The organism is Paenibacillus sp. FSL R7-0198, from assembly GCF_038000415.1.
In the GTDB taxonomy this organism is placed as follows: Bacteria; Bacillota; Bacilli; order Paenibacillales; family Paenibacillaceae; genus Paenibacillus.
The window spans coordinates 403,699-461,369 of sequence record NZ_JBBOCB010000001.1 but is presented as its reverse complement, the minus strand read 5'-3'; the positions used below and the strand labels follow the sequence as shown (position 1 = coordinate 461,369).

Below are 57,671 nucleotides of genomic sequence, written 5' to 3'. Positions count from 1 at the left end.
ATGCTGAACGGAAAACAGCAGCTTTTCCATCACCTGGCGTTCTTCCTCCAGCAATTGTTCAGGCTTCTGCGGATTTATGGTTGCAAAACAGGTGTTTTCCAGCAGGTATGTTTTACCGCAGATGTTGATTTCATTTTTGTCGTAATCAATCTGCTCCAGCAAAAGTCTTTCAGACATATTAAAGTATGGGCGTCTCTTGATAATCGGGATTTCAAGTTTAAACTGAATCATGGCAATGGCTTGGTGAATTTTCGTGATCTGCAGAATTTCCTGCTCCGTTAGGTTATGACCAGCCTGTAGCTTAGGTCTGAAAGATGGATTGTCCTCATAGTATTTCTCCGCCAGGTTTAGCAGTGGGCGCAGATTGATTCCGTATACATCTTCGATGATATCCAGATTGTCGTATCTGGCGCAGATCCGAATAATATTCGCAAGGCAGGCCAGAGAACCCGCGTAGGCTCCGATCCAGAGGACATCATGGTTACCCCACTGAATGTCTACAGAATGGTAGTTGATCAGTGTATCCATAATTTTATCGGGGTACGGCCCCCGGTCATAGATATCTCCAACCACATGAAGATGGTCAACCACCAGGCGTTGAGTCGTATAAGCAAGGCCGATAATGAGATTGTCCGCCTGGCCCAAGGATATAATTTGCCGATATATTTCCTCGTAATAAGGATCCTTATTGTTGGTCGAATCCGTCTTGTATAAAAGCTCTTCTACAATATATACATATTGCTCCGGCAGAGCTTTACGCAATTTTGAGCGTGTATACTTGGAAGAGGCATAAGAAATAAGCTTAAGCATGTGTTCAATCGTTAGTCTATACCACTGGTTCAAAGCCTGTTTATTGCTCAGTTCCCCTATAACCAGCTGTATTTTTTCTTCCGGGTAATAAACCAACGCCGCAAAATCATTGATTTCTTGATCCGTCCAAACCTTCCGGAATAATTCTTTGATTTTCTCTTTGACGGTACCCGAACCGTTTCTTAGTACATGCTGAAAAGCCTGGAACTCCCCATGCAAATCACTGACAAAATGCTCGGTTCCCTTCGGGAGATTGGAGATCGCTTCAAGGTTGATGATCTCTGTTATGATTTTTTCTTCCGTATCATATTTCTCGGCCAATAAATCTAGAAACTGCTCATCCAAAACAGATGTCCCCCTTCAAGGAAGTATGGTGTTGTATAGCCGGGTCCAAAAGCTTTAGACCTACATAAAATTACTCTATACTTGGCATTGATTATATGGTAATTATCAGCATCGCCTTCCCCCATCATACTCCAGTTAATCATATATGAACAAATTTCATTGAATGGATTTTGAACGAAACAATGTTTGTAAAAATAAAAAAGCCGCTAAAATAGCGACTTTCAATGGGATCATGTCTTTGTCCCTCGACATTTTTTAACTAACTGCTATTTTACACAATGAAAAATAAACGATCTATTCTCAGAATTTGCTTCTTTAAACTCCCAATCACCGTATGTTTCAATTTTTGAGAAACCTATTTGTTTCAGCGACTCATCGAATTCTTCTTGATTTCGAAACCTCAGCTGCATTTTTTCATGAACTAACACTTCATCTGTTTTTGTATTTTTTACCATTTCGTAGAAAGTGTAAATATCTCCCTCAAACCCTTCATATTCTGTATAGATTTCTAAAGGATCTCCGTTTAGTCTATCTTTAGCTAAGTCAGGAGTTTTGTCCTTCTCCCATTCTTCCCATACTTTTACCAAAGGGTTTCTTGTATCAAAAATAAAGTGACCCCCATTTTTTAGGGATCGGAATACGTCCGAGATTACCCGCTTCCAACTATCATCTGTAAGAAATACCTGTGCAACATTGGCTGTCATGATTACCGCATCATAGGTATTGGTTTGTAAATCCGCACTATCACCTATAATCCAATTCACATTTCCAGAATTATCTTTACTTCTCGCCATTTCAATCGCTTCTTCATTGGGATCTATAGCGGTAATTTTATAACCGCACTGAACAAGATGAGTAGTCCATCTTCCTGTTCCACAGCCCAGATCAGCTATAGATTCTACTTGTAATCTCTTTAACAATGCAAGGAAAAATTCATCATCTTTTCCCCAATGGTTAATCTGGTCATATACTAATGGAATCATATATAATGTCTCCCCACTTTCAACAGCGTTTACTGTGCTCAACAGTTTGATGCCTCATACATAAACTATACAGTTTTAGTCTCATTCAGTGAACCAATAACTTCCCTGGTTGCTTCTATGAAAGATAACATGATTGGTGAAAGCCACTTGTCTTTATGCCACAACATCTGTGGATCTACCTGCAAGTCCGGAATTTGCCATGGGAGGACAACAAGTTCTCCACGTTCAACTTCAGATTTCGCGACGATCTCAGGAAGAAAGACAATACCGATTCCTGAAATTGCACATTGTTTAATAGCCTCGGCACTTTGAAACTCTAAATATGTGATGCTATCAATGCCCTCTTTCTCAAATGATCGATCAAACATCGTTCGATATGGACAACCCTTCTCATTTGTCAGGAACACTTCATCATGAAAATCTTCCAATTGCAGCACAGTTCGTTTGGGGAGTGGGTGATCTGGAGCAGTTAACAATCGGAAATGTTCTTCCAGCAATTCTCAATTCCGAAACTGAAACCTCTGCCAGTCTCATTTCTATGGCTTTCATCTTTAATTCTACCGGATAACTCACTCTGGTTGCCATTACAAACACACCTCCAAGATGATCTCCCCTATCTTACGACAAGGCTTCATTCTCTTGAAGGTGTGTTTGATTAATACATATTCTTAATGATTATAACTACAATTAAGTAAGTACAGTCATCGCCTCTCTTGTGAATGGAACCAGATCATCAGTACGTCCTTCTTGAATTTTCTTAGCCCATTCAGGGTCGACTAGAAGAGCACGGCCTACAGCAACCAGATCAAACTCATCATTCTGAAGTCGTTGTACCAATCCCTCGATACCGACGTTACTTGCGCCTTTACCTTCTGTGAACAGACTTGTAAAGTCACCATCAAGACCAATCGATCCAACAGTGATTGTCGGTTTACCAGTGAGTTTTTTGGTCCAACCAGCAAAATTCAGATCAGACCCTTCGAATTCCGGCTCCCAGAAACGGCGTGTGGAACAGTGGAAGATATCGACGCCAGCTTGAACCAACGGTGCGAGAAGCTGCTCCAGTAATTCCGGTGTTTCAGCCAATTTAGCCTGATAATCATCTGTCTTCCACTGAGATAAACGCAGTACAATAGGGAATTCCGATCCCACTACTTTACGGCAAGCCTCAATCACTTCAACTGCAAAACGTGTGCGAGCCATCATATCTCCACCATAACGATCCGTACGAGAGTTGGTTTTCTCATACAGGAATTGGTCGATCAGATAGCCGTGTGCTCCATGGATTTCAACACCATCGAACCCAACGCGTTTCGCTTCTGAGGCTGCTTTTGCGAATTCCTGAACGATTGTAGCAATCTCAGCTTCCGAATAATCATTAACATGACCTTTGGCTCCCATATGCCAGATCTGTGGAATAATTCGACCGCCAGCTTCATGTACTTCAGATACAACATGTGCCCAACCATTCATTGCAGCTTCGCCATAAAAGTGCGGCACATTGGCTTGATTGGATGCATCCGGATGATTAATTATTGTCCCTTCCGTCACAATCAGCCCCACTGCGTTCTCTGCTCTGCGGCGGTAATAGCCCGCAACATTCGAACCCGGGATACCGTCCGGAGAAAATTGACGCGTCATTGGCGCCATCACGATCCGATTGGATAACTTCAAGTGACCTAACTCTATAGGTTGGAACAATGCTTCTACGGATTGAGAATAATTCATAATAACCTCCACATATTTCATTTTATATAAATTGACCTAGGAGATGTTAAACAGCAACCAGCCTGGTTAACAACTAGATGTTACTTCCAAATGAATCAATACACGATCTTTATCGAAAAGCCCCACCTCCTTCAAGGTTTCGTGGTGTATTGATCCGCCTTCATTTATTTTTGACTTCGTAGTCAAGAATTTCACAAAAAAAAGATCAAGACATGATCATGCCAAATGAAGTACGCAGAACCGTCTCGATCTGTTCACGGGATGAACCAGATTTCTCCATAACTCTCACACCAAGGATGGTGTTATTTAGATAAGATGCAAGCTCTATACTCGTATACCGGTTGGAAATTAACTGTTGTTTCTGGCCACTACTTATAATCTTATCTAATACCAGTTGAATCTCTTCTGCCATGAGCTCAGCTTCGCGGGTGACCTGCTCGTCATCTGTTCCGAATTCGAGTGATGCATTCACAATTAGACACCCTTGGCAGCCAGTTTCATCGTCTAAAAGGGAATATCGTAAGGTATCCAGTTTATCAACGGGAGACGAATCCAGGGTTTCAATCTCTTTCAGTTTCGCTATAACCTGTTCACGGTAAAGTGCCAGCGCCTTCAGGAACAACGATCGCTTGTCTTTAAAAACACAGTACAAACTTTGCTTTTTGACTCCTGTAGTACGCGTAAGGTCCTCATATGAAGTTGCTTTGAACCCTTGATTCCAGAATACTTCCATAGACTGGTGTAATACACGATCGACATCAAATTCTCTTGGTCTGCTCATGGGATTAATGTATCAGTTATTGACCATGCAGTCAAGAATTGATCATTTTTCATCCTAATCTCTACGGTAATTTCCTGCAGGTCCACTGAATGCGGTCTAACTCTTCCGGTAAGCAACCTTGTGAAAAGCATTGATATAACGAAACAGTGCTTCACCATCATCAGGCACATGCATACTTGTATCCATTGGCAGCATCATTGCCTGATACGGCTCTGGCACCATTCTATACTGATGGACATAGGAGGTTAGGATGAACCCGTTGCGTTGCCAGAACTGAATGCGTTCCTGATGAGCCTCCGTTGTCCCGAACTCCGCCTCGATAATCATACCTTTGATCCGGTGTTCCCTTAACGCCCAGGCTCTGAGCTGCTCCAGCATCCAGGTCCCTATGCCCAACCCGCGCAGCTTCTGTTCAACCGCGAGGTAATCGATGATCAGAATGCGGTCCGCAGCCTTCCCCTCCAGTCCAGTAACAGCCATCGCAACCACTTCACCATGATGCACGCCCATGTGTAAATTACCAATTTTCCGGTCCAGCATACTGCGCAGAATCGCTTTTGTCTTAGCACCGCTTTGAAAAGCCTCATGATAGATTCGCTCCATCCGCGCCCACAATGCTTCATCCCACTCCTCTATAGTCGTAAACTCTAATTCCAGCATTTCATTCGCCTCCAGCTTTAATTCAGATTTATCGTGATCACCCTTCTCTTGCCTGACGATAGGCACTCTACTGCCTGGTTCTTTTATACTTCCTTTGACGAATTCTGCGATTCTGAAGACTGTAGCATGTCTTTAATCTTAAAAGTTGATGTTTTTATCGTTCGCATACCTGACGTATATTCACAAAATTCATCTATCCTGCCCGTCAGCGTAATAAGCATTAACTTTTAATATCTTCTTTAGTCTTTTGTCTATATCGAATTATGGAAAGAGGTAAATTAACTATTCCAAGAATAAAAGAAGAGCCAATGGATATCCATTGAGATATTGAAGGATAATTCGGTTTTCCGTCTCCTACAGGTCCTATTTTGGGTTGGTGGCTATCCCACAAAACATATAAGAGACCAACAGCAGGTAACAATATGCAAATTACACTTGCAACTATATGTAACACATACTTGTTCAATCCTACCCCTCCATTTATTGTATTCATGTCTTAAACTCTGATTATATTATAACGTTATCTCAAACGGGAAATTACACTAACTACTCCTTAGTTCAACAAAAATTTCTCTCCTTTAAGATATTTCTTAAAATAGTTTTGAATAACTGATGGAAAATTTGTCGCTAAGGATTGTTGTTCATTTGGATTTAGAGAATGGAATGCGAAAGTCCTAATGATTGACCAAATAAAAAATGCTTCTAATAACTCGACATAATTCTCTTCCAGTTGATTTACTTTGCTATACGATGAAATAAATACTTTCCTATTATCTGATGAAAGATGCAAAAATGTTTCAGCCATATCAAATAAATAAAAGCCATAGCCACAATTCGAAAAATCTATAGGTTGAGGAGTATCCTCATAAAAAACATAGTTACTCTCATGAAGGTCAGAATGAATAACTCCCCAGTTACTTGGCAAACGTTTATGATGTTGTATCACATTTGCTATTTTATGTGCTGACTCTTCCACATGAACAAACACTTCACTTGAGATAAGCTCTAAATTTACTAACCGTTTTAATTGATGAAGTGATGAATATAAATGATCAGAATTGTATATTGGTCTAATAAAGCCTTCAGGTGCATTCCACTGCATAGAATGTTTATGTAGAGCCGCCATTAAGAGAGCCAAATTTTCAGTTTCATTACTTGTTGGCTCTCTTTGAAGTATGCTTCCATGAATCCAATGATGAATAGTCACCATGATTGTATTTTCGCTAAGATGAGTTGATATTTCTGTTACCAGATCACCTTGAAGATTTCTGACAGGTGCAGGTACGACGAGATTTGTATCTTTAACCAAAGCCTCAAGCCAAATAAGCTCTGATGTGATATTCCCTTTTGATTGAATGGAAATCGTTGAGATATGGATTTTGATTAGAAACTTTTGATGAGCATCGTTGGTCTGAACTTGAAATGTAACATTATCACTCTTTCCGAGATACACAAGTTTTTCCCAATAGATTGGGTATTGATGTAAAGCTTCTTTTGCCACCTTCGCATAATCTTCTTCAGAAAGCATAGTATCCACTCCAGTTAATGTGATTTTGACTTCACAATTTTACCAAGTGAACTTTATTGTATGGTGATAAAAGTTGATTATAACTAAGCTTTACTGCGTTGTCAGATGAGTTCGCTGCGTAGCAAAAAGGTCTAAACAAATGTTAATTTCACCCATATCCACTAAAATCGATTATAATTAACTTATATTCAAGTCGATTACCTACCCTAAGTTAAAAGAATATCATACGCCAAAAGACATAGTGATGCATCGCATATGTCTAAAGGTTACAGAGTTTTCGAATACACACTTATGTATAAAAGGAGGCGAATGATATGACGATAATGCCTGTTATAGTAATGATCCTTGTATGTGTACCTACCATTGTACTCATGATAAGCATGCCTTATTTAACAAGAGAGACGATTAGTTTTGGGGTCACCGTCAGCGCTGTACAATTTCACAGCGAACCTCTTCGCCAGATGCGGAAGTCATATGCTAGGATTAGTGCTACCTTGCATACCATCCTATTCATTGTTTGTATCATCTGCCTAATATACGGTGATGAACATTCCAAGCAACAAAGTTGGATCATTGTCACTTATTCACTCGCCATGGTCGTAATCTCCCTAGTCATAAACATTAGCTATCATTTCAAAATGAAAAGTTTACTGCCTATGCTGCCTATTGCTCTGGAACTATCGATCATGGCAGTGGACACTGGTTTTCGGAAAAGAAACATTAGCTTGTCTAGTAAGTGGTTCCTCATTCATGTTTTCATTATTGTTGTTGGTATTGTAACTGTGCTACTCAACTACGAACTAATTCCTGACCAGATTCCGATCCATTACAACAGCAGTTGGAACGTAGATGGCTATGCAGCTAAATCTTATAGTTCTGTGTTTATGCCTACGATAATGCAAGTGTTCTTAATACTTGTGTTCATATTTGAGAATTGGAGTATTCGCAGAGTGAAGCAGCAGGTTCAACCCACTGATCCGAACCGTTCCATCAGACAAGACGTAACTTTCCGCCGTACTTGGTCAGGTTTTATGATTACAGCAAGCTTCTTAATAGTTATCCTGTTGTCCGTCGTGCAACTAAATATGATATCTCTGCTTAACATCAATTTCGCTATTCCCATTGTCCTAATCATAATAGCCTTTATCATCCTATACGCCTTAGCCTTATCGTTCTGGGCTGGTCAGGGCGGAAGCCGCTTGGAGCAATCGGCAGATCGCTCCAATTTCAGACCTGTCCATGATGATGATAAATGGCTATTAGGTATGATTTATTTCAATCGCAAGGATCCAAACCTAATCGTCGAGAAACGATTCGGAGTCGGCTGGGGATTAAATTTCGGTCACCCAGTATGCTGGCTGATTTTTCTCGGAATTATCGTACTGTTAGTTGTCGTGTAACAAGGCTTGGAAGTTAGTACTCGCCGGAGTATTCTAGCTAGGGCAGACCTGTGGCGTGATTCGACTTTGATGTTATGCCAGCAGTTGGACCTACTTTCATTGGGTTATTATACGACTACTCAGGAAGCTTCCTTCCAACGATGTATCTACTGATTGCTATTGGGTTAATGAGTTATGAATTATAAAACAAAGAAAGCAGCTGATCACATGGGTCAGTTGCTTTCTTGTTGCTATAGAGGTGATGTTTCCCATTAGGTTGAACGAGAAGAAAGTAGTTTTGTTATAGGCCAATTTTGAATACAGCTATTCGTATATCGTTAACCCCAAGTATCAAACGAAGATGAAACAAGTGTTTATTCATTGCAAAGAATGTTTAGTTTGTTTTCTTTTAGATAGCGAGTTATCAAGCAACGTTGTTACAACACCAATCATAAGGGCAAGCGCACCGATCCATGGAATATAGTTCAACAAGTTGTGGTTGACAGCAATCCCCCCGATATCCGCACCTGCAGCCATTCCAACTTGTCCGATCGCACTATGCACTCAAGGGTAACTTTATTTCTACTACCCATCATAATAGTCACAAAATAAACAAAGCCGCGAAAATGACGACTTCATCATGATAAGTTATTCCATTAAAAGAGTTTTGCTTGCTTCCAGGTTAATTTCTCCTCACTCGTGGTCAATGATAGATTTCATATTTACAATCTTCTGGAGACTGTCATTAATCTGATTTGTAACTTCGTTACCATGATACGTAATCACTTTTTTAATATCTAGCTCTAACAGTTTGGCAATCGACTTCAATGCAGACGTGGTGGATATATCATCTTGAAGAAGATGTTACGGCAGAACAGATGGATGAGTATTACTATCAGATGGTTAACGAGAAAATCATGTTAGATTAGCACGAGGCTCACTCTACGCAACGCACCTAGCCCAGTTATTCAGCCTGACCTATTTTCACCAGAATAAGAAGGTATCTTATTGTTGAGATAAAATAAAAACCGATGGGCATTTACAAATGTAAAGTTCCATCGGTTTCTTTAGTTTTAGGATAGTTCGGTTGAAGGCCACAAATGCTGTGAATCTAAAATATAAGTCGATAAAATTATGCCTACTGATCAAAAAAAATGGGTTACTATGTAGCAAACCAGCAATTGTTTCTTACCAAAGACCTAAGTAACAACTACCCTTACGAGAAATATTCATTGTAAGCATCTTCAGTCGTCTGCACGTTCTTCATATACATAATCTTTCCCTCTTCATTTAAACGCATAATATCTATACCTTCTTTGGTGAAAACCGTGCCATCTACTGCTTGACCGCATACTGCCCAGTTAGTTCGATAACTGCCGTCGGGCTGAAGTACCCATGCATCCCACATATGTTTAATGTCTTTGTTGTATTCATAAATAGTCTTAATAACTACTTCGAATCCTGTTCGGCTGCTACCGTTCGAAATAACTTCGACATCCTCCGTAAATAAGGATAACAAGTCCTTCATAGCCCGATCGTCAGTGCGAGATGCATCAAACAAGCGAAAATAATTATTTAACATCGTGATGTTTGCATCGGTTTTCAGAGAGTTAGTAGTATTGCCAGCGGTTGCTGTATTGGACATGTTATTACCTCCTGTATTTTCTATACTGTCTTACGTAGTATAGTTTTCAGTTCGAATATTTTCGAACTGTTTGGCCTGAAAAGAAATATATCACACTTCCCACATAGCTGCAATACATAATTCGAAAATTTTCGAACAATAAAAAAGAGGTTGAAAATGCTAGTATCTATCTTATGAGAACTTTAAGAATCCCTACAGGTTCGGAGAGAGGTCTTCAGAGAAGAAATATCGTTTGTAGTGAAATGTACAAACTTCATAAATTCCTTCGTTTTTATACCACTCCTTCTTCATTTGCGTCCTGTAGCATGACTTAAATCGGGATAACGAAGGAGCAGAACGAATGAAGAAAACGATGATGTTAACCTTACTCATAGTCATTACGGTAGGAATGGTCTGGTGCAACTGGGGGCTTGTTAGAACAGGTCAGAATCATCCGGACTCTATAGCTGGCACCAGCGGCTGGCAGGAAAATAGGCTTATTGCACATGCATTTGGTGGCGTTGACGGTGCTAGTTACACCAATTCTTATGAAGCATTTATAACCAATTACAATCGAGGGTACCGTTTGTTCGAGGTTGATCTTGTGCAGACGACGGACGGGAATCTTGTAGCCAGACATGATTGGTCACAGAAGCTACAGCCGGATTTGGCCGCTCATCACGGACGAAACGTAACCAAGCTTCAGTTTGCAAACTCGCTTATCATGGGAAGATTCCACCCTCTTACCCTGCCGGACATCCTGCAACTGATGCAGCAATATCCTGATTTTGACTTAATTGTGGACACGAAAGCAGGCAGCAAAGAGCAAATTCAGCAGCAGTTTGGGCATCTGGTCAATGAGGCACGCCGTACGGACCCTGCCCTGCTTAACCGGATTATACCTGAAATTTTCAGCCCGGAAATGTATGACACGGTTATGGGAATCTACCCCTTTCCACACAAAATATATTCACTTTACAAAACTGGCGCCTCCGCCGAAAGTATTGTAGAATTCGTAAGGGACAAACAACTGACAGCGGTTGCCATGCCTGTATATCGCGTGTATTTAAACCCCAATCTAGTTCCAACACTACATAAGTTTGGGGTGAAAAGTTATGTTCACACCGTCAACAGCAGACCGGTTATGCAGATTCTGTCCAGGTTCGGGGTGCATGGATTTTACACGGATGAGGAAGAATCGCCGGAGGAGCTAATGCTTGCAGACGCTCTCCCCAGCCATGTTGAATTTTCGGGATATATGAGTTCCGGATTAGTAAGTATAAGAAATATCGTGATGAAGGTGAGAAATAATGGCTATTAATAACATACTTGTTGTAGACGATGAACCGGAAATTCGAGAAGCGCTCGTTATTTATTTGAAAAGCGAAGATGTGGATGTATTTACTGCCTCTAACGGATTGGAGGCGCTGGAAATTCTTGAACAAGAAACCATTCATCTTGTTATCATGGACAACATGATGCCACAGCTCGATGGAATTAAAACGACATTTAAAATTCGTGAAAACAAAAATATACCGATCATTATGCTTTCCGCCAAATCAGAAGATAGCGACAAGATTTTGGGACTGAACGTTGGCGCTGATGACTATATTACGAAGCCGTTCAATCCTCTTGAGTTAATCGCCAGAGTCCGATCTCAGCTGCGCCGCTTTACGAATTTAGGTTCCTTCCAGTCAAACGGGGATGAGCTCATTCAAGTAAGAGGACTTGTGCTGAACAAAAGCTCAAAGACTGTTGAGATAGATGGTGAGGACGTCAGACTAACCCCGAAAGAATACAAAATTTTGGAGCTGCTGATGGAGAACAAGGGCAGAGTCTTCTCGATCGAAGAGATCTATGAGCGCGTGTGGAATGAACTGATCTTCACTTCAGACAATACGGTTGCCGTACATGTGAGAAACATCCGTGAAAAAATTGAAATCAATCCTAAAGACCCAAAATATTTAAAGGTGGTATGGGGAATTGGATACAAAATCGAAAAAAAATAAAGCCGATCGGAAGGTCCCCATCGACCTTATTGTCATCATTGTCGCCGCCATCTTATGGATCCTCTTACTCATAAACTCGTATTCATACACGGGGTTGAGTATTAGCTACTCTACTTCAAGTTACATCCAGGCACTGCTTGCCGTAATTATTCTTTGCTTACTGGCAAGTAGATTGTTTCTTTATTTTAAGGCACCTCATAGTAGGCGTTCCTTCTGGCATGGCAGTCTGCTGATGGATTACTTTCATAGCTGGAGAACCGGTCTTAGAGCCAGTATGCAGAACTGGAGACTAACGTTTGGCATCATCATGATGCTTCTGCTAACCGCGATAGCCGGCATTTGTATCTGGCAGGCAGCCACATATTACAGCATATATCAACAAGGCTTGTTCATACTTTATGTATTGCTGTATGTGCTGTTTCTGGTTCCGTATATCCTTTCCAAGCTTGGACGTTTCATCGCTATCATCAACGGGAGCAAAGAAATTGCCGAAGGCAATATTCAGAATACGATTCAAGATACCGGCAAGGATGACCTATCCAAGCTTGCTGGCTATATTAACAATATGAAAGCCGGGTATCAAAGCGCGCTGGAGAATCAAATGAAGAGCGAACGGTTAAAAACAGAGCTGATTACCAATGTATCGCATGATTTGAAGACCCCGCTTACTTCTATTATCAACTATGTTGATTTATTAAAAAAAGAAGATCTGTCTACGGAGACTACCCGAGCCTATATTGAAACCCTGGACCGGAAGGCGCTACGGATGAAGCTGTTGATTGAAGATCTGTTCGAAATCTCAAAGATGGCCAGCGGTACAGTGGAGCTCGATATTGAGTACGTCGATGTCGCGACCTTGTTGACACAGGCGATTGCCGAGTCCAACACCAGTATGGGACAAGCGTCACCTGAGATTCGGGAGAGGATCGCGAAATTCCCCATCCATGCACATTTGGACGGCAATAAAATTTGGCGTGTATTCGAAAATTTAATTGGCAACGCGCAGAAATATTCGCTTCCAGGAACCAGAATCTATATTTATTTGGACCAGTCTGATGATCTGGTATTATTCAAAATACAAAATACTGCTGCTTATGAGATTGATTTTGCTGCGGAAGAGTTGTTCGAACGTTTCAAAAGAGCAGATGAATCTCGCCAGACAGAAGGCTCCGGCCTAGGGATGTCCATTGTGAAAAGTATCGTTGAGCTGCACGGCGGGGAGATCAAAATCGAAATTCATGGTGATCAATTCAACGTTATTCTGCATTTGCCCAAGCAGCGCTTAATTTAAAAGTCCTAAAACTACGTTAACCCTCAATGCTCCTTTTCAGGAGTATGAGGGTTAACTTTTCATTTTTATTTAGGTATTAAAGGTGAATCGTATGAATGGCTTACCAACATCGATTCCTAAATATTAGTCCAGAAGGCTGTAGATCTGAATGCTCTCCACCTTGGCATCCTTGATATGAAACGACATCACATCCACATAATTGGATGGCTCGTAACGGAAGTCATCCTCTTCATCTGGAGCTCCATCACCAAGCAGTTTCCCCTCAGGGTAGGCGTTTTTGAGTGTATCCAGGCTATCTCCTGCTTTAATGTTTCGCACTGTAGTGTACTTAGGATCAGTGATTTCGATATGAAAGATGGAGTCTTGTTTTCCCTCCGGTATACTGATTGTTTTAATCTCCAATCCAGGATACGTGTACACTTTTTCGGTAAAACCGATTAACGTATCCATGTTGGTTCCATCGTCGGCAGTGTACGTATGTGATTTCAGGTTATCCGGTTTGCCCAGCATCTGTTCCATCTGATCTTCGTTCGCTGTATCCGAAATCGCGATGGTGTGCTCATTATAGACAAAAGCAAGCTCCTTCAGCACAACATTGCCTTCCTTCTCCATCGAACCTTCTTTAATCGCTTCAGTACCCTTTTCTTCCGAATTTTCGGAAGCAGGCGTATTAGAATTGGTTGCTCCTTCGCCTTTGCTTTGTTCATTTGCCGTGTTCTGTCCGGTTGCTGGAGATGTAGCCTCACTGGACTGACAGCCCGTTAATGCCACCGTTAGTAAAGCACCTAGTACGATAAAACCTGCAGCTTTCTTTGTTAACTTCATCATGATCCCTCCATAAATGTGTGATTTGTTCTTATGAAGTGATTATAAATAAAACATTTGTTAGTCTCATAACAGAAATGTACCAATCTTGTAACGTTACCTATTTAGGCTTGGGTTTAGATGCAGGTCTACGCACGAGGCAAAACAATCGTAACGGTTGTACCTTCCCCGATTTGACTTTCCATGTCGATATATCCATTAAACCGCTCTACAATCTCCTTGCAAATGGAAAGTCCAAGACCTGAACCGTTCGCTGTGCTTGCATTTTTCGCCCGGTAAAAACGTTCCTGCACTCTCTCCAGCTCATCGCCCGCGATGCCGATCCCTTGATCACGTATCCGTATAACCACCTCACTTGGCGTATGCTCCATCTCTACTTTAATCTGTGAGTGACTTCCTGAGTATTTGATGGCATTGTCCACAAGGTTGGCGATCGCATGGGACATCAACATTGGATTTACGTTGGCGTGGACTTTCGTCAGAAGCTTATCATCCGATTCCGCTTCATCCTCCCTGAACATAATCTCGATTCCTTTATCTTTGGCCTTGGCTCCCATATTCATTGTGACTTCCTGAATTAGTTCGTTCATTTCCGTCTTTTCAACTTCCAGTTCGTTAGAACCAGCCTTGTCGAATCGGGATAACAACAACAGTTCATTAATCAAGCGTGTCAGCCGATCCGATTCCTGCAGCAGATGAGCATAGATTTTTTGCAACTCCTTGTCCTCGTTTTCCCCTTCAACCAAGTATTGAGAGAAACCACGAATGGCTGCCAAGGGTGTTTTTAACTCGTGAGATACGTTGGAGACAAATTGTTTCTGGTACTGAATGTAATCATTAAGCTGCCGCCCCATGGAATCCAGCCCATCTGCCAGCATGCCCAGCTCATCCTTCCGGTTTAGATGAACTCTCCGAAACTCCTGCCTAGAGAAACTTTGCGCGGCGCTAAGCAACAGTTTAATCGGCTTGGTTGTGTTGCGGGCAATCCACAGACTGGATAACGTAATCAGTACAATAAATCCGCCTGCGCCGACAAACAGGATATAACGGATTTGATCCATAATCGCATAAAAGTAGGAAATGTCCTCCACGAACTCATACACATAAGCGTTCTCGTAGAATTGATCCTGAATGGGTGTCGCAAAATAAAGCAGATGATCTTCCGTGACGGTATACGCATAACTGCCGCTCAGGGCTTTCTCTATATTCTTTTCAAAAATAAGAGGTTTGCCATCATTAATGATGATGCCATCCACAGCCAAGCCAAGCAACTGCTTGGAGCTGTCATAGATACGTACTTCCTTGCCTGAAGCTTTCAGCTTCTCCAGAGCAAGTCTGACAATTTCCTTGGTCTGGGGCTCTCCTGAAGATGACCTATGCTGTGATAACACCTCACGGAAGGACAACTCGGACAGATCCGCCTTCTCCATCATCTGTTTCTCAATGGTAATGAAGCTGTAGTAATCGATGGCTTTATTGACCGCAAAAATGATGATGCCAAAGGACAGTACGGAGAAAAATAAATAATTCAGCAGTAACCGGGTTGCATACTTCAGGCCTCGCCACCTCCAAGTTGATAGCCAAATCCATAGATCGTCCTGACATACTTCGGTTCGTCCGCGTTATCCTCCAGCTTCTTCCGTAACCGCATGATGGTCATATCCACACTGCGACTGTCTCCCATAAAGTCATATCCCCATCCGATCTGCAGCAGTTCATCCCTGGTAAAGATTTTGTCGGGCCTTTTGAGTAACGTTTCCAGAATTTTAAACTCTTTGGCCGTTAAAGACACGGCTATACCGTTTTTCAGCACTCTTCGGCTCTCTAAGTCAAAAGTCAGCTCTTCATGAAGGATACGTGTCGATTGTACTTCTGTCCCTTCACTTGAGTCCTCCCTGCTCTCGTTTCTTCTCAGAATCACCTTGATCCGAGCGAGCAATTCACGATTGTCAAAGGGTTTGGTCATGTAATCTTCGGCCCCTAGCTCTAGTCCCAACACCTTGTCGATTACCTCATTTTTCGCAGAAAGCATGATCACTGGAATGGCACGTTTTCTGGTAATTTCCTTGCACAGGTCATATCCGGAGCAGTCTGGCAGCATCAGATCAAGTACCACTAAATCGGGTTGAAAAGAGTCGAGCAGCTGCATGCTCGTTTTGCCGTCCTCTGCGGTCTGCACATCGTAGTTTTCACGCCTTAGCACCAGCTCAATTAAATCTCGAATTGCGATTTCATCATCAATGACTAGGATTTTCTTCAACTGTACACCCCTATCTAGCCTTGTTTTCACCAGCTTCAATCAATTATTAACCCATCTTAGCACAGACACTTTAGATTCCTCCACCAACAGGAAGATGAGGTATATTCCAACGAACCCAACATAACTTGTAATAAACCCGAAGAAAGGAGAACAATCCATGGATCTGCTCTGGGTACTCATTGTTGGTGGACTTATTGGCTGGTTAAGCGGCAACTTGATTGGGCGGGACGTACCGGGCGGTGTAATTGGGAACATTATTGCGGGTTTTATCGGTTCCTGGTTAGGAACGGAATTGCTGGGACCAAGGGGACCGGTGATTGGCGGATTTCATATTATTCCAGCCATTGTTGGCTCGATTATTGCCCTGCTCATTTTCTTCGCTCTGGCACGCGGCGGAGCCTTCCGAAGACGTTAACCAAGAGAGGCGTAAACCGATCCAGTCGTTCATTATTACAGGGTAAACATAAAAGGACCGAAAGCATTCATCGATGGAAGATGAACACTTACGGTCCTTTTTTAAAATGTAATGACGATTTTACCCACAGCGTGGTGAGTTTCACTCAAAGCATGTGCATCATAAATACCCTGTCTACTAAACGGGAAGGTTGCCCCTACAATCGACTTTATCTTTTTCTCTTCCATCAGATCTGCCATTCTCTGCAATTGATCACCATCTGGCTGTAGCCAAATCCCCTTTGCTAATACATTGTGAGACTTAGCAGTATCATGATTGGGTTCACCAACAATGGTAATCAGTCTTCCGGTATTTGGCTTAAGCACCTTATAGCTATTCTCAGCTACTTCTCCACCCATCGTGTCAAACACTAAATCTATATCTTTTAGAATCTCTTCAAAGTTTTCCTTTTTGTAATCAATGACCTGATCAGCACCTAACGAATAAAGAAGTTCATGATTTTTTTCACTTGCTGTTGTAATAACATGAGCGCCAGCATGTTTTGCTAATTGAATGGCATACATACCTACACCACCAGCTCCAGCGTGAATAAGTACAGTTTCACCTTCTTTTAGATCGCCGTGAGTAAACAGTACCTGCCATGCTGTTAAACCAGCCAAAGGTACAGCCGCAGCCTCCTCATATGAGATTGAATCAGGTAGTTTTGCCAGAAGGTGCTCATCAACTGCTGTATATTCAGCATACGAACCGAAACGTGTTGTATCAGGACGACTGAATACTCGATCTCCAACTTTCCATTTGGTAACGTTTGAACCAATTTCAGTTATGACCCCAGCTACATCCCACCCTAAGATAATAGGGAATTCCCAGTCATACATTTCTTTTAAGTAACCCTCTCTTAATTTCCAATCGATTGGATTAATGGATGTAGCCTCTAGTTTTACAACCACTTGATTGGCTTCTGCCCTCGGTTTATTCACTTCCTGTTCAACTAACTCTTCTTTACTTCCATATTGATTAATCACAACTGCTTTCATTTTTGTAACACTCCTTTAAGCTAATAGCCTTTTTCGTGCTATTCGATTATTTATTTGTATCCAGTCACTGGGGTTCATGCATATTATCCTTACTCATTTTTAAACAACCAGGATAAAATTATGCAAAAGTTAAGTTAGAATTGTCGGAAATGTTGCTTTTATTGTGATATTTTTACATAAAAAAACGATTGAAATGGACTTAGTTATCGTTTATAGTTGACTTATCAACAATTGACTAGTCAAATATTGATGGATCAACTAAATATAAAGGGAGAGTAACTATTATGAAACCATACCAACAAACAAACGATTTTAACGAAATTATTTATGGACGCCGCTCCATTAAGACATACGATTCATCCGTAAAAATCAGCAGGGAAGAAATGACTCAAATCATCAATGAAGCTAGCACTGCCCCTTCCTCCATCAACATGCAGCCTTGGCGCTTCCTTGTGGTGGATACTCCAGAGGGAAAAGAAAAACTCGTCCCACTGTCCCGCTTTAACAAAGAAAAAGTCGCTCAAGCTTCTGCTGTCATTGCCGTGTTTGCGGACAAAAACAACTTCGATTATGCAGAAAACATCTATGGAAAAGCTGTTGAGCATGGCTTAATGCCACAAGATGTTAAGGACTTTCAGTTGAAGGCATTCAAACCGATCTATAACAACATGTCCGATGCTGAAATGAACGATGTCATTATGCTTGACGCCGGTCTGGTTTCCATGCAATTGATGCTGGTTGCCCGTGCACATGGGTATGACACCAATCCAGTCGGCGGTTATGAAAAAGATCAAATTGCCGAAGTGTTTGGCTTGGATAAAGAACGCTATGTACCAGTCATGCTACTGACAATTGGAAAAGCTGCAAGCGAGGGATACACCTCCTACCGTATGCCAGCCGAAGAGACCACGTTTTGGGCATGATTCAAAGCGATAGTGCGAGCAGTCTCCACATTGTGATATAGTTGCCTTTAGTTGCTGAATGTCTTGGAAGGAATCTGCCCTTGTTACAAGAAGCTTTTCAAGACATTCTGCACCATTCAAGGAGGGGCAAACATGAATTGTTCGCTGGAACAAGAAACCTTATTAATATTACTTAAAAATATAAGCAATCAGTTGAAACCTAAATTTGAACGTTGTACGGGGATCAGCTCCTCACGATACGTTCTGCTGTATCATCTCTATCTTCATGAAGAAGTTACACAAAGCCATTTGCAGAAGGCCATTCATATTGACAGTGCTGCTGTTACACGCCATTTGAAGCAACTGGAAGCAGACGGTTTGGTGTCACGAAGAAGAAACCCCGACGATCATCGGGAAACCTTCGTCCGGTTAACAGAACAAGGGCTAACGCATATCGCGAATTTCAAGCAGGATCGAAACCAGTTTCTTCATCAGATGATACTGGATTTCAGTGAAGAAGAAGTTGCAATGATGACCGACATGCTTACACGCATGCAATATAATCTGAAGGATCTGTAAATTTACGATAACAGTCAGCCTTCTTCAGATTTTTTTTCATAAATGAATAAAACTAGTTAGATGATACAATATCTCAGATTAACAAGAGATTATAGGCCATATATTATTCAGGCAAGATCAAAACAAACCGCTGAGTGTTTCATTACATGGCGGTTTGTTTTAATTTATCAACAGCTAGCTTTTCGAAATATTACAAGTTGGACTAGCACATACTAAGGAACAATTGGCTGAAGCTTACATAACGGAGGTCTCATCATGGTATTCACAATCACAATTATCATCGTTGCACTGTTTGCAATATGGGGAGCCGTCGCTCCTGATCAGCTGGCGGATGTGGCTAATGTTGCCTACAACTTCTCTATTCAGAATTTTGGCTGGTTTTATTTGCTAGCGACACTGTTCTTCCTGATCTTCGCTTTCTATCTGGCGTTCAGCCGATTTGGCGGCATTAGGCTCGGGGATGACGAAGATGAGCCGGAATATTCTACGGTTTCCTGGCTGTCCATGCTGTTTAGCGCGGGTATGGGCATTGGGCTGGTTTTCTGGGGAGTTGCTGAACCGCTGTCCCACTATTTATCTGCACCTGAGGGGGCGGTACCCGAAACAACGCAAGCAGCCATACTTTCAATGCGTTATTCCTTTTTCCACTGGGGGCTACATCCTTGGGCTATCTATACCGTCATCGGCTTAGCGCTTGCTTACTTCCAGTTCCGGAAAGGATACAAAGGGCTGATCAGTTCCACCTTTATTCCTCTGATAGGTGAGCGTCTTGCTTCAGGCTGGCTTGGTAAGGTTATTGATATTCTGGCGGTCATTTCCACCATCTTTGGTGTTGCGACCTCGCTTGGATTGGGTGCTCTTCAGATCGGCGGGGGTCTGAATCACTTATTCGGTATTCCTAACTCGACACTGTCTCAGGCTGTCATTATCATCGTTGTAACCGTACTGTTTTTAATCTCTGCAACCTCCGGTCTGGATAAAGGTATTAAGATTCTGAGCAACGTCAACCTCGTTATAGCTTTATTATTGATGTTGTTTGTATTGGTGACTGGACCGACTTCTTTTATATTTGACACATTCACAACAACCTTGGGCAGTTACATGCAGAATATTATTAACATGAGTTTGAGACTGACGCCGTTCTCAAGAGAAACCTGGATTGGAGCATGGACGTTATTTTACTGGGCATGGTGGATCTCGTGGGCTCCTTTTGTCGGCACTTTTATCGCAAGGGTATCCAGAGGAAGAACCATAAAGGAATTTGTAATTTACGTCATGGTTATTCCAAGTCTTTTCGGATTTATCTGGTTCTCCGTCTTTGGCGGAACAGGACTTCACATGGAATTGTTCAATGCCGCTCATCTGGCAGAGGCTGTCAAGGAAGATACGACAACCGCTTTATTCCTTATGCTGGAGCAGCTGCCTTTGGGCACGATCGTGGCATTCATCGCCACAATGCTGATCATGATCTTCTTTATTACGTCGGCTGATTCAGCTACCTTTGTACTGGGCATGCTCACTTCAGATGGCAAGTTGGACCCGAGTACAAGAGTGAAATTAACCTGGGGAATCATGCAGTCCTCCATTGCGGTAGTACTGCTAATCAGCGGGGGGTTAACTGGCCTCCAGACGGCATCCATTGTAACCGCATTGCCGTTCGCTATTGTCCTTATCGGTATGTGTTTCTCCCTGCTCAAGGCTCTAAAGGCTGAGGACAAAGAGCGCCGTCAGAAGGAAAAACGGCAGCGCCAAAAGCTGAAACGACTGCTAGAGGAACAAGAAATCTCGCTGAATGAAATTTCCGGCAGGTAATGTATACTTAGTGTAAAACTAACAAAAGCCCGCGTCCTTGCGGGCTTTTTCTTATACAAAAAAAGGACAACTTTTGTCACCAAAAGCGGCCCCTTTCCTCTCACTTCAATCATTGTTTTTAATTTTGCCTCTTGAAATACAATCTTCAATTAATTTCTATTCTTTAGGTTTACGCAATGTTACAATCCAGACTACTGAAAAATCGTTCAACAAAAACATCACCATATATTTTCTTCATATGCGCTGTGTTAAAAATATATTGTTCCATAGGCTCAAGCTTGCGCAGACTGCGTACCAGTATTTTTCGATCATCGTCAGATAGATTAGGGTCATCGTCTATCTTTGTCAGAGCATTTTTCACACGTGCGGATACCTGTTCAACATACACATGGTTTTTGGATTTTGGCGGAATACATTGCGTCAGGTCACAGCTCACAAATCGAACACCGTCAAGGATACAGTTTTCAAAATTAGCGATTAAATCTTGTTTGCCATTTCCCTCAAACGTAATATCCACTAGCTTGCCGGTAAAGGAACAATTGACGATATTCGCCACTCGTAAAATCCGGTCATTGAATCTACATTTAACAAAAGTACAGTCGATAAACGTAGCGTTCTCCAAGGTCATGCCTCTCATATCGCAGGAGGAAAATTCGCAATTGGTGAAAACAGCTTCGTCTTTGGCAATGCCAACCGAGCGCAGGTCGGAACGAATAAATGTACAATGATCAATCGTACTACCGGCAAAAAATCTCGCATTTGTAAGATCGCAGGTATCAAATATAAGATGTTGCAAGTTACAGCTCCAAAATATGGGTGAACCAATATTTGAGTTTATTATGGTCGTTTCGCTTATCGTTTCGTGTTCATACCTGACAATATCAGAAAATAATTCGTTGTTTACTGACATACCAGACTCAAGTCTTCTCATCCCTCTCACCCTATCAATCCCTCGACATAAATTGTTATTACTAATATAAGTTCCCTATGTTGATCCAGACATGGAACGCAACGCCATGGTTGATCTCTGTCATACCAATATACTATGGGGATGCAGACCAGCGCTTTGCTCAAACACATCCAGTTTTGGGTACATCATTGTGCAAAAAGCAACTTTTTTCAGCATAATCTTCAACATATTTCGTGCTCAGATAAAGTTTTCCTGCAATAAAAAAGGGAAAACATTTATCACAAAGTTATAATGCCTCTTCATGATCAAAAAAGCATTGAATCTCATCCCGCCTACTTTACATAGGCCCTAGTGGGGATTAAGACTCAATGCTTTGGAATCTTCTTCTCATTTTACTCTAAAATTGTTTTGAGCATATTTGGTTACGAGAAGGACAGCACTGGATAGATAGGCTAAAGTCAACACCATGATCACAGCGGTTAGTCCCCATAGTGGAGGACCTAGAAACATCGCCACAACAAAACTCAATGAAATAAGGCCGTTTACGAATGAGAAAAGAGGACTATTGGTTTCCAACTCCGTTGTATAAGGTTGAATTACATAGTATAACAACAGATGATGTACTGAGAAAAATACAGCCAGTGCAATGGTTATAACCCAGATAGGAAGTAGTGAACTTATATCCTGTCCTCCAGTTAATACAAGTGTAGATACACTTATTACAGCTGCTAAACAAGAACCTAACTTTAGATTTATGCTTAATATACTTCGAAGTCGTAACAGAAAATGCTGCTTCGCATGCTGACGGTAAAATGGATAGCGCATCAGCGGCTTGTCACAATGGAAGAATAAAGCCTTACAAATCTGGTTACCTACTGTCAGATTAAGCATAGCCATAATGAGTAAAGGTGAGAATCTTTCAATTGAATCTAGTGAAAGATGATCTTTGAAAATGAGTACCAACAAAGGCAGGAGTATGCCTATGATCATAATAGCCAATAAACGTCTGTGGAACGGTGCACGGAGGAGAGCGGTATGCCTGGTAACAAAAATTTCGTGTATTTGCTCGTATCCCTTTTTTTCTAATGTGCGCTGTTCGTTAACATGAAGGTTAGACGAGGAAGGCCTGCTAAGGTCATGTTCTTTGGACTGAGCCATTCTCTTTTGAAGATCAGCAATCATTATTTCTGGATTTAACAATGGATCAGCATGGTTTGTTACTGCGCGCACTGCAGATGTGAAATCTGTATGTTTTAATAAAACATACCCACAGATAACCCCGGACAACGATATCAGTGTCACAAGCCATGATTGGTCCAATATCACAGATCCAAATAGAGGATGGTTCAGTTTTGTGAAGGGAAGGTAAGCCAAAGTCAGTGCCAGCAACATACTCAAACTCGTAGCCCATGTTTTCTGTACAAGAATAATGCCTCTCCATTTAAATAATGCCAGATGTAAAAATTCACATGTCACTCGCCAAAAAGTCATAATTCCCACAATAAGCAATGCTTGAGTCATTGGAAATTTAAAAAGTACCGCAACCAGAGTCATTGCAATCGCTTGATAGAAGAAAAATGTCGTATACCGATAAAATAGCGTAGCTCGCATATATTTGGTTGGGTTTATTCGCATAAGTCGGATAGATGTATACTTCATTTTGTTTAATTCCAGCACTTTTGCACTCGTTACCCCAGCCATTACGCCACTTATGCAAAAATACATGTGAAGAAAAAGGTTAAAATGCTCCGTACGATTAACATTTTCCGTCCATAAGAGTATGGGCAATGCAAGCATTCCCCCGAAATATAATAAGCTTTCCAATAAACCAACGAGAACTAATAAAATAACCGCAATTGCACCGATGGTACGTTTCGTCCGAACAGCGGCATACGTTTGTTCACTGATTAAATTACCTACAAACGGTAACTTTTGCGTGAAATAGATCAAACGGTTGACCAGCGTAATCATCTGTAACTGCCAGATGCGAGAAATTGTACTAATCATTCCCGTCATCGGCGTTCTCCTTCGTACTTCCATTTTGGCTTTCATGCCGTAATAATTCAATTACCTGTTCTTCAAAGTCGGGCTGAGTAAGGATTTCGGGTGAAACCTGTGTTAAACTTCCATGATTTAAAATAATTAACTCATCACACAGATCCGTTGCCAATTGCAATATATGAGTCGAGAAAATGAGGATATGATCTTTTTTTAAATTACGTAGCAATTGTTTCATCTCACTCGCAACGATGACATCAAATGAAGTTAAAGGTTCGTCCAACAGAATCACTGTAGGTTTTAGGAGTAAAAATAACAACATTTGAACTTTGTTTTTCATTCCATGCGAGTAATGTTTAATGAGCTTATGTCGGTCATCCTGCGCCATGTGCATCATATCAAACAGGGCATCAATATTGTTTCCTCGTCCATCAATTACATCTACGTTAACATCAATAAAAAAACGTACAAATTCATATCCCGTCAGAAATTCTGGTAACAGTGGCAGTGAATAAACGTATCCTACATCATCCATTTCCAAGTCACGTGATTTTGATCCGTTGACGAGTTTCATTTTGCCGCCATCCACTTGGATCTCGCCACCTAAACAATTGAATAACGTTGTTTTGCCGGCGCCATTGCGCCCAAGAAGGCCATAGATCTTTCCCTTTTCAAATTGAAAACTTAAATTGGCTAATACTTTTTTTTCACCAAAACTCTTCTCTACATTGTGTAATACCAATTCCATTTATTTGTTCCTCGCTTTCAAACCATTTCGTTTTTTGTTTAACTGAGAATTCAATAGTTACATACATACCATTTTTCACGTTCATATTCATATCTAATAATTGTTTAGTTTTCATCCGTATCAATCCCTTCGATTTTTTTCATAAAAGGATAAGAATTAATATCCCTTTAAGAGGTGAATCGTCTCACTTGACCAATATAACTAATCTTGGAAATAGACAATCACACTAGACTAGTATTCTATTTTGAACGATATAATTCCTTGTATTTACATAGCCAATATATTAATGCGTCATCTAAACAGTTTCCGGGTTAATCCCCACAGACTTCAATTTAGATTTGGCTTGATGCAACTGTTCCAAAATCGTCTTCTCCATTCGGGTTTAACAGAACGTGATGAGATTTTCTTGATAAAATTGTATTAAAAGGATAAAATGACGAGCATCAAACGGTTTTATTCGAGGAATGGTAGCTAATGAAAGGTGGTTTAGCAATGAAGATTCTCATCGTTGGCTATTTTAGCGAGACTTCAAAATCAAATATTGCCAGGAGTTTTCCGCAAAATTGGAACGTTGTAATTATTCCGCCCGGAAAAGAAATGCTGGATCATATTGAAGATTGCCAGGTAATCATTCCTGAACATATTAAAGTGGACCACAGCCTGCTTTCTAACGCAAAAAAATTAAAATTGGTACAGACAGGTGCAGGATTTGATAATGTGGATGTCCCTGCCTGTACACAGCGCGGCATTTGGGTGGCTAATGCTGGAGGTGTGAATGCACAGGCAGTGGCCGAACACGTAATGGCACTGATATTGTCTTATTATAAAAACATACCGTTTCTTGATACTTTCATGAAAAACAAGATGGATGAAAATCAATTGGACTATACAGGGAGTGAATTAAAGGGCAAAACGATTGGGATTATCGGTTTGGGTGCTATTGGAAAAAAAGTAGCTGCGTTTTCCAGGGTTTTTGACATGAATGTGCTGGTGTATGCGAGAAATGCCACTGCACAATCGGACGGTTTTGTGAAAATGACGGATTTCGATACTCTTGTAAGCACATCGGATATAGTCAGTGTACATGTACCCTTGAATGAGATAACCAAACAGCTGATCAACAAAGCGGCATTCAAAAAAATGAAACATACCTCTCTTTTTATCAATACAGCCCGCGGCGGCATTGTCAACGAAAGAGACTTGATTGATGCATTAAAAAACGGGGATATTTCAGGCGCCTGCCTGGATGTGTTTGAATCTGAACCGCTTCCTATTGACAGTGAGCTCCGAAATCTGGGTAATGTGATACTTACTCCCCATACAGCAGGAATGCCTGATGGTCGGAAGTTTCATAAAACAAGATATGATTTCTTTATAAAGAATATAAAACGTGTAGAAAATGGTGAGGAGCCTGAAAGCAAGCTCAATCAGGTATGATGTTTTGGTGCAATAAAATTGATCGCCACCCTACAGCAGTTCAAAATGAAGTTGAGTCTCAGGTAACTTCGTATTTTCTTTCCACTGATTTGCACCGTATCCCAATTCCAGAACCGCAGCAATGCGCTCGTTACTCAGTACACCAAACATTTCAGTACGTCTCGGGTCGTACATCCAGTCATGCAAGGTACAGCGCACACCCAGACTTTGCTCATGAGCCAGCAAGCGGAAATTCTGAATTAGGCAGCAGACAGCTGCAAAGTCCTCTTCCCGCTTATATTTATCCGCCTCTTCCTTCACCAAGACCAGAAGATACGCAGGGGCCTGATTCTGTAATCCCTGCATGAAGTCCCCATACCGGTTATCAGCAAAGATAAATCGCCACGGCTCTCGGAGGCCATCATTTGGCGCCCATACGGCATGATTGAGCAACTCAAGGATTAGATCCTGCGATATCGGTCGATCCAAAAACTCACTTGGACTGTCCATGGCTCCTTCCAGATCTGACAATTTCATTTTTACATCCTCCTCTTCTATGTAGACTGTCCTCGCAATACGGTCCACTTCTGCTCGGCTGGTGTTCTTTTCCGACTTCTTGGCGCTTTGTCGTAATACCCTATATGAAGAATACCAACGAATCTTTCATCCTCACGTAAGCCAATTCCATTGAAGAACCCTTCATGCTGAATCATGGACTCTGTATCCCACAACATTCCTAACCCTCGTTCCCAGCCCAGCAGTTGGAAGCTCTGCATCACCCCGCAAGCAGCCGCATAATTGAGGTCATTGGTCAGACGATTCGGTCCCACAGTCGACATAACAATGACGTGGGCAGGAATATCGGTAAATCTCTTTTTAAAAACATCCAGAAGTTTCCCTGGAATCAGCTTGCCGAGCTTGCTTTGCGACATCTGTTCCAGCATACAGTCCACCAACCGTTTGCGTGCTTCTGGCGTTCCGGCATATACTACACGCCACGAGCCAGACTGAACAAATGGTTGAAGCCTTGTAGCCTTACGCAGTAATTCTACAATTAACTCCTGGTCCACCGGCGTAGAGTTACATTTACGAATACTCCTGCGCTCCCTGATCAATTCCGCCAGACTCATATGCTTCACTCTCCTTTGTTCTATCTGGATTCAATATTTATACTGCTGTCTTGAAGAAATTGATGGATTACTTTTAGCTCCGTTTCCGAATATTTGTCGAGAGTATGATAGAAGCGCTCAGCCTCATGTATATGCAGACGTTCATGCAGTTCAAAGATTTTTTTGCCTTGCGGTGACAACCGGAAATAGCTTTCCTTTTTGTTGTCGTTCATTTTCGTACGTTTGACAAATCCTTCCTCCAGCAGTTTGTTGCCAATTTTAGTGATACTTGCTTTGGACAAATTCATCGCCTCGGCAATACCCGTGTTGTTAATGGGCTCATGCTTGCCTATGCAATCTATCATATGAACCGCGGTCAAATGCTGAGGGATTTTCTCGATGCTTTCACGCTGGGCGATACTTAGGAAATGCTCGATTTCTGTATCCTTGTGGTTCTCATACACATGTAAAAAACGGATAAATTGGTCATAAACTAACTGTTTTGTTCGATCTTTTGAGATCATTCTTTGATCGCTCCTTATTTACTTGTAAACAAAAATATCATTTTAATAATATAGTTTTTTCAAGGAAATTCTTATATATTGTTTACTGGTGAACAATATAACATGAATGATAATGCTTATCAACTATATTCTCTGACATTACAACATTACCCTATAATCCAGGACAGAGACATGCCTTAAACGGATTATCTTTTAAAATGCTCGTTAGTTAAAGAAAACAGCTGATCATAGTGATCAGCTGCTTTCTTTATATTGTTGATTTATTGTTTCCTGACACTTTAAATTAACTTTTTCTCTACATTAAAAAGCTTAGAAATGCGGGGAAATAGACGAAAGGCATTGCCATAAGCGATCGCCTTCGCGTTTTCTTCGCTGATCTGCTGTGCTTCATGGAATACTGACTCCCGCTGTATACGAAGGACGCTGTCCGCTGGCCAAGGTATGTCCGCTCCGAACAGAATCCGATCAGGTGCAATCAACTTTTGAATTGTGCCGAGGTTCAACGTGGAATCATAATAAAGGTGGTCCAGTTTGGCTATTTCAGCTTGAAATTGTTCCGGTGTTGTTTCAACCTGAATCGAATCTTGCCCGATGGCGGCAAGCGCAATTCTCCATTTGATATAAGGAACCATGCCCCCGGTATGGGGAAGAATGAACTGAATGGATGGATATTGGTCGAAAATGCGATGAACAGCCATCGTAGTGACGGCCCGCGTCGTATCGAAGGTGCCCTCAAGGAGCGCAGGACTAAGTCCAGCGATTTTTTGCGGTATGAGGATGGGATGTAGAAACACAACAGCACTACGTCGGTCCAATTCGGTTAACAATTCGCTGTAATCCGGATGGCTTAAATATTTCCCCTGATAACTTGTCAGCATTGCAACACCATCCATCCCGAGAACATCAAGTGCATACAATGTTTCTTCCATGGCTGCTGCGGGATCCGGGAGTGGAAGCGTTGCAAACGCACCATACCGCTCAGGGTGAAGTTGAGCATACGATGCGAGCTCTTCATTCATTTTACGTGCCAATGCTTTGGCAGAAGATTGGTCGATGAACGTCAGGTCTGACGGGGCTGAAAGGAATGAAAACGAGATGTCACATACATCCATTTTTTGCATCCCGATCTCGGGCGTCCACTTCGGCATAAAACTTGGAATCTCCATTCCCAACTCCTGCTGCTTTCGTTGCATTTCTTTAGAGATGATATGGTGGTGAACATCAATGACAGGATTAAACATGCGTGATCAGCTCCTTCTATTTATTTTCAAGCCATTGGTTTAACTGGTTTTGCTTTTCAGTCAATATTTTCTCTACGCCTGCATTCTTTAGTTTGTCGAGATAAGCGCCTAGTTCTGACGGATCAAAAGTTCCTGTCTGAAAGCCTGCATCATACTGATTTTGGACGTTGGCCACCGAGGTAATTTGTGTTTTAACCGGATTGATGTCGAAGCTGAAACCCATCGCCCTTGATTTTACGGCACTCTCGTTTTCGCCCCTCAACTGCTCCCACATGTCAGGATCGTTCCCTTCCCATATATAGGACAGGAAATTGTTCCCCACGGCATATTGGTTCGAATCGTATCCTGTTGCAGTGACACCTTCCGGCTTGCCGATCAGGTTATTATCCTGCTTAACATAATGCTTGCCCTCAATTCCATTGGTAAACAGATTAATGACTGCTTCGTCCGAGTAAAACAGTTCCAATACTTGAATCGCCTTATCCGGCTGCTCACTGTTCCTTGCCAAAGACATCATGTTCGAAGCTACGCTATTACGCGTCATATACGAGTCCTCAAGGGGTATGCATACAAGTTCAGTCCCAGCCGCAAGTGATTCCGAGTAACACTCATTGATATTCCGGATATAGGAGAAGGCTTTGCCTGCCTTGATCAGATTGGACCCCGTTTCCTGTGACGTTGCGACGTCTTTGCTGAAATAACCTTTTTGATACCAATCACGCATCAGGTCAGCCATTGTGGAGAACCGCGAAGTCGCAAAAAGATTCTGCACGGTGAAGTCCTCCCCGCCAAAATCCAGTACGCCAGGTGCTGTTCCCAAAGGATCAAAATTCAGCATGGCTTGTCCGGGTGTTTCCTGCGAGGTATAGCTGACAATCGGCGTAACACCTGGCTCATTGTCCTTGATAAGCTGCAATACAGCAGAGATATCATTCCAGGTTTTTATGGCGTTAAGGTCAATATCATGCTTATCGGCAAGCTCTTTGTCCATCACAAAACTGGGAGAAAGTGCCCAAGCTTTAATGCTGGGAACGCCATATGTTTCGCCATTCATCTTCCCGGCTTCTGCGGCTTCCTCCGGAACAGCCTCAAGTATCTTTTTACCAAATTCATTCAACGATTCGTCCATGGGCAGTAACTGTCCCCTGCCGATTTGGGATTCAAGGCCGAACCAAACGCTGGTATACACCAGATCCAGTTTCTCGCTGCCCGCCAGCATCAAGTTCATTTGATTGGCATAGTTCGATCCATTAACAGGCAAGAGCTTCACGGTGGCGCCTACCTTTTCTGCTGTAATATCACTGATGGCTTCCTGAATTTCCTTAACATCTGTTACATCCCCAAAAGCCGGATACGTCATGACCACTTCATACATATCTGTTGCTGAAGCTTTCCCAGGTTCTGCTCCCTCCTTACTGTCTGGATTTCCGCATGCCGTCAACAATAGAGGGGCCGCACAAATTAAGGACATTACCGTTATGAAACCCGCAGGTAATCTTTTTCTGAACATCTTCATTCACTCCCCGTGTTTGCTTTTGGATGAGACATCTTGGATACGAAGCATGACTAACCTTTTACGGCACCAATGGTCAATCCCTTGACGAAGAATTTCTGGAAAAACGGATACGCTGCGATCAGTGGCAACACGCCGATTACGGCAATAGCCATTCTCACACTGCCGAGAGGTACGGATGAGACAACAGCCGTCTGGCCAGACAAACTGTTTTGCTGCAAGTACTGGACATCAGACAACATTCGATTAAGCAGGTTTTGAATGCTGTAGAGGCTTCCATCATTGATGAAGATCAGACCGTTAAACCAATCGTTCCAATACGAAATCATGAGCATCAGACCAATGGTTGCCAGGCTTGGGAGAGCAAGCGGGAGAACGATTTTGCAATAAATAACCCATTCGTTGGCTCCATCCACATAGGCTGACTCCACGACTTCGCCGGGAATGGATGTGGAAAAGAAACTGCGCATCAACAAAATGTAGAACCCGTTGGTCAGTAAATTCGGGATGATTAGCGACCAGATGGTATCTTTCAAATGGAAGAGGTCCGTATAAACCAGGTACATGGGCACCAGCCCCCCATTGAAAAGCAGGGTGAAAAATACGAAGAATGACAGGAACGAACGAAATGGAAGCACATTTCTGGATAGCGGATAAGCGACCAGGGTTGTGATCAGCAATCCAACGATCGTGCCCACGACCGTGATGAACGTCGTAATTCCATACGACCGCAGAATCAACGAATATTGATTAAACAGATACACATAAGCATCGAAGCTGAATTGAGCTGGTAACAAACGATAACCATCCCTGATAATGGCTTGTTCCTCGGTTAGAGAAGCGGATATCAGAAGTATAAACGGAAACACTGCAGCGATTCCCATCATGATGAGCACGAGGTGAACAGCCATTTGATATATCCTATTTGAATACATGTTGTCCTCCCCCTTAGCTAAAACAGCGCCAAATCCCGGTTTTTGCGACGAACGATCGCATTGGTCGTTAATACTAACAGAAAACCGACAATGGACTGGTATAGTCCGGCAGCGGATGACATTCCAAAATCCCCAAAAGTCATCAATCCACGATAAACGTATGTGTCAATGACATCGGTAGTCGTTTGCAGTGCACCCGAATTCAGCGGAACCTGATAGAACAATCCGAAATCGGAATTGAAGATGCGTCCCACTGCAAGAAGCACCATAATGACGATCGTGGGTTTAAGCAGAGGAAGGGTAATGCTCCAGACTTGCCTCCACTTGGATGCTCCGTCCAGCGTAGCGGATTCATAATATTCTTGGCTGATGCCTACGATTGAGGCCAGATAAACAATGCATGTATAACCGACGTTTTTCCACAGATATACGACACTTAATATAAAGGGCCATTTACCGGAATCCGCATACCACGACACGGGGTCAATCCCCAGCAAAGGAAGCACGTAATGGTTGACGAATCCGTTTTCCTCGTTGAGCAATGCCAGAACCAAGTAAGCGACAATGACCATTGAGATCAGATAGGGCAGCAAAATGATGCTTTGGTACAGTCGGGAGGCGAATCGCTTCTTTACCTCGTTTAACAATACAGCCACAGCTATGGAGAGCACTGTTCCAAGCACGATAAATGCGCCGTTGTAGAGTAACGTGTTACGGGTAATCACCCAAGCATCCTGCGTTTGGAACAGGTAGGCGAAATTATCGAAGCCTACCCAGTCACTTCCCCAGATTCCTTTTGCAAAATTGATATCTTTGAACGCAATTACAATGCCGAACATGGGCAAGTAATTGTTGATGAACAGATAGACGATGCCTGGTAAAATCATGACCAATAACAGCCCATGCTTTCTAATGTTTTGGATGCGGTTTGCATGGAAACCTCGACGCATGTCTCTCTCCCCCTGTTCGTAACAATGATGTTTGTTTTGTGTAACTCCTCCAATATCCCTCCTATTCTATTAATGTCAGTTTATGTGACTTAAAATTGTTCTTATATGAATAATACGATGTAAGTAAGCCTCAGTCATTGGTGTGATTCACTAAAAAAAATGATTTCATTTGGATTGTTACACCAAAAGAAAAGCCTATCTCAATTTAAATGTAATGTTTTATGACATGCACTGCATTAAGCAACGTTTTATACGTCATGTGATCAGCCTTTTCATGCCAAAAAGCAACGCACCTGAAAAAGGATGCGCTGCTTCATGTATATTAAAGATTGTTACGAATGGATGGCTGCCATCTGTCTGCTGTTCGGAAACATTCGACCACCAACAAGCACACCACCCGAAAATACAGCTTCGCGTGGAGGTGCTGCAGCCAATGCATGCATCGCATTTATGGCATTTACCAACGAGAAAGTGCCTCGTTCACCTACTTTTGGAGTTAATGGCGCATTGGAAATAAGCTTGTACGTTTCTAACAGCCAGAAGTCTTCCACCCAACCGGATGCTTCAGCGAGACGTGACCCACGGGAGAGCATATCGCCATTTCCGAATGGGCTCCACGAATCCAAAATGTTATCGGAACCGATATGCACGGACACGCCCGTTTCCATCAACAGTTTGATGGGGGGCATAGGCCTGTCAATGGGCACACTCGTCATGATGGCTACGCCGGTCGCACACAACCTTTCTGCGAGTGAGCGCACCTCCGTTTCCCCAACCTGGCCCAAACAATAGGCATGGCTTACCGCGGTACGGCCGGACATACCGGCTTCTTCTGTCAGTTCGGCGAAGCGGCTGATCGTGTATATTCCGAGATGACTCGGGTCATGCAGATGCAAGTCGATGCCCGCAGAGAATTCTGTCGCAAGTTCAAACATGGTTTCCAGACTGGCATCCACCCGGCGGTCCAGTCCGGCCGGATCCACACCACCAACATAGTCAGCTCCAGCACGAAGCGCTTGCCGCATAACGGAAACGGAGTCAGATCGAAGCAGGCCTTGCTGGGGGAACGCCACAATTTCCATATCGATGCGTCCCTGGTACATCTCACGTACTTCCAAGATCTCCTCCAGATGAGAGAGGCCAATTTGCGGATCCACGTCAACGTGTGTGCGGATTGCCGTTGTACCTTGAGCAAGCATTAAATCCAACAATCGTTTCGCACGTTCTCCCGCCCCGGTCGGTAGTTCTCCCAACATGCTTTTCTCAAATTCCAACTGGCCGGGCAGTGTGACAAAAGGCTGCAAAGACTTCCACGGCTCCCCAATAAAATGCTTGTCCAGATGGGTATGCATATCTGCCATTGGTGGTACATAGTGGAGCCCATCCGCATCAATGACGGTTGTCGCCCTACCGGCAATATTTACAGATGTGAGATCCGCATCCGTTCCGGCAGACTCAATGCTGACAATAAGTCCAGTTGCTTGATTAATCGTTAGATCAAACAGGTTTTCCGACCATTTGACATTTTTTACGAGTGTTAACCCTTTCTCCATGACTCCATCCCCTTACATCATAATCAAATTGTTTCGATATCTTCCGACGACTACGGTAATTCCAAAGGTTTTGAGTCAGTACAAGCTACCTGTAATCCCGATTTCCAAACCGTGCGGGCCTCGGGTTTATTAAGCAGAACTTCCCTTTCCGACCGCTCTCGGAACAATACCATATCAGCCGGAGCGCCGACCCTAATGCCATAATTATCAATGCCTAACGCCTGTGCCGCGTTATGCGTCAGCATGTTGGTCAAGATGAGCGCATCCCGTTTGCTACCCATGTACGAAGTAATCGCCAATAGCCAGGCAGCCTCAATCGGGTCTGCCTTGCCAAACGGCGTGAATGGGTTGCGCACATTATTGACGCCAATTGCCACATTCACTCCACAATCCTGCAGCAGTTTCACGGGAGTGAGACCTCTATGATGTCCTTCTGGGCCTTCTCTTCCATTCAAAAAGAGGTCTGTCATCGGCAACGTAATGATGCTGATCCCGGCATGACACAGAAGTTCTCCGATAACCAAAGCTTCGTGTTCAGGGAGGGAACCGAGCGAGGTTACATGTCCGGCCGCTACATGCCCCTGCATTCCTGCAACAATTGTCCTTTTTGCAATTTCCACAACGGCACGGTCGTTGGAATCCACCGAAAAATCCGCGTGAAAATCCAGCGGTTTTCCGTACTTCCCTGCCAGACCAAATGCAAAATCCAAGTGCTCCCCCAGGTCTGCATCCTGATACGTGATTCCTCCAATCACATCGGCTCCCATACGAATGGCCTCTTCCATCAGCTCAGCAGTCCCCGGACTCTTATACACCCCTTCTTGCGGAAAGGCAACTACCTGTAAATCCAGTTGATGTTTTAAGGATTGTTTGAGACGAAGAGCAGATTCGACAGCTCTGAGTCCAAGAACCGGATCAACCTCTGCATGGCAACGCATATGGGTTACACCATTCCTGACGGCTTCTCGAATGACAACCAGCGAGCGCCGGTACATGTCCTCCCTCGTGAACGAACTTTTCAGTTTGGATGTTATCCGAATTGCGTCCTGAAGAGACTCCGCCTCCCGATCCATGGAATCCAGCAAATATGCTTTTTCCAAATGAATATGCGGTTCGACGAATCCGGGCAGCAATAAGCCCCCTTTGCCCTGCACTACACGAGACGCTTCGGTTTTGCTTTCCCCGCACGGCGTGACAAATGCAATCTTGCCTGAGGATATCCCGACATCCATTCGCCTTTCATCCCCGGAAATTACCGTATCCGTGATAAGTAGATCAATCATTACATCCTCCGTTCATGTACGCTTTTATTACACGCAAGAAACACTTTAAGCATAATTCACTCCTTATGAGAAATCATTGGATGAAAAGGATAAAAATAATTAGCAATCTTGGATGATCAAACCAAAGATATTTACTCCACATGATCGTAGTGTTATATTACTTAACAATAAAATAACTTGTTCCAGAAAGGGATGGGTCGATGTGCTGCTGACAGATTTGCTGAAAAACGGCATTTACGATGATGCCAGAGTGATTACGGGGCATAAGGGTCTAGTACGTGAGGTTCAAACGGTCAATATTATGGACTGTCCGGATATCATTCGCTTTCTAAGGCCGAACGAGCTCTTGCTGACCAACGGCTTTTTCATGAAGCAGCAGCCAGAGATGTTTATTCATCTAATCAGAGACATGCAGCGTCTTCATTGCTCGGGGTTGGCTATCAAAACCAAGCGCTTTGAATTGCCGATCCCTGATGAAATACTTTGGGAAGCGGACAAGAACGAATTTCCCATCATCGAAATTTCCGATGTCCGCCTATCCCTCGGCGAAATTTTGCAGCGATCGACCAGTGTGATTCTGAATAACAAGAGTGACGAACTTCAATATGCACTCAGCATCCACAAAAAATTCTCCGAGATGATCATGCGTGGCAAAGGAATTTCCAGCATTATCGATTCCCTGTCCAAACTGTTCTCATCCCCAGTCATCCTGTTAAACTACAAATGGCAAACCATCTCCGCTTCCAGCCAGAATACAAGTATTGCTGAACTCACTGCAGTCGCTGTAAATACACTTCAAGACTTGTCCGATATTTCTAGTCCTACTTCGTTGTGCTTCATCAACACATCAGTCCGAGAGCGTTGCTGCATGTTAATATATCCGGTGAAAACTTACCGCCACGAAGGCTATTTGTTATCCTTTCATTCCCCGGATGAATGGACTGGCCTTTTTGGTCTGACGCTTGAGCAGGCCTCCAACGTCATTGGAATGGAGCTGACCAAATCACAGGCTGTCAAAGAGCGCTCCCGCAGACACAAAAACGAGTTCTTTTCCGATCTGATTGAGGGATATATCACTTCTGAGCAGGAGGCGCTGAACCGCGGCAAGAGATGCGGGCTTAACAAGGGGCGTGCAAGTGTCGTGCTGACCATGCGTAATGACGAGGTGCATCACATGCATCAAAGATTTCCTAATCACGAAGGTTCGGTGCCTCCAAAAGGAGATAATATCACGGAGCAAGAAGAGCAATACGAGCACATCAAACGTGTTTTTGGTGGGTTAGATCATTCCTTCGTCATGTTTACCAAACATGATACCTACTGTCTTCTATTATCTATCCCTGAGTGTGGGTGGGATGAGGCGAAAATCACCGAGCAGCTGTCAGGAATGCTTAAAGAGCTGCATCATGAGACTGGACTGAGTCTGTCTATCGGCATTGGCAAACCTGCAACAAATGTACTCGGCGTTCGTCATTCTTATACAGAAGCGGTTAATGCATTGCAATTCGGCTACTGGTTAAAACGCAAGCGATTCGTCCAATCTTACCAAGCCAAGGACATCGGATATTTATTCCACATGCTTCCCCACAACGAATTGAAACAATTTTACGACGCGACCTTAAACGGCCTGCTGCACATTGCAGACGAACATGAAAGAAAAGAGTTGCTGCGCACCTTGAACGCTTTTTACGATACACAATGCCAGCTTGTCGAAACATCCAAGCAACTTTTCGTTCATCGAAATACGGTGGTGTATCGACTGGAAAAGTGTGAGAAACTCTTGGGTGTGAAACTCAAAGATCCAACTGAAAGCTTACGAATCCGCATAGCGATAGCCATCGAACCTCTGCTACTTCAATAAGACGAAGTGAGAAATCGTCTAGTAAGGCTCTATTCCCACACAAAGTTATTCCGAGCGTTTAATCTACCTTACATCACCGGAACAAAAGTAATGTTATCAGCAATATGAGCACGGTACTAGTAGAGCGTCCTTGTCCGTTCTGCAGGAACATGGAGAGTATAATCGCGAGCGACAGGCCATCAGCATACTCGACGCATCATAAGCAGGCTGACATTGTACATCCAATATTCGCCGTATATTGTAATTTTCGAAAAACCTATTTGTTTTAGCGACTCATCAAATTCTTCTTGAGTTCGGAACTTTAGCTGCATTTTTTCAATACATCATGATAATATAAAAAACCTCAGCTGAGTTATCCGAGCTGAGGTTAAAAAATTAAATATTTTGTGTTATCTTTATTTGATTCTGTTGAATACTTGAGTCACATCTAGCTTCTTCATTTAATAACTTCAACCTTTTTATCCCCTGCTGTTTTCGCTACCTCTAACGTTGTGTTACCTTGGATAGCGACTATCACGCCAGTAGCCAGCATAGAAACGATTAAAGCTGCGCTGAGGGCTGTGGAAGTTTTCTTCTTCACCATAACCATACCTCCGATATCGTATGCTTAGACTCACTGATAAATTGAAATATTTAACTTTTTTGATGGGTAATCCACCTGGTGATTGTATTATAACGTACTGACAATGATTGTAAAAGGTTTTTCCTTGTGCAGCTAAGTTAGCAACTTGGAATTTGCGCAGTGTTTAGCTTTTTGACCATTCGATATGAGGGTAAGTCTACCAAGGCAATTATTTAAAATCTTGCATTAAATCATCGATGACTGTTTTTACAGTTCTAATCTCTTTAATTGGTGTGATTCCTGTGCCAACAGTGACATAGCCATCGTCTGTATTGCCTTCTAGCATTCCGATACGCATTCCAATTGATCCACGCATCAATTTTGCTGTTTCTTCACGACTGGCACCTTGTTTATCCATTTCGACTAGTTTATTCGCCAATTTAGTAGGTAAAGAACGATAGTATGCTGGTAAAGTACGAAACATTTGTAAATCTTCTGCTGTGGCATCAACAATCATTTGCTTTACATTTTGAGCTGTCGGATTTTCTTTTGTCGGAATAAAGACACTGCCAGCAAACACACCTTCAGCACCTAAAGCAAATGCGGCACGCACTCCTCTAACGTCTCCAATACCACCAGCTGCCATTACAGGAATATTTATAGCATCAACAATCATTGGAACAATCGAAAATGTTCCAATAACTCGTTCTGGAACCGTACCACCTTCATCAAATCCAGTCGCTACATAAACATCTATTCCAAATTTTTCTGCAGCTTTTGCATTTTCAATAGTAGGCGTAAGGGGTCTATAAACAATTTTAATATTGTTTTCTTTTAATGGTTTAAAGATCCTATCATCCAGTGTATCATTCACCAGAACAACAGGGACTTTCTCGTCAATAACTGTTTCTATAAGTGGCCATGTGTATGCTAAATCACGATTCACGATCACTGGAATTCCGAATGGCTTATTCGTTAAAGTTTTTGTTTTTTGTATTTCAGTTCTCATTCTTTCCGCACTTATTTCGGGTGAGCGAGTTATATCAACCTGACCGGCATTTGGACCTAGAAATCCTAATCCACCTGCATTGCTTATTGCTGCAACAAATTCGGCATTAGTAACCCAAGACATTGGTCCTTGTATAATCGGCTTTTTAATATCTAATATTTCACATACTCTGTTAGTCATTTTGTTTGTTTTCCCCTTGTTAAATGAATTTTATATTATTACTTCGTATAATTATTTTCTGGGTAAGGTAAACCTAAATTTCCCCGAAGTGTGTCGTCCTCATATTCCTTACGGAATATGCCTCTATCTTGCAAGATAGGAACAACCAATTGGATAAAGTCCTTAAATCCTGCAGGATGATCTTGTCTAATCAGCAAGATATCCATGACGCCTTCTCGATACCAATGTTCAATTTGTTCGGCAACCTGCTCTGCCGATCCTATCAATCCAGGTTTCGGCATTCGATAACCTTTAGGCATCCATGATTCAATTTCCCTTAGCTTTTCAAGGGCTTCTTTTTCCGTTCTACCAATGATCGGGTTATGAGAAGGCATCATCAACAGGTCATATGGTGAACGCCTTTGATTTTGAACTTTACGTTTAAGTTCATTAGTAAATGCCTTGAGATATTCCAAATCATGTCCAGGTGCCATGATGACTTCGGCATGCTGTGCAGCAATATCCATGAACTCCGGTGAAGTGCCCGCTTGAAAGACCACTGGTCTTCCTTGCCTCGATCGACTGATGTTTAAGGGTCCCTCCACGGAAAAGTAATTCCCGGTATAATCTAGTGGATGCATTTTACGCGGGTCATAAAATACTCCACGTTCCTTATCACGTATAAAGGCATCATCTTCATACGAGTCCCAAAGTCCTTCAACAATCTCCAAAAACTCTTTTTTCATGGGATAAAGATCTGCTTTCTTCAGATGGGACCGACTGTAATTGGCTAACCCTCCAGGATTGGAGGTGATTGCATTCCACCCTGCTCTGCCCTTGCTAATTTTATCAAGGGAAGCAATTTGCCTAGCAACCGTAAAGGGATCAGCATATGAAGTCGCTATCGTAGCGGTTAAACCAATAGAATGAGTTACCATACTCAATGCAGATAAAATGGATACACCCTCAAACATGCTTAGATAGTGCGGGATCATGCCAGGTCCGATATGACTTACGTCTGCTAAAAAGATGAGATCGAACTTCCCCTGTTCAAGTTGTATAGCTTTCTGTACGTAATACTCAATATTTTCACTGGCATCTGCTGGAATATGTGGGTGTCTCCAACCCGTGTAATTCCATCCCACGCCATCAATAATTCCTCCTAGTTTAAGCTTTCTTTCTTCCATAATTGAATGATCTCCTTTTCACGAGTTCACTTACTTTCCTTGTAGAACACCTAATTCCTTAGCCAATAATTTATGCCCTTTCTTCCGACTCTCTTGATTTGGATAGAAGTCAGCAATCTGTTACTCCTTGCCCTCTTAAGTTTATTATTTAGCTTGCTAACTATAGGAGTGAAAATATTTGGTTGTGAGCCAATCTTAAGCGTAATCGTTTCGTTTGCAAAGAGGGCAATTTAAATGAACATAGTACATCTTTTTGTACGTATAGATTGGGAGTGGTTTGAAGATTACACCCTATTTCTAATAATGAGTCTTTCTTTCCAACCCAAAAGGCCATCCTTTTTTTTGGATGGCCGTGTGTGTGCTTTGATACAAACCTCCAGTTGTCGTCCACTTTGAGTCTATCCTAACCAATATAATTGGAATATCTATGAGATACGCCATCATGGAATAAATTTTGATTATTTTGTTAATACCCATTTTTGTCGATCAAGTGATGGATTCAGTTCACTTAGGAAGAGTTTGGTCCCATCTGCCGATACTTCTAATGCTTTTTGATGATGAGCTGAAGTAATATGAACTGATCCGTCTTTGTTCTGGTGAAGGACCCAACGCTGGTTGTTATACCCTAAGTAATGATATAGCTGAAGTTTGTTTTGTCCTATATCCAGATCAAGCGTCTGACCGGCCGTAGTACGAATTGAATACGAACCTGCTTTGTCGCCTGTCGGAACAAATACCCAATTTTGGACGGAAGCTGCACTTGCATCTTGCAAGGTAACCGGCTCCCCGTTGACAAGGTTCGCGGTATAAATGGATTTCTGTGTTGCGGCATTTACAAGGCTGGACTTGGTGAGGTTTGCAGGTTCACCGTTACTCACATTGACGTTCTGATAAGATGCGGAGCCGCCAAATACATGGAGTCCAAAGTGGCCTTCTGCAAAAGTACCATCCATGAGATCTATGACTTTTTGACTGTCCACGTGAACGACAATATGCGGACCATTCGCTTCTATTTTCACCTTATACGTTTGACCTGGCTGAATGAAAGTGGGTACTTTTGCAAGAACCTGCCGTTCTTCAAAACCTCCATTGATTTTGTAGAACAGACGGATTGCCTTCATGTTAGGGTCTAGATTCAGATAATAACCACTGCGACCATCTTCGCTAGCCCTGAACAAAATAGAACCTGCCCCTCCTGTTTCACCGAGCATCATGTCTGCTTCATACGTAAAATTCCCAGCCTCCTCTTTGGCAATATAATTCGCATCGCTAAAATATTTACCACGGATCCCATGTTCACTAACTAACCATGAAGCAGCAGACAGATCTTTAGTCCATCCACTCAGGTTTGTCCGGAACTCGCCACCTGAGACTTTAACGAGCACACTAGTGGAAGTTTTACCATTCGGAGTAGACACGGTGACTGTGGACTCCCCTTCTTTTTTTGCCTTAATAACTGCGTGTGAATTGTCTACCGAGACTATGGCTATTACTTCGTTATTACTGGAATTCCACTTAAGCGGTTGAACGCCTAGACCTTGGCCATACTCGACCATCGCCTGCAGTGTATCCAACTCACCTCCCCCCAGTTCCCGAACCCTCGTATCCATCTTTATTTGAGCTTTTGAAGGAATGTTCTCATTCCAGACAGATTGAAGTTGATGCACTTTCAAGGAAACAACGTTCACATTCCCACCTTTCACGTAAAAACTCATCGCTCTACTGGCGGGATCCGGAAATATAACATCTGAAAAGACGACTTTGCCGTTGTTACCAAAGGCTTCAACAGAAGACTCATCCACAAGAATACGCATCTTGATCCGATTATTCTCCATTTGCGTAGGCGCTTCTTGTTTCTTACTGAAAAGGTTAGAAAAATCCGTTTCACCGGATGCAGTTCGGTCCACAAACATACGACTATCACTTGCCTTATAACCCACGACCGTCTTCTGATCTGCACCCTCACGAATGTTAAAGCCAAACTCGGTCACTGTGCTGGCTTCAGGGATTTCAATTTCAGCTTCAATTTCATAAGCGCCTGAAATAATACCTTTTAGCAGATTCCCGGAAGAAGGACTCACCGACTTGTTGGAAGCAGCATACAAAGGTTTACGCAGTGATTCCAATTCTTTAATTGGACTTTGCGTCATCCGAATTCCATCTTTGGTTGTTACCAATGATACTTCTCTCGGAATGGATAGTTCACCTTTCCAATTCGACGTTGGGAAAGCAAACGGATAGTCCCAATTCGTCATCCACGCCATCATCACTGTGCGATGATCAGGCATGTTAGCAAAAGACATCGAAGCGTAAAATTCTTTACCAAAATCTGTTCTTAGCACCTTACCCACCGGATTATCGTTCACGAATTTACCATCAGCTGTTAAATGACCGATAAAATACTCGGCATCTGATCCACCTGTTTTGGGATTCTCTCCTGTACTGATCATCATAACCCACTTCTTCTGTGACGTTCCGTCTACCGGAAGCTGGAACAAATCTGGGCATTCCCATACGCCTCCGCGGACATAATCCCCATATCCCCAATTATCTGTCAATGTCCAGTCAAGTAAATTCGTTGACGTGTAGAAACGAATATGATCTCCTCCGGACACAACCATAACCCAGCGGTTATTCTCATCATCACGGATTACTTTCGGATCGCGGAAATCCCAATTCCCAGCTTCATTTCCGCTCTTACCTGGGTTCTCGATCACAATCGGGCGTTCCTTCGAATACTCCCAAGTACGACCTTGGTCTTTACTGTAAGCCAGACCTATACGCTGGTTCCCATTCGGGCTATCCGGATTAAAGGAAGTATAGTATGCAATAAGACCCTTGCCTCCTGAATCTCCGAATAAACCAGATGCATTTGTCATATCCGCAACAGCCGACCCAGACCAGACATGTCCGTGATCATTCCAGGGAAGTGCAATCGGAAGCCGTTTCCAGTTCAGCATATCTTTACTTACCGCATGCGCCCATGTTCCTCCATCCTGATGAAAGAGATGATACTCTCCTTCGAAGTAGACAAGTCCATTCGGATCACTCGCTGAACCACGTATTGGCGTGTAGTGATATTGTGGACGATATATCTCATCGTAATATTGGCTCAGTTCTGTCACATAAGTATCCTGGAAGTAAGCCGTCCCCTTTTTTACGACGATTCCGGTACTTCCACTCCTGTAGGTTGAATCTTTCACGTCAATTGCGGCCGTAGTGTATCCGTCCAGGAAGACCTGAATTCGATCTCCCTTTGCCTTGATTTCCACATGATGTTGGGCTCCCATCTGACTCGGATAAGTACGTTGCGAACTTGCAATTACTGTTCCTTTTGTATTCGCCAAACTTACACGGACCTGAACTCCTTCCTTTGTAAGAGTAGCTTCATATCCTTCGGTTCCATCGGTTGAAGATCGAAATGCGAGAGCTGCAATAGAATCAGGACGAAGGGTAATATTCCCTTCATACACCATATCAGTCGCCTCTTTATTATAGATTTGCTGTGCGTTGCTCTCCTGTTCTACCGTCCCTCTTTTGCCGTTGATATCAGGCTGCCATTTTCCCTTGCTAGCAAGCACTGTACCCAAATTACCTTTCAGATCGCTCACCACGATGTTCGAAAACAAGGCAGATCCATCGTATACATGTAGTCCAAGTTTTCCGCTTTGATACGAAATGTCTTGAACATCAATCAATGGTTTATATTGATTGCCCCAATATACTTTTAGCGAGGAACCTACTGCTTTCACTTTGAGATGATAGATTTGCCCCATTTCAACAGAAACTTTACGCTCCTCCTTTAATTTCCCATCTCCATTTGTTGCATCTCTTAACCGGATCAGACCTGCGTCCGGAACGATTTGCAGCATGTACGAGTTAAAGCCATCCTCATTAGAGCGAAACAACAATGTGGCGTCTGCCTTCGTATCCCTGATCATAACATCAGCTTCATAGATAAAATCGTCTGACACCGTCTCTGAGATGGCCATTACATTTTCTTTAGGCTGCGAAGTCAGCAAGATTCCTTCTGAAGTATCCTCTAATCCCCCTTTTCCTTTCACTTGCCAGCCTATCAAATTGGTATTTGATTTGGATGCGCTTTCAAAAATATCAAGCTCCTCCTTTGCCTGTTTATTTGTTTCCTGATCAGCGAGCACAGCACTAGCCGCAACTGAGTTAGATGTAAAAATACCGTTTGAAGTCAGAGCTAATCCTGTTGCCATCAGAAGACTTATTGCGAATTTAGATTTATCTTTCATTCCATACCCTCTTTTCTATTGGATTTAAAGTTACGTTTAACCCGAGTAATCTTAGATCAGGTGAATAATGTATTTGCGGTCTGTATTCATTTTTATAAATAAAGTTTTCTGTCCCAAAACTTTAATTCACACTCCTCTAAGGCTATTTAGAATCTAAAAGAAGTAATATGCATTCCTTATTAACAAAATAATTCACTTGTTTTCATTTGTCAAAGTATTTTTGTATAAATGAACATTATTTTTTATGTATATATCTGTTTAGGTTTACATTTGCACAATTTATGACTGGTTTTTTGAAAGTAACAACTTTATATAAGTTGATTTGATCGTTTTTTATTATTGTTTTTAAATCTACTGATTTACAAATGTAAATTGAAGGTGGTTGTTGAAAAGCCCTAATTCGGGAGTCAGTACATCTCCTTGATTTTGAATCCAATTGCTGCAATTAGTTGGATGCGTATTGTTCCGACAAAACAAAAAAAGCCGCTATAATAGCGACTTTAATTGGAATATGTTCCTGTCCCGCGACAGGTTAATAAATTAAACTTCTCGCTTATGCTTTAACAACTTCAACCTTTTTATCCCCTGCTGACTTCGCTACCTCTAACGTTGTGTTATCTTGGATAGTGACTATTACGCCAGTAGCCAGCATAGAAACGATTAAAGCTGCGCTGAGGGCTGTGGAAATTTTTTTCTTAACCATAATCATACCTCCGATATCTATTTTGTTGTAATAAGCGGCTCAAAGAACTATGAAGAGCCGAGTGTAACAAGATATTACAATATTTCACTTTTTTTGTTGGGGAATCTACCTGGTGATTGTATTATAACGTACTGCCAATCATTGTAAAAGGGTTTTTTCCTTGTGTTCAAAGATGTAAAGTATCCACATATTCAATAAACCTTTTCGCTGCTGGGGAAATATTATGATCATCTCTCCACTTTAATCCTATTTCCCAGTACCATCCTTCATCAATGATAGGGATCCAGACCAATTCATCTAACATTAAACCCAGCGTCTTAGGCAGCACTGATACACCCAAACCTGACTTTATAAAACCGGCTACAGTGATCAGGTCCTCCGCTTCATAGGCCGAAGCAAGAAAAAATCCGGTATGTTGGAACCGGGATATAATCGTTGCTTTTAATCCACAGTTATTTTTCAATCCAATAAATGGCTCGCCAGACAGCTCTGCCAAACTAAGAGCGCTACAATCTGCATAACGATGTTGGGAGGGAACAACAATGTATAAAGGAACATTCTGAATAGTCTTCCAGTGATGATTATCCATAGTAGATTCCCTCGATGTAATCATAACATCCGAAAACCCTTGCTCCAGATGTTCATCAATATCCCCTAAGTTCCCTTGTGTCAATTCGAATCGAACTTTGGGATACTTCAATTGATAACTCCGGATTAGACTTGGGATCAATTCAACCCCAAGAATGTTTAGATAAGACAACGTAATCACACCCGTATCCGGATTGGACCACTCTTCGATTTCCTTTAGGCCATTTTCAATATTTTGTAGGGCTCTACCAATCCATTTAGAAAACATGGTACCGTTTCGGTTCAGCTTTATATTTCGTCCATTTCGCTCAAATAAAGGAGCTCCTATTTCGTTTTCGAGCTTGGCAATTGCATGACTTAATGCTGGCTGAGTAATACCAAGTTTTTTGGAGGCTAGGGTCATATGTTCAAGCCGTGCAACGGTCATAAAGTATTCTAATTGTGTAAGTTCCATTAAAACCACCCCTCCACATATTAATATTATTCATCATTTTTATTATTATAATAAATTGGACGTTATGAAAGTAGCAAGTGTAATATTAGTTCTAGCTCCTCTCGAACAACACATCAAGCTTTAGAGACAGAGCAATTTTAAATTAAATATTGAATACCATCACTAGGAGGAATAGTTATGCATAAAGAATTTGAGTTCTCTGTATCGGAATTTGAAGGTAAAAAGGTGCTCGTAACCGGAGGAACAAAGGGAATGGGGCAAGCTGTTGTAAAAAGACTTGCAAACGGCGGAGCTACTGTCCTTACTACTGCCCGTTCCCTATCAACTGACTTACCAAATTCGGTCAAATTTGTGCAAGCAGATGTCGCCACACCTGAAGGTGTAGAGCAAATAATTACAGCAGTAAAAGAGCAACTTGGAGGTATCGATATTATTGTCCATTGCGTAGGTGGATCAACGACACCACCAGGGGGCGCACTTGTATTGAGTGATGAGGATTGGCTTCATACATTAAATTGGAATTTACTCGCAGCAGTTCGACTTGATCGTGGCTTAATTCCACTTATGTTAGAAAATAATTCAGGCGTTATTCTTCATTTCACTTCCATCCAGAGACGTTTGCCTTTATATGAAACTACACTGGCTTATGCATCTGCCAAAGCCGCGCTGGCTAATTATAGCAAGGGATTATCGAATGAATTTTCCCCACAAGGAATTCGCATAAATACGTTGTCTCCCGGGTTTATTCAGACAGAAGCAGCTGACGCATTAATTGATCGGATCGCAACGGAAACCGGAAGTCGAGAAAGTGCGCTTGAACAACTTATGACTTCACTCGGAGGTATTCCAATTGGTCGGCCAGGATTTCCTGAAGAAGTCGCTGAGCTGGTCGCATTTCTGGTCTCAGACCGAGCAGCATCTATTACAGGTAGTGAATATGTCATAGATGGGGGAACTATCCCTACCGTCTAATAATTAATTAATAAAGGGAGAGAACAATATGGATCTCAATCATTTACCGTCTGTAATTGCCAAATACATTACTGCATCTAACAAGCCAGACCCAGTAGTATTTGTAGATTGTTTTTCAGAAAATGCCGTTGTGATGGATGAAGGAAAAAAGCGAAATGGCAAACAGGCGATTCGGGAATGGAGTGATCAAAACCATTTCGCGGCGAATGTAACGTTAGAGCCAACAAAAGCCAAAAAAATAGGTGATGAAATTGTGTTAACATGCAAGCTGGATGGTACCTACGATAAGACGGGTCTACCCGATCCGCTATTATTGAATTATCATTTTGTTATTAATGACGATAAGATCATTAGACTTTCCATTTTCTAAAGATATCCAAATGGCTTGTCCGCCACGGGCTGCAGTAATAAGCTCTCTTTGTACATGATTTGAACAAAAAGATGCCCCCACAATGATGTATTTGATCATGTAGGGGGCATCTTTTAAATCACGACAGCCGTTCAACATTAATCAAAGGCTGTATTTTGATGTCGAAGTCAACATTAATTTTCATATTTTCCCAATATCTCAACCATTGCTCTTCCGTTATTGGTTTAGAAAAAGGCTTAAGTGAATGTGTTCCGACCTCTAAGGGATCCACTTTCAACCGTTGCATACTTTTTAATAATTCTGACGTTTGTTCCTCAAGGTATACCTCAATCTCATGAATTAAATGTTCCAATTGTTCCTCGCTTTGAATATTCTTTTCTCCCTGGTATTCCTCAATTCTTCCTTTCAATCCCACATGTAAAGATAAGGATGAATAGTCACTTGATAGTTTCATGCGAATATTGGATCGAACACGTCCCAAACTGATAGATAACTTTGGAATGGCCAAGACTTTTAAGAAATGATCGTTATCCAGAAGTTGAAAAATTTCATCACTTACGTCTTGAGTAACCATTACTTCTTTATCATTTTGGAAAAAGGCCGTTCCTACGTAATTGAAATTGTTTTTATCCGCATGAAAAACCGGCAGGATCGGATCCTTAAGAGGGGAATATAACATCTTCATAAATTGATGAATATTGACAATGCTCATTTCACCTTGGTTATGTTGCTCGTAATGCTTTAACATCCGATAAAGAAAATAATCTTGGTTTTCTTGCTTCGTCAATTGATTTTTTATGTATTCATCAAAATCGCCTCTGACGATCAATAAGTAGACATGCATTGAAATATCGGGATCAACCAATATCGTATTGATCAGCTTTTCAATGCCTTCTTTTGTTGCCAGTTCCTCATTGATTAATAACATTCGCAGCTGCCCCTGCTTTAATTCCCGATAATAAATTAAATTAAACTCCTTGCCTCCCTGTTTTAACAGATCAACTTCCTTGGAGAGAAAGCGTTTTTTTTCTTTGATGAGTGGAGGCACTAAAGTGCTGATTTTAAACTTTCCTTCCGTCCCCTTGTCAACAGACCAGAAAACTACCGGGGCGATCTCTTCGATCATATTGCTCTCGACATATGGAGAAGAACAACCGGCCACCCACATAAGGCTTACAATCGCCAATAAACCATAATGCTTGTATGATACCATACCTACACTCTCTCCTTTCGTTTAACCATAGTGAAAAGGATCGTAGGAACCAGTAAATAAATGAATGCACTAAGCCAAATTTGAATGTTCAGTAACATCTTTTGACCCGGAACCGTTTGCCATAACCATTGCTCCATTATAAAGATACTTATCAAAATGACAAACCAACTCGACAATAATCCGATCCGAGTTGTGCCTTTGTTCATTTTTTTCATAAAGACTCTTGCGGCTCCATATAAACACAACAAAAGAATTGAAATGTCAAATACATAATTAAACATTTGGAAAGAGATAAGGATGTAATCGATTCGTTCTAAACCGCTCGTTTGAATGTAACTTCCCATATATACTACCGGAAAGTTGATCTTGCTTAAGAAGTTCGAACCGTAAAACAATACCGAAGCAATGAACACTAATGAATATTCCAAGATCGTCAGCATGTTTCCAATGACAAGATACTTCGATATTTTTTTATTGGAGCTCAACCATGGAACCATAAAGGCCAAATATACTGGACCGGAAAATGCCGACCAAATAAACAACAAGCCCTGCCATGAATGTCCTGACCATTCAGTGGGGATTAGAGGATACAAATCGCGGTAATTTGCAATCGTTGGAAAGAAAAAGGGAATAAACATGATTAAGATCCACGCCCCGCAAAGAAAGGCGATAACGACAAAACGCAATGTTTTCTCCATACCATGTGAAGCCACAAATAAACTGATCGAAAGAATAACTAGGATCAGCCACTTTTTATTCATTGATGGATATATAAAATTATGGAGCATTTCAACATAACCCAGTGTGATGATTGAAATTTTTAACAGTATTATCACAAAACCAAGTATTGCGAAAACTTGAACCGCCCGTTTCCCAAAAAGCTGTACAAATCCTTGATAGCCTTTCGATGCATAACTGGAAGTAAACCATTTGGATAACATCATCAAATTAAGTTGGGACAGTAGCCCCAAGGCGACAATTCCCCAGACCATATAGGAATGAACCAAATAAACCGGCATGATTAAAATAAAATAATGCATTTGCGTTCGATTAACCAATAAAAGAAAATGGATGCCGCCAAGGGTGGAAGTTTGATTGAATAGGGATAAAGTCTTCATTTCTTCATCTTCTCCTGTCGCCATTTCTGTAGTGGTTTTAGGTTATGCGGACGCGTTTTCATCCAAATCAAAGGCCCGCGAATAAAGAGGTCGATCCAATCCTTCCCATAAAAAGGTGAAAGCGGCGCTAAATAAGGTTGACCTAATGACGTTAATGCATGGAGATGCGCAAGAATCCCAATTATCCCGACCACGATTCCTGGCAGCCCAAGAAACGATGCAAGGATAAGAAGAAGCAATTGCAACAGAACCATGGATTTTGTCATTTGATAATTGGGAACTAAAAAGAAAGTAATAGCGGATATACCCATCAAAACAATTAATACTTTACTTGCAAAGCCTGCCTCAACAGCCGCTTGTCCAATGACAATACCACCGATAACCCCTAGAGTTTGACTGGTTTTGGTCGGCATTCGCAAACTTGCTTCTTTGATGATTTCCAGCGTTACGATCATGAAAATTCCTTCCACAAACGGAGTAAAGGGCAATTTGCTTCTCGATTCCAATAATACGAAGAGAATCGGCAGCGGAACCATTTGGTAATGAAATGTCGTTAACGCAACATAAAAAGGAATCATCGTCAAAGAAATAATAAAACTTCCATACCTCATTAAACGTAAAAAACTGGCTACCGGCCAACGAAGGAAGTAGTCTTCTGGTGATTGGAATAGATGGAATAATGTAATGGGACAAATTAAAGCAAACGGTGAATTGGAGACTAATAAAGTCAGCTTACCCTCACCTAAGGCGAAGGCGCAGGCATCCGGCCGATCCGTTTGTAGAAACTGGGGAAAGACCGTATGGTTATGATCTTCAATAAAAGCTGCAAGCTGTGCGGAGTCTAAAAACTGATCGAAATCCACACTTTCAATTTTTTCTCTTGCAATGGAAACAAATTCCGGATTAATTATTCCGTCTATGTACATTAACACAACTTTTGTTTTACTCAGTGATCCGATAGTGAAGCTTTCCGTTTTTAATGTCGTTATAGGCAAACGTCTGCGCAACATTGTAATGTTATTATCGATTTGTTCGCTGAAGCTATCTTTCGCTCCATATATAACAGTTTCCGTTTGGGAAGGTTCAATTGCCCGGCCAAGAGGATTTTCCAACTGTATGCCTAGCCATTGATCGTTGACTGAATCGTATAGAAGAATATATCCTTGCATTATTTTTTGCCCAGCATCTTCGATCGATATAACTTCTGAAACATCAGAATTGATTATGCATGAAGAAAGCGAATTTCCGCCTGATTGATGAAGTGGCTGAATAATCGCCTCGTTTAAACGCTCTTGATCTATTAACGTTTTTATAAATAAAAGATGGACTGAAGCACTCGTACCTATTTTGTGCTCAATGATTTCGGCATCTTCCATATGGTTTAATATCTGTTTTAAATCATCAAGCCATGTAGACTTTTGATGATTTTTCATTTGAGGCTCGTGTTTTTCAACCATGGTCTTCTCCTTTATCAAAGTAATAAAATGGTGATAAGGTTAATATCTTGTCCTGTAATCGAAAAATCATACGACCGGCAATGTGTATACTAAGCCTCAACATGTTCGAGAATAAGGGTAAATCGGGATCAGGATTCTTTTATTCGGTGAGAATGCATGTGGTAATCTGCATTTTTTTCAATGCATATGAAACAACCTCAGCCGGTAAAGCGAGCTGAGGTCAATAAATTAACGATTAATGTTTTTTAGTTGCAACCACTACTGTTGGTTTTAATTCTGTTGGCTTTCGCATTAGGTGCTTCGAATACCCCTGATTGGGACTACTAGAATTGCACCTAACTTCTTCATTTAATAACTTCAACCTTTTTATCCCCTGCTGACTTCGCAACCTCTACCGTTGTTTTACCTTCAATTACAGTCCCGTCTCCGCGGACTTATAAATGAATGTAAGGTCAGTGATTCATATAATGGGCATATAGTTGCTCGTAGGTTGTAAAACGTTCGACTTCTCTGCCGACCTTATTATACTCGTCTAGATATTCATCCATCACTTCAAGGAACTTCTCTTTTATATCAGAGCTTGTTGTTCAATTGTTTAATGATGTCTTAGGGCAGATTCGACTTACACAATATGTCAAAAGGTAGGAGCAGGTAATTCATCTATTTTCATACGTAGTAGACTATAGGGTTTTTGTCGCAGGTCTTTTCCGTAATGAAATCTGGCCTGCCTATGTAATTGGTTCACAATTACATATAAACATTGATCCGGACCAATAGAAAAAGTATCCGGCCATAAAATTCTCGGATCATGCGCGATGGTTTCCATGATTCCATTCGGGGATATTTTTCGAATGCTATCGTTTTCATAGTCTCCAGCATAAACGTTTCCTTTTGCATCCGTTATCATTCCATCAGAAGCTCCCTTTTCTCCCCAATACTGCACAAGATAACTTAAATTGAAATCCGGTATTGTTCTGTCTCGCAGGGCTTCTGTTGAGATTGAGTATAGCTGGCGACTGGTTAATGGACAATAGAATAACATTTTTCCATCAGGGGAAATGGCTATACCATCAGAGGCCAATCGAAAGGGCGATGTTGAACCATCCTCGTTTCGATTCATCAAAATTTCACCTTCCACTTTCGGTAAAAAATATGGATCGGGTGAGGTCGAGCTTGCTCCATTTAACCGTCTATACGCATTTCCATTTTCTAAATTTACAACGATAATAGCGCCTGGCCCTCTGGAAGAAGAGTCCGTTATATATGCGAAACCTGCTTTTCCTACACGAAAATCAAATCGGACATCATTCAGATATGTTGTCGGCAAGACCACATCTTCTGCAAAAGTATATACTTTTTTTATTGTATTTGTTTTTAAATCTACAGCGACTAATTTTGCCCCTCCTTTCATAGGCTCAGAAAAATTTGGTGCAGCCGTGTCCAGTACCCACAAGGTTCCCCTTCCATCTGCAACAACACTTTGGACACTGATGAAGGACATTTTGATATTTAATGGGTTGATCAAATTCGTTTCTACATTAGGATAAGGTTGCATCTGACCCTCAACAATTTCCACTACCGTAAATCTAACGTCATCTCCCCATTTTGGAAAACAAATAAAGATACGCCCGGTTTCGGACACACTAACGCCTGTAGGCATAGCCCCGTAAAAGGAATGAACGAGTTCTAACTTGCCGAAATACTTTTCCATAGGTAACATAGGTTTTATGATATCCTCCTTAACATATTTGAATAGATATTACCTATAATATGTTCCAGACTTTTTCTAATACCTGGCCCTTAATCGTCTTTTTCTACGTGTTTTTGAAAATGTCCAAGGAACAAAAAACCAATGCGAACGACAAAATGTCGGTACGCATTGGTTTTATTAAATTTCAGGCTATCCGTCTACTTCAATGTCCGATCTTTTGCTGATCGCTGAACTCATCTTGATTATCTGTTCGCTTTACGTAAGTCACTTATTTTCCATCCTGAGACTGATTACTCTCTGCAGCTTCACGACCGCGACCTCCCATGCCTCCTCGAGTATTATTTTCAGCCAGTTTGGACAGGTCAACCGAAGAAGCATCAATCAGTGAATCCGAGTCCTCTTTTTGTTTCTCGGTCGTGGAAGGGATATCTCCGTCCAGTTGCCCTTGTATACTTTCTGCACGCAGAGAGCCAAGTTTGGTCAATTCTGTAACAGCTTCCTCGTACTTATCATACGTAATAAAAGCTGTAGGGTCTTGCTTCACATATTCCGAGATCATGTTGTTCAGGCTTTGCATTTTTTCTTCAAATTTGCCGTCTGCGAAGTATCCATCTACGATCTCCTGCAAATATTCATGATACTTGGCCTTATACTCCGGAACCTCAAGGAGCTTTCCTAAAATTGGACGTTCATCCAGGCTGACCCCTGATACCGGGGTATCAATTGCCAGATTCACGACATCGGATGCAGAGCCAGCTTGAAATCCACCGAAGGCCATGTTGTAGTCCCAGGGCAACATGCTGATCTGTCCATCGTTTTCATACAGATAATAGTTATGTCCCATGTTGGACGTGTAACTGTCCATATTGACAACGACCGTGTGGGCCGCAAAATATCTCAGAACTTCGTCCACATCCACATATTTCTCCAGTTCGGTACCTGTGCTCAAGTTTTTGAGCGATTCAATGACACGCTGATAATCTTCCTCTGTTGTTTTGGTCTCAGCATTGTCGAAGATGGCGGAGTAACTGGATGATTTGTCATCGGTATACACCAATGAAACACCATTGCCGCTTCCATCCATACCACCTGGACCACGGTTACCCTTAATCCCTGCTTCCGGTAGTGTATTCGCTCCATCTTCCCCTGTCCCGCTGTTCATATTCGGCGGACTTGCACCATCCGGTGGCGCCATACCTTCAGTAGGAGGCTGCATATCTCCATACCCTTGTGCAAAAGGATTGCCATCTGGCCCTCCCATTCCTCCTGCCCCCATGTTGTCATCATTGTTCGGCTTGTAAAGTTCACCCTCATCATTCTTGGCTCGGGCGAGATATCCGCTGTCAATGTCTTCAACAGCCAGGTACAAACCCCAAGTATCTCCATTTACACTAATATTGGAGAATGCGAATAAAGGTGCATCTACGCCAATATAACTCATGATGTCATAACTCAAGTATTCCTTCATATAACTATTGTCGCTAATCATGTTGTTCACAACGAGCTTGTCCAACCCCATCCAAGTTTGATCCTTAACATACTCATCAAATTTGATTTTGAAACTATATCGATCCGTTGTATCATCGCTAGCGACTTGTCGAAGGCTGGAGTTACCCTTTGGACGAATTCCGACGTTTTCAATCGTTGTTCCGTTAATCGTAATATTAGCTGAGATGTACTGCTCCTCATTTGCATTATCCAGCATCTCTTTCCATGCCGCTTCATCCACATCAATCGAAATGGACATAACCTCATTTTTGTTGATTTGATCGGCATACCCTACTGTCTGCGCAGTATTCTCCGTTTTACTCTGATTATCCGTATTCGTTTGTTCTGTTTCAGTCGAATTACTTTCCGAGTCCACACTTCCTTGATTAGTCGAGCTGCATGCCGTCAGCATTGCAGTACATAACACCGCTACACCGATAAATTTAGGCCATTTGTATATACTCATTGCCATCACCTCATGATTGTTGTTAAATCTTTTTATATGTAATCATCATAGATGGCAATTCTTAAATGAATCTGAATGAGTGGCGTCATATGGTACTCTCTAATTGAATGAACGACCAGTGAACTTAAGGCTCCAGCCTCCATGACATCTCCCAAAAATCAAGCTCAAAGCGACTGCACATCACGAAAATATCTTCCATTCGTTGGTACGTTTCCTCGCTACAGCCTTCTAATAGCTTATCCGTTAACGCCACAAGGGATTGATTGTTGCTGTTGTATTCAGAGGAAGCATATCCTGTGATCCACTCTCCGTAAAAAGGATGATCAGCTGCACCTGGCTTTTGGGAAAGAACTTGACCGATCTCTGCATAGCTCCACGAGCAGGCCAGAATCGATACAAGTACTTCTGCTATACCGCCCGCATGGGAAACTGAGAGCATATAGTTTGTATAGGCTGCATTTTTCAGTGCAGGTTTTACCTGAAAAACATCATCCTCTGTAATTCCTAATCGCTCCATATAAGAACGATGAATTTTCATTTCACCATTCAGGATGTTATCTACGTTTTTACTAAAAAACTGCATCAATTTGGGGTCGTGCGACTTGACGATACCTAGTGCAAATACGCGGGCATAATCATACAGGTACAAGTAGTCTTGCAGCAAATAATAACGAAATTGTTCAACCTGTAAAGAACCATCCCCGATCCCTTTAACAAAGGGATGCTCAAGACATTCCTTCCACACAGGCTGTGCTGCCTGATATAGTCGCTCTGAAATAGTCAACGTGTGTTCCTCCAATTCATAATGTATGTATTTAAAAACAAAAAAACGAAACATCCATAGGATGTTTCGCAGACAAATACACTAAAACAAGGGGTACGCATGAGCTACCCAAGTACAGCGTTTCATCGTTGCATCCCTACGTTGGCATGATCCAAATCAGGTAAGGTCGGTTTAACACCCTCTCAGCCGGTTAAGGCTCCCTCGCAAACGGTTGTATGTAGTTGATTACTTTCTTGTTCCCATAAAAGAAAAAATAACATCCATTTAGTATATCAAGGGCTGTTAAATATAGTCAAGGCAGTTTGTATCCCACCTCATCAGCTTGAGTGACGTATGTAAACGATGAAAACCATCATAACAATGGTTGAGTTTTATCCACTGTTATGATGGTTTCTACTCTTACAATTACTGCCGATGGATTAATGCCCGAGTTTGTTCTTTCCGACAAAAGTGAGTATTCCGTACTGGGAAGTGTTTCTCCAGCTCTCATTGGTCGTATCATTCCACTTGGCTACGTTCTGTTTACCTCCGACCTGGTTGTCGTTAATTTGAAGCTCGAAACCGAGGACATTTCCAGCCTTTGGCGTCAGTGAATTCAACTGGATTCTGGCTTCTATGAGGTATCCTTTATTCGTTTTCTTCACAGCACTTACAAGGCGTCCGGGTGAAGCACTGCCTGCAAAGGTTGCCACATTGTCTGCACTGATTCTGAACTGGGCATCATCATATTGAAAATACGGTGTCCGCTGGTGATTCTCGTCCAGGAAAATCTCAACCGAATCCTGATCCCATGGGTTGATGCTATCTGTGATGATGTTTGGATCAGTGACGTCAATCAGCAGATATAGATACTCCCCTGACCACATTGCGCGAGCCACTGCCTCTGCACCTTCGGTCTCATTCAACCTTTTTACTTCAAATGGTACAGCCTTATTCCATAGGGCTTCTTTCTTCCCATCAATCTGAACAATCCCTTGCATAGCTTGTGCAGATTTGGGCATAGGGGCGAGTTGAATCACGCCGTATTTGCTTGTATCTTGCTCCTGAGATTGTGTTCGATCATTCCAGTACAGTGGACTATAAGGTTGTGTCCCACTTGCAGCGCCATCCGTCACACGGATATCCAAACCGGCTTCATATTCTGATCCGGCTTGTATACTACCCCATGGAATGGACAATTCAACCTGATATCCGGCTTTGGTCTCGCGTACACGATATGAACGCTGCTCTGCGCCCTTAGCTTTGCCCGACCGCTTAATGATTACGTGTCGATCATCTGCTTCATATGAAGTGGTCTTGCCATTATTAAGATCAACAAAGAGTTCTACTTTGTCATTCACATCTGCCTTCGCATCCTGAACATCCACAAGGATATACAGGTTACTATGATCCCATAAGGTGCGGAAACTGGCTGATCCCGGAGAGTCGCCCTTCAGTGGAGTAGACACCGCTTTGTTCCAGAGCGGATCTTGTGACAGTTTTTTGATATCCGTTTTACCCGAAAGTGAGACGGCTCTCTGTGTTAACACAGGCAAGCTGGATTCATCCACAAGTCCCCAGTATGCTTTTTTGGCCTTCAGGGCTGAATCAAACAGCATCGCTTGGTTGTTGTAAGACTTCTCATCTTGGAGTCCCCATAAGGTAACTGAAGAAATGTGATCTTTGTGTTTTCTGTACAAATCCAACAGTTCCTTATATCGATACGCCTGTTTTACCGCAACTTCATCCGACATCTCTTCACCAAATGGAATTCCGCTATCCACATCCAGTTCCGTGATCTGAATATCCAATCCAAGTTCGACGAACATGTTGATTGTTTTTTCAATTTCCTTGATGGGCGGCGATTCCAGGTTATAGTGGGATTGCAAACCCACACCATCTATGAGCCCTTTCTCTTTCAGTCGTTTGACCAACTGATACATATGTTCTCTTTTCTCAGGGATTTCCGTGAAGTATTCGTTGTAATATAATTTGGCATTCGGATCGGCTGCACGAGCGAATTCATAGGTTTTCTCAATGTAATCCGGACCGATTAGTTCATAAAAGGGACTTTTACGTAAACCGTTGGCATCACCATTGCTATCCGCAATCGCCTCGTTTACCACATCCCATGCATAGATCTTACCTTTGTATCGGGTCATGACGGTTTCAACGTAATC

The 57,671-nt window shown here is 42.1% G+C and carries 50 protein-coding genes, 1 pseudogene and 1 riboswitch (2 of these 52 only partly in view); of the genes and pseudogenes, 12 read left to right on the top strand and 39 right to left on the bottom strand.

Features of this window, described 5'->3' with window-relative positions; genetic code table 11:
* The 8 genes and pseudogenes from MKY87_RS01785 to MKY87_RS01750 all read right to left on the bottom strand — a co-directional run.
* On the bottom strand, positions 1–1,155 hold the 5' portion of the coding sequence (locus MKY87_RS01785) for a fructose-1,6-bisphosphatase (RefSeq protein ID WP_339783578.1). It extends 777 nt beyond the left edge of the window; the window shows 1,155 of its 1,932 coding nt (coding positions 1–1,155); its start codon is at positions 1,153–1,155; its stop codon lies off the left edge, out of view.
* 266 nt (positions 1,156–1,421) lie between these two features.
* Positions 1,422–2,138: a class I SAM-dependent methyltransferase gene (locus tag MKY87_RS01780; protein WP_074095283.1), complete on the bottom strand. Its 717-nt coding sequence runs from the start codon at positions 2,136–2,138 to the stop codon at positions 1,422–1,424.
* A 65-nt stretch (positions 2,139–2,203) separates the two neighbouring features.
* Positions 2,204–2,635 (bottom strand): annotated as a pseudogene (locus MKY87_RS01775) (substrate-binding domain-containing protein); the annotation flags it as partial.
* A 190-nt stretch (positions 2,636–2,825) separates the two neighbouring features.
* Positions 2,826–3,866 carry an NADH:flavin oxidoreductase gene (locus tag MKY87_RS01770; RefSeq protein WP_340962648.1) on the bottom strand — a complete coding sequence of 347 codons (1,041 nt, stop codon included), beginning with the start codon at positions 3,864–3,866 and terminating at the stop codon, positions 2,826–2,828.
* 205 nt (positions 3,867–4,071) lie between these two features.
* Positions 4,072–4,647, bottom strand: a complete 576-nt coding sequence (locus tag MKY87_RS01765; RefSeq protein ID WP_339783582.1) for a TetR/AcrR family transcriptional regulator — start codon at positions 4,645–4,647, stop codon at positions 4,072–4,074.
* 96 nt (positions 4,648–4,743) lie between these two features.
* On the bottom strand, positions 4,744–5,307 hold the full coding sequence (locus MKY87_RS01760) for a GNAT family N-acetyltransferase (RefSeq protein ID WP_340914457.1): 564 nt from the start codon (positions 5,305–5,307) through the stop codon (positions 4,744–4,746).
* Between the two features lie 220 nt (positions 5,308–5,527).
* Positions 5,528–5,773, bottom strand: coding sequence for a hypothetical protein (locus tag MKY87_RS01755; RefSeq protein WP_340962646.1), 246 nt, complete (start codon positions 5,771–5,773; stop codon positions 5,528–5,530).
* Positions 5,774–5,860: 87 nt separating this feature from the next.
* A complete protein-coding gene (locus MKY87_RS01750) occupies positions 5,861–6,835 on the bottom strand; it encodes a phosphotransferase enzyme family protein (RefSeq protein WP_340962645.1) in 975 nt (324 codons plus the stop codon).
* A 314-nt stretch (positions 6,836–7,149) separates the two neighbouring features.
* Here MKY87_RS01750 and MKY87_RS01745 point away from each other — a divergent pair, with 314 nt between their 5' ends.
* Complete coding sequence (locus tag MKY87_RS01745) at positions 7,150–8,235, top strand: DUF1648 domain-containing protein (RefSeq protein ID WP_340962644.1); 1,086 nt, start codon at positions 7,150–7,152, stop codon at positions 8,233–8,235.
* Positions 8,236–8,592: 357 nt separating this feature from the next.
* On the opposite strand, the gene MKY87_RS01740 is transcribed toward MKY87_RS01745, so the two are convergent.
* The gene (locus MKY87_RS01740; protein ID WP_339783588.1) at positions 8,593–8,778 is read right to left on the bottom strand and encodes a hypothetical protein; all 186 of its coding nucleotides are present in this window, start codon (positions 8,776–8,778) and stop codon (positions 8,593–8,595) included.
* 652 nt (positions 8,779–9,430) lie between these two features.
* Positions 9,431–9,859 (bottom strand): nuclear transport factor 2 family protein, encoded by a 429-nt coding sequence (locus tag MKY87_RS01735; protein WP_091029903.1) that lies wholly within the window; start codon positions 9,857–9,859, stop codon positions 9,431–9,433.
* A gap of 340 nt (positions 9,860–10,199) precedes the next feature.
* Here MKY87_RS01735 and MKY87_RS01730 point away from each other — a divergent pair, with 340 nt between their 5' ends.
* The 3 genes from MKY87_RS01730 (at position 10,200) to MKY87_RS01720 (ending at position 13,138) form a co-directional block, all read left to right on the top strand.
* Positions 10,200–11,159: a phosphatidylinositol-specific phospholipase C/glycerophosphodiester phosphodiesterase family protein gene (locus MKY87_RS01730; RefSeq protein WP_340962641.1), complete on the top strand. Its 960-nt coding sequence runs from the start codon at positions 10,200–10,202 to the stop codon at positions 11,157–11,159.
* A complete protein-coding gene (locus tag MKY87_RS01725) occupies positions 11,149–11,847 on the top strand; it encodes a response regulator transcription factor (protein WP_249913575.1) in 699 nt (232 codons plus the stop codon). The genes MKY87_RS01730 and MKY87_RS01725 overlap by 11 nt, the downstream gene beginning before the upstream one ends.
* Before the next feature lie 274 nt (positions 11,848–12,121).
* A complete protein-coding gene (locus MKY87_RS01720) occupies positions 12,122–13,138 on the top strand; it encodes a sensor histidine kinase (RefSeq protein ID WP_340962639.1) in 1,017 nt (338 codons plus the stop codon).
* Positions 13,139–13,261: 123 nt separating this feature from the next.
* Here MKY87_RS01720 and MKY87_RS01715 read toward each other — a convergent pair whose 3' ends face one another.
* From MKY87_RS01715 to MKY87_RS01705, 3 genes are all read right to left on the bottom strand, one after another.
* Positions 13,262–13,966 (bottom strand): hypothetical protein, encoded by a 705-nt coding sequence (locus MKY87_RS01715; RefSeq protein ID WP_340962637.1) that lies wholly within the window; start codon positions 13,964–13,966, stop codon positions 13,262–13,264.
* A gap of 125 nt (positions 13,967–14,091) precedes the next feature.
* Positions 14,092–15,396, bottom strand: a complete 1,305-nt coding sequence (locus MKY87_RS01710) for a sensor histidine kinase (RefSeq protein WP_340962635.1) — start codon at positions 15,394–15,396, stop codon at positions 14,092–14,094.
* Positions 15,397–15,515: 119 nt separating this feature from the next.
* Positions 15,516–16,223, bottom strand: coding sequence for a response regulator transcription factor (locus MKY87_RS01705; RefSeq protein ID WP_340962634.1), 708 nt, complete (start codon positions 16,221–16,223; stop codon positions 15,516–15,518).
* A gap of 157 nt (positions 16,224–16,380) precedes the next feature.
* Here MKY87_RS01705 and MKY87_RS01700 point away from each other — a divergent pair, with 157 nt between their 5' ends.
* Complete coding sequence (locus MKY87_RS01700; protein ID WP_247897659.1) at positions 16,381–16,638, top strand: GlsB/YeaQ/YmgE family stress response membrane protein; 258 nt, start codon at positions 16,381–16,383, stop codon at positions 16,636–16,638.
* A gap of 101 nt (positions 16,639–16,739) precedes the next feature.
* Here the strand turns inward: MKY87_RS01700 and MKY87_RS01695 are convergent, their stop codons facing one another.
* Positions 16,740–17,675: an NADP-dependent oxidoreductase gene (locus tag MKY87_RS01695; RefSeq protein WP_339783598.1), complete on the bottom strand. Its 936-nt coding sequence runs from the start codon at positions 17,673–17,675 to the stop codon at positions 16,740–16,742.
* 284 nt (positions 17,676–17,959) lie between these two features.
* On the opposite strand from MKY87_RS01695, the gene MKY87_RS01690 reads away from it, so the two are divergent.
* The 3 genes from MKY87_RS01690 to MKY87_RS01680 all read left to right on the top strand — a co-directional run bounded on the left by MKY87_RS01690 (position 17,960) and on the right by MKY87_RS01680 (position 20,968).
* Entirely contained in the window at positions 17,960–18,598 is a 639-nt protein-coding gene (locus MKY87_RS01690) for a nitroreductase family protein (RefSeq protein ID WP_036615355.1), read from the top strand.
* Between the two features lie 132 nt (positions 18,599–18,730).
* Complete coding sequence (locus MKY87_RS01685) at positions 18,731–19,156, top strand: MarR family winged helix-turn-helix transcriptional regulator (RefSeq protein WP_036615356.1); 426 nt, start codon at positions 18,731–18,733, stop codon at positions 19,154–19,156.
* Between the two features lie 255 nt (positions 19,157–19,411).
* Positions 19,412–20,968 carry a glycine betaine uptake BCCT transporter gene (locus MKY87_RS01680; protein WP_340962632.1) on the top strand — a complete coding sequence of 519 codons (1,557 nt, stop codon included), beginning with the start codon at positions 19,412–19,414 and terminating at the stop codon, positions 20,966–20,968.
* A gap of 169 nt (positions 20,969–21,137) precedes the next feature.
* Here the strand turns inward: MKY87_RS01680 and MKY87_RS01675 are convergent, their stop codons facing one another.
* The 3 genes from MKY87_RS01675 to MKY87_RS01665 form a co-directional block, all read right to left on the bottom strand.
* Positions 21,138–21,878, bottom strand: a complete 741-nt coding sequence (locus tag MKY87_RS01675) for a pentapeptide repeat-containing protein (RefSeq protein WP_340962630.1) — start codon at positions 21,876–21,878, stop codon at positions 21,138–21,140.
* A 387-nt stretch (positions 21,879–22,265) separates the two neighbouring features.
* The gene (locus MKY87_RS01670) at positions 22,266–23,894 is read right to left on the bottom strand and encodes a hypothetical protein (RefSeq protein WP_339783606.1); all 1,629 of its coding nucleotides are present in this window, start codon (positions 23,892–23,894) and stop codon (positions 22,266–22,268) included.
* Complete coding sequence (locus MKY87_RS01665; RefSeq protein WP_340962628.1) at positions 23,878–24,624, bottom strand: ABC transporter ATP-binding protein; 747 nt, start codon at positions 24,622–24,624, stop codon at positions 23,878–23,880. Before MKY87_RS01665 ends, MKY87_RS01670 begins: the two co-directional genes overlap by 17 nt.
* Positions 24,625–25,098: 474 nt before the next feature.
* Between MKY87_RS01665 and MKY87_RS01660 the strand changes: the two genes are divergently transcribed.
* Positions 25,099–26,061 (top strand): NAD(P)-dependent oxidoreductase, encoded by a 963-nt coding sequence (locus MKY87_RS01660; RefSeq protein ID WP_340962627.1) that lies wholly within the window; start codon positions 25,099–25,101, stop codon positions 26,059–26,061.
* A gap of 30 nt (positions 26,062–26,091) precedes the next feature.
* Here the strand turns inward: MKY87_RS01660 and MKY87_RS01655 are convergent, their stop codons facing one another.
* From MKY87_RS01655 to MKY87_RS01615, 9 genes are all read right to left on the bottom strand, one after another.
* Positions 26,092–26,577 (bottom strand): nitroreductase family protein, encoded by a 486-nt coding sequence (locus MKY87_RS01655; RefSeq protein WP_339783612.1) that lies wholly within the window; start codon positions 26,575–26,577, stop codon positions 26,092–26,094.
* A gap of 17 nt (positions 26,578–26,594) precedes the next feature.
* Positions 26,595–27,170 (bottom strand): nitroreductase family protein, encoded by a 576-nt coding sequence (locus tag MKY87_RS01650; RefSeq protein WP_339783614.1) that lies wholly within the window; start codon positions 27,168–27,170, stop codon positions 26,595–26,597.
* Between the two features lie 20 nt (positions 27,171–27,190).
* A complete protein-coding gene (locus MKY87_RS01645) occupies positions 27,191–27,673 on the bottom strand; it encodes a MarR family transcriptional regulator (protein WP_339783616.1) in 483 nt (160 codons plus the stop codon).
* Positions 27,674–27,951: 278 nt separating this feature from the next.
* Positions 27,952–28,914: an amidohydrolase family protein gene (locus tag MKY87_RS01640; RefSeq protein ID WP_339783618.1), complete on the bottom strand. Its 963-nt coding sequence runs from the start codon at positions 28,912–28,914 to the stop codon at positions 27,952–27,954.
* 16 nt (positions 28,915–28,930) lie between these two features.
* The gene (locus tag MKY87_RS01635) at positions 28,931–30,289 is read right to left on the bottom strand and encodes an ABC transporter substrate-binding protein (protein WP_340962626.1); all 1,359 of its coding nucleotides are present in this window, start codon (positions 30,287–30,289) and stop codon (positions 28,931–28,933) included.
* 191 nt (positions 30,290–30,480) lie between these two features.
* Entirely contained in the window at positions 30,481–31,338 is an 858-nt protein-coding gene (locus MKY87_RS01630) for a carbohydrate ABC transporter permease (RefSeq protein ID WP_340962624.1), read from the bottom strand.
* Between the two features lie 41 nt (positions 31,339–31,379).
* Positions 31,380–32,312: an ABC transporter permease gene (locus MKY87_RS01625; RefSeq protein WP_340962623.1), complete on the bottom strand. Its 933-nt coding sequence runs from the start codon at positions 32,310–32,312 to the stop codon at positions 31,380–31,382.
* Positions 32,313–32,644: 332 nt separating this feature from the next.
* Positions 32,645–33,865, bottom strand: coding sequence for an amidohydrolase family protein (locus MKY87_RS01620; RefSeq protein WP_340962622.1), 1,221 nt, complete (start codon positions 33,863–33,865; stop codon positions 32,645–32,647).
* 50 nt (positions 33,866–33,915) lie between these two features.
* Positions 33,916–35,148, bottom strand: coding sequence for an amidohydrolase family protein (locus MKY87_RS01615; RefSeq protein WP_340962621.1), 1,233 nt, complete (start codon positions 35,146–35,148; stop codon positions 33,916–33,918).
* A gap of 202 nt (positions 35,149–35,350) precedes the next feature.
* Between MKY87_RS01615 and MKY87_RS01610 the strand changes: the two genes are divergently transcribed.
* Positions 35,351–37,009, top strand: coding sequence for a PucR family transcriptional regulator (locus MKY87_RS01610; protein WP_340962619.1), 1,659 nt, complete (start codon positions 35,351–35,353; stop codon positions 37,007–37,009).
* 436 nt (positions 37,010–37,445) lie between these two features.
* Here MKY87_RS01610 and MKY87_RS01605 read toward each other — a convergent pair whose 3' ends face one another.
* The 6 genes from MKY87_RS01605 to MKY87_RS01580 all read right to left on the bottom strand — a co-directional run bounded on the left by MKY87_RS01605 (position 37,446) and on the right by MKY87_RS01580 (position 45,933).
* Positions 37,446–37,592 (bottom strand): hypothetical protein, encoded by a 147-nt coding sequence (locus MKY87_RS01605; RefSeq protein WP_339783630.1) that lies wholly within the window; start codon positions 37,590–37,592, stop codon positions 37,446–37,448.
* A 208-nt stretch (positions 37,593–37,800) separates the two neighbouring features.
* Positions 37,801–38,760, bottom strand: coding sequence for an NAD(P)H-dependent flavin oxidoreductase (locus tag MKY87_RS01600; protein ID WP_340962617.1), 960 nt, complete (start codon positions 38,758–38,760; stop codon positions 37,801–37,803).
* 38 nt (positions 38,761–38,798) lie between these two features.
* On the bottom strand, positions 38,799–39,926 hold the full coding sequence (locus tag MKY87_RS01595; RefSeq protein WP_340962615.1) for an NtaA/DmoA family FMN-dependent monooxygenase: 1,128 nt from the start codon (positions 39,924–39,926) through the stop codon (positions 38,799–38,801).
* Between the two features lie 458 nt (positions 39,927–40,384).
* Entirely contained in the window at positions 40,385–44,152 is a 3,768-nt protein-coding gene (locus MKY87_RS01590; protein ID WP_445669405.1) for a GH32 C-terminal domain-containing protein, read from the bottom strand.
* 589 nt (positions 44,153–44,741) lie between these two features.
* A complete protein-coding gene (locus tag MKY87_RS01585; RefSeq protein WP_338586948.1) occupies positions 44,742–44,891 on the bottom strand; it encodes a hypothetical protein in 150 nt (49 codons plus the stop codon).
* A gap of 166 nt (positions 44,892–45,057) precedes the next feature.
* On the bottom strand, positions 45,058–45,933 hold the full coding sequence (locus MKY87_RS01580) for a LysR family transcriptional regulator (protein WP_339783636.1): 876 nt from the start codon (positions 45,931–45,933) through the stop codon (positions 45,058–45,060).
* 177 nt (positions 45,934–46,110) lie between these two features.
* Between MKY87_RS01580 and MKY87_RS01575 the strand changes: the two genes are divergently transcribed.
* On the top strand, positions 46,111–46,905 hold the full coding sequence (locus MKY87_RS01575) for an SDR family oxidoreductase (protein ID WP_340962612.1): 795 nt from the start codon (positions 46,111–46,113) through the stop codon (positions 46,903–46,905).
* A gap of 28 nt (positions 46,906–46,933) precedes the next feature.
* Positions 46,934–47,275, top strand: a complete 342-nt coding sequence (locus MKY87_RS01570) for a nuclear transport factor 2 family protein (protein ID WP_340962610.1) — start codon at positions 46,934–46,936, stop codon at positions 47,273–47,275.
* 118 nt (positions 47,276–47,393) lie between these two features.
* Here the strand turns inward: MKY87_RS01570 and MKY87_RS01565 are convergent, their stop codons facing one another.
* The 7 genes from MKY87_RS01565 to MKY87_RS01535 form a co-directional block, all read right to left on the bottom strand.
* Entirely contained in the window at positions 47,394–48,488 is a 1,095-nt protein-coding gene (locus tag MKY87_RS01565) for a Ger(x)C family spore germination protein (RefSeq protein ID WP_340962609.1), read from the bottom strand.
* A 2-nt stretch (positions 48,489–48,490) separates the two neighbouring features.
* The gene (locus MKY87_RS01560; protein WP_340962608.1) at positions 48,491–49,630 is read right to left on the bottom strand and encodes a GerAB/ArcD/ProY family transporter; all 1,140 of its coding nucleotides are present in this window, start codon (positions 49,628–49,630) and stop codon (positions 48,491–48,493) included.
* Positions 49,603–51,063 carry a spore germination protein gene (locus MKY87_RS01555; protein WP_340962607.1) on the bottom strand — a complete coding sequence of 487 codons (1,461 nt, stop codon included), beginning with the start codon at positions 51,061–51,063 and terminating at the stop codon, positions 49,603–49,605. The genes MKY87_RS01560 and MKY87_RS01555 overlap by 28 nt, the downstream gene beginning before the upstream one ends.
* Positions 51,064–51,697: 634 nt before the next feature.
* The gene (locus tag MKY87_RS01550) at positions 51,698–52,792 is read right to left on the bottom strand and encodes an L-dopachrome tautomerase-related protein (RefSeq protein ID WP_338594974.1); all 1,095 of its coding nucleotides are present in this window, start codon (positions 52,790–52,792) and stop codon (positions 51,698–51,700) included.
* Positions 52,793–53,042: 250 nt separating this feature from the next.
* A complete protein-coding gene (locus MKY87_RS01545) occupies positions 53,043–54,728 on the bottom strand; it encodes a CotH kinase family protein (RefSeq protein WP_338586935.1) in 1,686 nt (561 codons plus the stop codon).
* Between the two features lie 124 nt (positions 54,729–54,852).
* Positions 54,853–55,512: a thiaminase II gene (gene tenA, locus MKY87_RS01540; RefSeq protein WP_338586934.1), complete on the bottom strand. Its 660-nt coding sequence runs from the start codon at positions 55,510–55,512 to the stop codon at positions 54,853–54,855.
* A gap of 115 nt (positions 55,513–55,627) precedes the next feature.
* Positions 55,628–55,725: riboswitch (TPP riboswitch) on the bottom strand.
* A 206-nt stretch (positions 55,726–55,931) separates the two neighbouring features.
* On the bottom strand, positions 55,932–57,671 hold the 3' portion of the coding sequence (locus MKY87_RS01535; RefSeq protein WP_340962606.1) for an endo-1,4-beta-xylanase. Its footprint extends 933 nt past the window's final position; 1,740 of the gene's 2,673 nt are visible here — the last part of the coding sequence; its start codon lies beyond the right edge, outside the window — the gene reads right to left on this strand; it ends in the stop codon at positions 55,932–55,934.

Coding starts and splice junctions, on each gene's coding strand:
- MKY87_RS01765 (WP_339783582.1), bottom strand. CDS start 4,647: ATGAGCAGACCAAGAGAATTTGATGTCGATCGTGTATTACACCAGTCT.
- MKY87_RS01760 (WP_340914457.1), bottom strand. CDS start 5,307: ATGCTGGAATTAGAGTTTACGACTATAGAGGAGTGGGATGAAGCATTG.
- MKY87_RS01715 (WP_340962637.1), bottom strand. CDS start 13,966: ATGATGAAGTTAACAAAGAAAGCTGCAGGTTTTATCGTACTAGGTGCT.
- MKY87_RS01605 (WP_339783630.1), bottom strand. CDS start 37,592: ATGGTGAAGAAGAAAACTTCCACAGCCCTCAGCGCAGCTTTAATCGTT.
- MKY87_RS01570 (WP_340962610.1), top strand. CDS start 46,934: ATGGATCTCAATCATTTACCGTCTGTAATTGCCAAATACATTACTGCA.
- MKY87_RS01585 (WP_338586948.1), bottom strand. CDS start 44,891: ATGGTTAAGAAAAAAATTTCCACAGCCCTCAGCGCAGCTTTAATCGTT.
- MKY87_RS01695 (WP_339783598.1), bottom strand. CDS start 17,675: ATGAAAGCAGTTGTGATTAATCAATATGGAAGTAAAGAAGAGTTAGTT.
- MKY87_RS01625 (WP_340962623.1), bottom strand. CDS start 32,312: ATGCGTCGAGGTTTCCATGCAAACCGCATCCAAAACATTAGAAAGCAT.
- MKY87_RS01650 (WP_339783614.1), bottom strand. CDS start 27,170: ATGAGTCTGGCGGAATTGATCAGGGAGCGCAGGAGTATTCGTAAATGT.
- MKY87_RS01600 (WP_340962617.1), bottom strand. CDS start 38,760: ATGACTAACAGAGTATGTGAAATATTAGATATTAAAAAGCCGATTATA.
- MKY87_RS01745 (WP_340962644.1), top strand. CDS start 7,150: ATGACGATAATGCCTGTTATAGTAATGATCCTTGTATGTGTACCTACC.
- MKY87_RS01595 (WP_340962615.1), bottom strand. CDS start 39,926: ATGGAAGAAAGAAAGCTTAAACTAGGAGGAATTATTGATGGCGTGGGA.
- MKY87_RS01615 (WP_340962621.1), bottom strand. CDS start 35,148: ATGATTGATCTACTTATCACGGATACGGTAATTTCCGGGGATGAAAGG.
- MKY87_RS01700 (WP_247897659.1), top strand. CDS start 16,381: ATGGATCTGCTCTGGGTACTCATTGTTGGTGGACTTATTGGCTGGTTA.
- MKY87_RS01640 (WP_339783618.1), bottom strand. CDS start 28,914: ATGTTTAATCCTGTCATTGATGTTCACCACCATATCATCTCTAAAGAA.
- MKY87_RS01750 (WP_340962645.1), bottom strand. CDS start 6,835: ATGCTTTCTGAAGAAGATTATGCGAAGGTGGCAAAAGAAGCTTTACAT.
- MKY87_RS01770 (WP_340962648.1), bottom strand. CDS start 3,866: ATGAATTATTCTCAATCCGTAGAAGCATTGTTCCAACCTATAGAGTTA.
- MKY87_RS01645 (WP_339783616.1), bottom strand. CDS start 27,673: ATGATCTCAAAAGATCGAACAAAACAGTTAGTTTATGACCAATTTATC.
- MKY87_RS01725 (WP_249913575.1), top strand. CDS start 11,149: ATGGCTATTAATAACATACTTGTTGTAGACGATGAACCGGAAATTCGA.
- MKY87_RS01670 (WP_339783606.1), bottom strand. CDS start 23,894: ATGACGGGAATGATTAGTACAATTTCTCGCATCTGGCAGTTACAGATG.
- MKY87_RS01590 (WP_445669405.1), bottom strand. CDS start 44,152: ATGGCAACAGGATTAGCTCTGACTTCAAACGGTATTTTTACATCTAAC.
- MKY87_RS01575 (WP_340962612.1), top strand. CDS start 46,111: ATGCATAAAGAATTTGAGTTCTCTGTATCGGAATTTGAAGGTAAAAAG.
- MKY87_RS01635 (WP_340962626.1), bottom strand. CDS start 30,289: ATGTATGAAGTGGTCATGACGTATCCGGCTTTTGGGGATGTAACAGAT.
- MKY87_RS01580 (WP_339783636.1), bottom strand. CDS start 45,933: ATGGAACTTACACAATTAGAATACTTTATGACCGTTGCACGGCTTGAA.
- MKY87_RS01720 (WP_340962639.1), top strand. CDS start 12,122: ATGCAGAACTGGAGACTAACGTTTGGCATCATCATGATGCTTCTGCTA.
- MKY87_RS01685 (WP_036615356.1), top strand. CDS start 18,731: ATGAATTGTTCGCTGGAACAAGAAACCTTATTAATATTACTTAAAAAT.
- MKY87_RS01680 (WP_340962632.1), top strand. CDS start 19,412: ATGGTATTCACAATCACAATTATCATCGTTGCACTGTTTGCAATATGG.
- MKY87_RS01710 (WP_340962635.1), bottom strand. CDS start 15,396: ATGATGGAGAAGGCGGATCTGTCCGAGTTGTCCTTCCGTGAGGTGTTA.
- MKY87_RS01735 (WP_091029903.1), bottom strand. CDS start 9,859: ATGTCCAATACAGCAACCGCTGGCAATACTACTAACTCTCTGAAAACC.
- MKY87_RS01545 (WP_338586935.1), bottom strand. CDS start 54,728: ATGAGTATATACAAATGGCCTAAATTTATCGGTGTAGCGGTGTTATGT.
- MKY87_RS01555 (WP_340962607.1), bottom strand. CDS start 51,063: ATGGTTGAAAAACACGAGCCTCAAATGAAAAATCATCAAAAGTCTACA.
- MKY87_RS01655 (WP_339783612.1), bottom strand. CDS start 26,577: ATGAAATTGTCAGATCTGGAAGGAGCCATGGACAGTCCAAGTGAGTTT.
- MKY87_RS01665 (WP_340962628.1), bottom strand. CDS start 24,624: ATGGAATTGGTATTACACAATGTAGAGAAGAGTTTTGGTGAAAAAAAA.
- MKY87_RS01565 (WP_340962609.1), bottom strand. CDS start 48,488: ATGGTATCATACAAGCATTATGGTTTATTGGCGATTGTAAGCCTTATG.
- MKY87_RS01780 (WP_074095283.1), bottom strand. CDS start 2,138: ATGATTCCATTAGTATATGACCAGATTAACCATTGGGGAAAAGATGAT.
- MKY87_RS01630 (WP_340962624.1), bottom strand. CDS start 31,338: ATGGCTGTTCACCTCGTGCTCATCATGATGGGAATCGCTGCAGTGTTT.
- MKY87_RS01730 (WP_340962641.1), top strand. CDS start 10,200: ATGAAGAAAACGATGATGTTAACCTTACTCATAGTCATTACGGTAGGA.
- MKY87_RS01660 (WP_340962627.1), top strand. CDS start 25,099: ATGAAAGGTGGTTTAGCAATGAAGATTCTCATCGTTGGCTATTTTAGC.
- MKY87_RS01560 (WP_340962608.1), bottom strand. CDS start 49,630: ATGGCGACAGGAGAAGATGAAGAAATGAAGACTTTATCCCTATTCAAT.
- MKY87_RS01675 (WP_340962630.1), bottom strand. CDS start 21,878: ATGTCAGTAAACAACGAATTATTTTCTGATATTGTCAGGTATGAACAC.
- MKY87_RS01690 (WP_036615355.1), top strand. CDS start 17,960: ATGAAACCATACCAACAAACAAACGATTTTAACGAAATTATTTATGGA.
- MKY87_RS01620 (WP_340962622.1), bottom strand. CDS start 33,865: ATGGAGAAAGGGTTAACACTCGTAAAAAATGTCAAATGGTCGGAAAAC.